The sequence below is a fragment of the Mesorhizobium sp. WSM3866 genome (assembly GCF_002294795.1).
GTDB lineage: Bacteria > Pseudomonadota > Alphaproteobacteria > Rhizobiales > Rhizobiaceae > Mesorhizobium.
In genome coordinates this window covers 56,682-102,468 of sequence record NZ_NSGC01000015.1, presented here as the reverse complement: position 1 = coordinate 102,468, position 45,787 = coordinate 56,682, and the positions used below count along the sequence as shown (strand labels likewise).

The window sequence follows — 45,787 nt, the reverse complement described above, 5'->3', positions numbered from 1 at the left end:
GGCCGTCCGGTTCGAGGCTCAGTCGCTCTTCTCGCACAAAGTCTCCTCCGCGCAGATACAAGGGGTGCTCCAGGGAAAGCCAACGTCTCGCTCCGCTGGAACACCCCTCATCCGTCTCGACGCTGCGCGCCGATCCACCTTCTCCCACATGGGGAGAAGGAAGGAGCCCCACTCCTGTCACGCAAGTATCATGTTCGCGTCCTAGACCCGATGTGACGCCATTCCGGCTCTGCTCGTCACATGGCGACATCATGAAGCACCTCAACCGAACCGTCGCGCTTGGCGCGGCAATCGCCCTGTTCACCGTGCTGAGCCCTGCGCTCGCCGAGGGTGTTGGCTATGTTAACAAGGGGCTGGTCGGCGTTGGCCGCATCCCCGCCAGCCAGAAGGACAAGTTCGGCGAGACCTTTGGTTCGGGCTCCGGCATGGCGATCGACGCCAAGAGCTGGGCGCGTGACGGCGCCGGCTACAAAGGCTCGCTCTGGCTGCTGCCGGACCGCGGCTACAACGTCGCCGGCACCACCGACTACCGGCCCCGCTTGAACACCATTGCAATCGAGCTGACCCCGACCGCTCCGGGTGCTGCGCCCGCCGCCGGCCAGGAACAGTCGGGCGTCAAGGCAACGCTCGTCGACACCATGCTCCTGACCGACGACAAGGGCGCCGACGCCACCGGCCTCGACCCGCTCAACGGCGTGCGCCCCGCTGCCGGCGACATGCCGATCCTGCCGCAGGCCGACAATGGCAAGCTTTCGCTCGACGACGAGGCGGTCGTGCGCCTGCCCGACGGCACCATGTTCATTTCCGACGAATATGGCCCCAACATCTATCGCTTTTCGGCCGACGGCCGCCTGATGTCGGCGACGCAGCCGCCGGCGGCCCTGGTGCCGATACGCCATGGCAAGCCGAACTTCGCTTCCGACAATCCTGGCCCGGGTGCCGCCGAGCCGGATCCCAAGGATCCCGAGACCGGCCGCCAGAACAATCAAGGCCTCGAAGGCATGTCGATGACGCCGGACGGCAAGTTCCTGATCGCCGTGCTGCAGTCGGCGCCGCGCCAGGATGGCGGCGATTCCGGCTCGACCCGCCGGAACACCCGCGCGCTGGTCTATGACGCCTCCGACCTCGCCCACCTCAAGCTGGCGCACGAATATGTCGTACCGCTGCCGGTGTTCAAGGACGCCAAGGGCAAGACCAAAGTGGCCGCGCAGAGCGAGATCGTGGCGCTGTCCGACAAGAGCTTTTTGATGCTGGCACGCGACAGCGGCAACGGCCAGGGGCTGAAGGACGCCGAGTCGGTCTACCGCAAGATCGAGATCGTCGACCTGTCCGCGGCCACCGATATCGCCAACGGCCCATTCGACGCCGCCGACAAGCCGGTTGCGCCGAAAGGCGTGCTCGATCCGTCGGTGACGCCGGCCAAGCTCACCTCGTTCATCGACATCAACGACAAGGGCGAACTCGGCCGTTTCGGCCTGCACAACGGCGCGCCGAACGACAGGAACAACCTCTCGGAAAAGTGGGAGGCGATGTCGCTGGTGAGCGTGCTGGACCCGAAGCTGCCTGACGACTATTTCCTGTTCGTCGCCAACGACAACGACTTTCTCACCCAGGACGGCTTCCAGGTTGGTGCCCCGTACAAGGCCGAGGATGGCGCCGATGTCGACACCACCTTCCTGGTCTATCAGGTTACCCTGCCCGGCCTGTCGGGGAACAGTCTCGCCGCAAACTAGTTGCGATTACCTGGTTTACGCTGGACAGGCGGTTCGAGCGTCTCGTGGAAAAGATAGCGGGTTCTTACTGCCGCATCGCTTTCAGTTTTTCTGCCGCCGAGGCGGCAAGGTCGGCATAGCGCTCTTCCAGCCGCTCTGCGGCCTTGATGACGGGAAAGTCATGGCCGAACTTCTCCAGCGCCAGGCGCAGCTTTTCCGCGAAGTCCGCCTGTTGCTCCAGTGCCGAAAACAGGGTCTTGACCTGCGCCTCGCTGATATCGGGGTTGGCGAGCATCTTCGGCACATCCCGGCCCATCTGTTCGCCGGTGGCGGTCTGCTCCTTCAGGATTCCGATCCAATCGGTCAATGCCGAACTCCTTTTCCGGCAGCATGCGCGGGGCAAGCTGCTGCGGTCAACCCATTGGCGGTACCGCCGTCGATCATTGCAGCGATCAAGGCTTGCCTCGCCCCTGACCGGCGTTAAGTTCGGCTCGACCCGGAACAAGGACATCAACCATGACCAGCGACGCCGAAATCCAGACCGCCCTGCCCGCTTTCGCCTCCGGCAATGTCGCCGTCATCACCGGCGGCGCCAGCGGCATAGGCCTGGCCGCCGCGAAGCGCTTCGCGGCCATGGGCATGAAGACCGTGCTTGCCGACATAGGCGGCGTGCGCCTCGACCAGGCCCGGCAGGCGGTCGCCGTCATTGCCGGGGACGATGCCGTTCTCCCTATCCCCACCGATGTCTCCAAGGCCGACGAAGTCGACCGGCTCGCGGAACTCACCTACGGTGCATTCGGTGCGGTTTCGGTGCTGATGAACAATGCCGGCGTCGGCAACAATCCCGGCAAGCCGTGGGAAAACCGTGAAGCCTGGAAACGGCTGCTGGACATCAATTTCTGGGGCGTCGTGCATGGTGTCGAGGCCTTTGCGCCGCGCATGCTGGCTGCGGGCGAGCCCGGCCTGATCATCAACACCGGATCCAAGCAAGGCATCACCACGCCGCCCGGCAATCTCGCCTACAACGTCTCCAAGGCGGGCGTGAAGACCTTCACCGAGGGCCTGGCCCACACGCTGCGCAACGAGCCTGGGGCCAAGCTTTCCGCGCATTTGCTCATCCCCGGCTTCACCTATACCGGCCTGACCGAGGGCGCGACGGAAAAGCCGGCCGGCGCCTGGACGGGCGAGCAGGTGATCGATTTCATGCTGGCATCGCTCAAGCAGGACGACTTCTACATCCTTTGCCCGGACAACGAGGTCGCTCGGCCCATGGATGAAAAGCGCATGGCCTGGGCGATCGGCGACATCATCGAAAACCGCCCCGCTTTGTCGCGCTGGCATCCGGATCACAAGGACGCTTTCGCCGCCTTTATGAACCGCTGACGGGCCGTTCAGGCGGCGCCTTCCTCTTAGAGCTTGCCTTCCGTGGCACGGTCTTGTTGGCGGCCGCCTCAGCGATCTTGCGGTCGCGCCCGGAACCGTTTTTTATCGTCATAGCCTGCTTGGCCGCTGTTTCGGCGATTTTGCGGTCGTGCCGTTTTGCCGCCGCTTCGCATTTGGCGCGGATCTCCTCGACCTCCGATTCCGTCAGGTGCTCGATGCCGATGAAATGGTTGTGGGCCTCGCTGACGCGAATCAACTCGTCGAGCTTGGTCTGGATTGCCGCGCCATCGCGGTTCTGCGTGTTCTGGATCAGGAACACCATCAGGAAGGTGATGATGGTTGTCCCGGTGTTGATCACCAGTTGCCAGGTATCCGAGAAGCCGAAGACCGGGCCAGTCGCGGCCCAGATCACTACGATCAGAACGCAGACCGCAAAAGTCAAAGGCATACCGGCCAGGTGAGCCACCCAATTGGCAACCTTGGTGAAAAGCTTTTCGATCATCCAGTCCTCACAAAACGCAAGAGCGCGGCACTTCGAGAGAAACAAGGGCCGGCCTCTCCGGTTCCCGCCGGCCCGATTTTCCGCCTGCAATCGCATACACGCCAGAGGCGCATGCCGACGAAAAAACACCTTATGCGTTGTTGCCATGGTGCCGGTGCAGGTCGAAAAGCCTGCTCGTTCCGCTTCACGGCGGCTTACCTCCGGCCCCTTCCGCCGCGCCACCCCCGCATGGCGGAAGGGGCGCGCTGCGCGGGTTCAGGTCGCGGCGTTTTCCCAACGATCGAGGAAGGCCTCGATCGGCAACGACTGCATGTCCGGGATCGCCCTGGCGAGTTTTTCCGGCGTCCAGTCCCACCACGCGACGTCTTCAATGCGCGCCGCCACGTCGGCGCTAAAGCGCTGGCGCAAGGGTTTGGCCGGAACGCCGGCGACGACAGCGTAAGGCGGCACGTCATGCGTCACCACTGCGTTGGCACCGATGACGGCGCCATTGCCGATCGTGATGCCTGGCATGATGACGGCGCCATGGCCGATCCAGACATCGTGCCCGATGCTGACCGGCTTTGCCTGCCGCCGCTCTCGAAATGCCGCGTCGACGCCAAGCCAGCGGAAATATTCGTTGGGCCGGTAGCTCACCTTGTGCTGGGTCAGCCGCTCGATCGGATGCTCGAGCGCGTTGATGCGGCTGTTGGCGGCGATGGAGCAGAACTTGCCGATCGTCGTGTAGATCGCTTCCGAATGACGCTCGAAATAGGAAAAATCGCCGATCGTCACGTCGCGCAGGATCACCCGCTCGCCGATCGATGCATAGCGGCCAAGCTTGCACCCCTTCAACTCCGCGGTCGGATGGATGCGCGGCTCGGGATCCTTCGCAACGAGATGTTCAGGACGGTCCATGGCGCGGCTTTACGCCCGAGCGATTGCCCCGGCAAGCGGGACCAATCATCATTGCGGCTTGCCCTTGGCCCACACGACGTTCTGGCCATAGAGCGGCACGGTCGTGACCGACATCTTCGCTGAGCCGTTCTGGACCTGGCGCGAATGCGAGAGATAGATCAGCGTCTCGTTCTTCTTGTCGTAGATGCGGTTCACCACCTGTTTCTTCCAGATCAGGCTGAGGCCCTGCTTGAACACCTCTTCGCCGCGCTCGCTCATGTCGATGTCGCCGATTGTGATCGGTCCGGTCTGCCGGCAGGAGATCGACGAGTCCGACGGATCTTCGAACCAGTTGCCCTTGTGCAGCCGATCGATGATGCTGCGGTCGAAATAGGCGACGTGGCAGGTGACGCCGTCGACCTTTGGATCCTTGATCGCGTCGATCATGATGTCGTTGCCGACCCAGTCGACGCCGACCTTGCCGACCTCGTCCGCCATCGCTGCGCCGGCGCCGAGGGCAATGCAGGCGGCAATCAAGCCGATCAGTTTTCGCAAGGAAGCCTCCTCGGGTTTTGCGTTTAGCCGATGTCAGGTGGGACAGGACAATGGCATTTGCAAGCCATTCGATGATCGTCGCGACGGAGGCGGCAGGTCTCGTGGTTGCGGCAACGCGACCTCTTTGCGCGCGCGCCGCCAAACCGCTAAGACTGTCGCCGAACAGGCTCGCGCCGGATCCGCCGGGCCGCGACGATCGCAACGGATAGTTTCTGATGATGCGCTCAATTCTGGTCGGCATCCTCGTCCTGATGGCGGCGGGCATCGGCTGGCTCACTTTCGACTGGTATCGCGGCCATTATGGCGGCCAGCCCTACGGCGCACCGTTCACACTGATCGACCAGAAGAACGCGCCGATCACCGAGGCCGCGTTCCGGGGCCACCCAAGCGTGGTCTTCTTCGGCTTCACGCATTGTCCGGAAGTCTGCCCGACAACGCTGTTCGAAATGGCCGGCTGGCTGAAGACGATGGGCGACAGCGGCAAGAACCTCAACGCCTACTTCGTCACGGTCGACCCGGAGCGGGACACGCCGCAGATCATCAATTCCTACGTCGGCAACTTCTCCGACCGCATCACCGGCATCACTGGCGACCCGGACAAGGTGCATGCAATGGCCAAGGCCTTCGGCATCTACTGGAAGAAGGTCGACACCGGCGACGGCGATTACACGATGGACCACACGGCCTCCGTGCTGCTCCTCAACGCCAAGGGCGAGTTCGCCGGCACCATCGCCTATGGCGAAAGCGCCGACACGGCTATTGCGAAGCTGAAGCGGCTCGCAGCAGGCGGCCAGGCGTGATCCCGAACCGAAGGTTTGCGTAGCAACAAGTGGAACCGGTTCTCGGAAATGATCACGCTCAAACATGAGTCGCCCTGATGGGGCAGACCAGGTTCCATTTCACGGCGGGCAAGGCCGAGGCTGACCGCATCTTCGCGGCGCTTGATGCAGCTTTCGAGGACGAAGGCCTGCCGCTTGCCCTGCTGGAGGTCGACGAGGCCAATGACATCCACGAAGTGTCGCTCTATGCCGATGGCGATGTCGATGCCGTCGCAGTCCGGATCAACGGCATACTCGCGGACCTGGCCCTGCCGAAGCAGGTCGAGCGCGAGGCGCTCCCCGACATCGACTGGGTTGCACGCTCGCTCGAAGGACTGAAGCCGGTCCGCGCCGGGCGTTTCTTTGTCCACGGCGCGCATGATCGCGACAAGCGCCGCAGCGGTGACCTCGCCATTGAGATCGAGGCGGGTCTTGCCTTCGGCACCGGCCATCACGGCACCACGGCCGGCTGCCTCGAACTGCTGGAACAGGTGGTGCTGCGCGAACGCCCCGGCAACGCGCTCGACCTCGGCACCGGCAGTGCCGTGCTGGCGATAGCGCTGGCCAAGCTCGCGCACATCCCGGTGCTGGCGACCGACATCGATCCGGTGGCCGTTCGCGTCGCTGCGACCAATGCGCGACTGAACCGAGTGAAGGCGCTTGTCGAGACGGTGACGGCGCCCGGCTTCCACCATCCGATCTTCTCTAGGCGCGCGCCCTTCGACCTCATCGTCGCCAATATCCTGGCGCGCCCGCTGATGCGGTTGGCGCCCGAGATGGCCAGGCACATCAAGCTCGGCGGCTCGCTGGTGCTCTCCGGCATTCTCGACCGTCAGCGCGATGCGGTGATCTCGGCCTATGTCGGCCAAAGCTTCCGCCACGTCCGCACCTTGCACCGCGAGGGCTGGGTGACCATCCACCTCAAGCGCTGAAAACCGGATCGTTCAAGACTGGCCCTGTCGAAATCGATTCCGGTTTCGAAGACCTTGCGCTACGGTCGCGCGAGCCATTCCAGGAGATGCGGCAAAATGTTCCAGACCTTTGATTCCGCCGGCGATCCGGCTATCGGCAAGCCGCGCGTGGCGACGCTGCGCCAATGGCTGGCCGAGAACAAGCTGGACGGCTTCATGGTGCCGCGCGCCGACGAGCATCAGGGCGAATATGTCGCCGACCGCTCGGCCCGGCTGAAATGGCTGACCGGCTTTTCCGGCTCAGCCGGCGTCGCCATCATCCTGCGCGACCGCGCCTTCATCTTCGTTGACGGCCGCTACACGCTGCAGGTACGCAATGAGGTCGATCTTTCGATCTTCACCGTCGAGAGCCTCGTCGACAATCCGCCGGCCTCCTGGATCAAGGACAATCTCGGCAAAGGGGCCAGGCTCGGCTTCGACCCTTGGCTGCACACGATCGGCGAGATCAAGGCATTGAAAGCCTCGGCCGAGCAGTCCGGCGCGAAACTGGTGCCGCTCGACAAGAATCCGATCGACATCATCTGGGAAGATCAACCCGAGCCGCCGCGCGCACCGGTGGAACTCCACCCGATCGCCTTCGCCGGCGAGCTCGCCAAGGACAAGCTGGCGCGGCTGGCGGGCGCGATCGAAAAGGAGGGCGCGACGCACGCCGTGCTCACCGACCCTTCTTCCATCGCCTGGGCCTTCAACATCCGCGGCGGTGATGTGGCGCATACGCCGCTGGCGCTCGGCTTCGCCATACTTGCCGCCGACGGCAAGCATCAACTCTTTATGGACCAGCGCAAATTTTCGCGCCAGGTCGCGGCCTATCTGACCCAGCTTGCCGATCCGCACGATCCAGGCGAATTCGAAGCGGCGGTCGCCAACCTCGCCAAGGGCGGCGCAAAAATCGCGCTCGATCCCGTGCTGGCGGCGGAAAAGCTCAAGATGCTGGTCGAGGGCAATGGCGGCATCGTTGTCTCTGCGCCAGACCCCGCTCGCATTCCGCGCGCCACCAAGAACCACGCCGAGGTCGCCGGCAGCCGCGCCGCGCATCGTCGCGACGGCGCCGCCATTGCCAAGCTGCTCTGCTGGCTCGACCGCCAGCAACCGGATACGCTCGACGAGATCGACGTCGTGACCAAACTCGAGGAGGTGCGGCGGCAGACCGGCGAGGAAACACAGATGCCGCTGCGCGACGTCTCCTTCGACACGATTTCCGGCGCCGGCCCGAACGGCGCCATCATGCACTACCGCGTCTCCCGCGCCACCAGCCGCAAGCTGCAAAGCGGCGAGCTGTTCCTGCTCGATTCCGGCGGACAATACCAGGACGGCACCACCGACATCACCCGCACCGTGCCGATCGGCCAGCCGACCGAAGAGATACGCGAGCGCTTCACGCTGGTGCTGAAGGGCATGATCGGCATCTCGACGCTGCGCTTTCCGGCCGGCACGCGCGGTTCGGAAATCGATGCCGTCGCCCGCGTGGCCCTGTGGAAGCATGGCTGCGACTTCGCCCACGGCACCGGCCATGGCGTCGGCTCTTACCTCGCCGTGCATGAGGGCCCGCAGCGCATCGCCCGCACCGGCACCGAAAAACTGCTTGCCGGCATGATGCTGTCCAATGAGCCGGGCTATTACAAGGAAGGCTCCTACGGCATTCGCATCGAGAACCTGATCCTGGTCACGCCTGCCGAGCAGATCGAGGGCGGCGACATCGCCATGCACGGCTTCGAGACGCTGACGCTGGCGCCGATCGACAAGCGCCTCATCCGCAGCGACCTGCTGACCCGCGACGAACTGCACTGGCTCGACCAGTATCACGCGCGGGTTCTGGCCGAGATCGGTCCGATGGTGGACGGCGAGACGCTGGCCTGGCTGGAGAAAGCCACGGCGCCGCTGCCGCACGACGCCAAGATCTGACTTTTAGCCGACGAACTGCCTGGCCAGAATCAGCACCGCGGCACCGGCCAAAAACATCGCCATCAGGCCGCCGCGCAGCGACACCAGCGCGGTGACGATCAGCGCTGCCCATTCGGCCGGTCCGGCGCCGAGCGCGGCATGTGCCACAAGTGTCGTCAGCACAGCGGCCGGCACGGCGTTGAGGCCGGCCTCGACACGCGGGTGGACGGTCTCGAAGCGCGAGATGACGAGATGGCCGCCGACGCGCGTGAGATAGGTGGCGACGGCGCCGGCGAGGATGATCCAGAAGGTCGTGCTCATGTGCGCTGCCCCACGCCGCTATGATGCGGCGGCAGAATGACCGCCAGAAGGACGCCGGCAATGGCGCCGATCGAGACATGCCAGGGCGAGCCGACCGTCTTGTAGGCGACGATCGAGGCGGCCGCGCTGGCGACGACCACCGGCAGCCACAGCGGCCGCTTGCGGAAGCCGAGAACCAGGCCGAGGAAATAGATCGGCAGCAGGAAATCGATGCCCAGAGCATGGGTATCCGGGATCATCTTGCCGAAGACCGCGCCGAGCGCGCTTTCGGCCACCCAGAACACATAGACCGGCAGGCCGAGCCCGAGATACCAGACGAACCCGACCGATTGGCCGGACGCCGCGCGCGCCTCGGCCACGGCATATTGCGGATCGGTCAGGATGAAATAGCCCAGCGCTTGCTGCAGCAGCGGCCAATGCGCCATGCGCCGGCCGATGCCGGCGGAATAGAGCACGTGACGGAAATTCACCGCGAAGATCGAGAGCACGATCAGCCAGGGCGCGACATGCTGGCCGAACAATTCGATGCCGACCATCTGGCTGGCGCCGCCGAAGATCAGCGCGCTCATGAGGAATGCTTCCAGGACCGAAAACCCGTTGTCCACGGCAATCGCGCCGAACAGGATCGCGAACGGCGCGGAGGCGACGACGACCGGCATCGACAGCCGCACGCCGTCCCAGAAATCGCTCCTCGCACGGCTTTCGGAGATTGCTTCCGCCGTCATCCAACTGCTCCCTTGAGCGGCTTGATTTAGGGAGCGTCGCCCCGCTTGTCACACCAATTCGCTTGAGCCGACGATCAGCGGAACTGATTGCCGGGCTTTGAGCGGCTCAGGCAGCCTTGCCCTGGATCGCCCTGCCCCAATCGAGCAGCGGCTTGGCGCGCAAGGTGAAGCCGACGAGATCGTCAACTAACGCCGCCAGGCAGATGGTTTCGGGATCAATATTATGCCGCACCACGAAATGGCGGTTGCGGACTGCTTGCGCGAGATCGGCTTCGCTGACGTCCTCGAAACCACGCGGCGCGCGCTTCAGGCAATCTTCCCTATCCAGCTCCAGCCCAGTCTTTTTCAGCGCTGAAACCATGGCGCGGAAGGCGGCCGGCTTCGTCACGATCGCCTTGCGCATCGCCTGCAGCAACTCCGGTCCGGGCTGCCACCAGGCGACGCCGGCAAAGCAGCGCTCGAGGCCGATATGCACATAGAACACGCCCTGCTCCATCTTGGTGCCGTCTGGCGACAGGATTGCCGACAGGTGCCGATTATAGGGGCGCTTGTCCTTGGAGAAGCGAACGTCGCGATTGATGCGGAACAGCGACTTCTTGCGGTCGCCGCGCAGGCCAAGTCCCGCCGCCGCGAAACGCTCGCTGAGCGCTTCGACGAGATCGCAGAACGGCTCGTGCAGCTCACTCTCGTAGAGACCGCGGTTTTCCTGAAACCATTCGCGGCTCTGGTGGAAGTCGAGCGCCTTGAGGAACGGAATGGCCTTCTCGCCAAAACCCTTGAACGCTCCGGCCATCAGCCGCCCCTGCCGATGCGCTGCAGCCAGGTGTCCTCGTCGATCACCTCGATGCCGAGATCGCTCGCAACCTTGAGCTTGGAGCCGGCGCCCGGAGCCGCCACCACCAGATCGGTCTTGGCCGAAACCGAGCCGGCGACCTTCGCCCCCAGGCGCTCCGCCATCGCCTTGGCCTCGGAGCGCGTCATCTTTTCCAGCGTGCCGGTGAACACCACCGTCTTCCCGGATACCTCGCTGCCGGCCGAGATCTCGACCACATAGGGCTTGGGATGGACTTGCGCCAGCAGCGCATCGAGCACGTCGTCATTGCGCTCATTGCCGAAGAAGTCGCGCAAGGCGTTGATGACGGTGTCGCCGATGCCGTTGATCGACGGGAACACGTCATGCGGATCCTCCGCCTTCGCCGTCTCCTTGCCGACGCGGATCAGTTCCTCGATGGTCGAGAACTGGCGGGCAAGCACCGCCGCCGTCGTCTCGCCGATATGGCGGATGCCGAGCGCGAAGATGAAGCGGTCGAGCTCCGGCTCGCGGCGCGCGTCGATGGCTGCGAACAGTTTGTCGAGGCCTTCGTAGTTGCGATCTTCGATGCTGCGCACATTCTTGCGCGTCTTGCCCGATGCGGCCTCGCGCAGTCTGGCCTGCTCCTCACGCCGCTCCGCCAACGCCTTGGTGACGGCCGGCCGGCGGTCCTTCAGCGTAAAGATGTCGGCGGCGGTCTTCACCAACCCGGCATTGAAGAACAGGTCGATGTTCTCGGCGCCGAGGCCCTCGATATCGAGCGCGCCGCGCGACACGAAGTGGCGCAGCCCCTCCACGGCCTGCGCTGCGCAGATCAGCTCGCCGGTGCAGCGGCGCCGCGAATCCTCCTTGCCGGTCTTCTCGTTGATCTCGCGCGTCGCCGGCGAGCCGCAGACCGGGCAGGTGTGCGGGAACTCATACGGCACCGCATCGGCCAGCCGCTTGTCGATGAGGACCCTGACGATCTGCGGGATGACGTCCCCTGCCCGCTGGATCACCACCGTGTCGCCGATGCGAACGTCAATGCCGTCGCGGATCGGCTGCCCGTTGCTGTCAAAACCCTTGATGTAATCTTCATTGTGCAGCGTGACGTTTTCCACCACCACGCCGCCGACCGTCACCGGCGCCAGCCGCGCCACCGGCGCCAACGTGCCGGTGCGGCCCACCTGGATGTCGATCTTCTCGACCGTCGTCATCGCCTGTTCGGCCGGGAATTTGTGGGCAACTGCCCAGCGCGGCTCGCCGGTCACAAAACCCCAGCGGCGCTGCAGCTCGAGCTGGTCGACCTTGTAGACGACGCCGTCGATGTCGTAACCCAGCGAAGAACGCTGTTCCTCGATCCGGTGGTAGTGCCCGATGAGGTCGTCGATCGACCTTGCCCGCACCATCAGCGGACTGATCTTGAAGCCCCATTCCTGGAACTTCTGCACGGAATCGTACTGGGTCGGAGCGGGATCCGCCGTCGTGTAGCCCCAGGCATAGGCGAAGAATTTCAGATTGCGGCTGGCGGTGACGGCTGGATCCTTCTGGCGCAGCGACCCGGCCGCCGTGTTGCGCGGATTGACATAGTCCTGGCCGCCGATAGCTGCCGAGCGCTGCTTCAACGCCTCGAACTCCGCGTAGGTCATGTAGACCTCGCCGCGGATTTCGATGACCTCCGGCCAGCCAGAGCCCTGCAACTTCTTCGGGATGTCGGCGATGGTCTTGAGATTGGCGGTGATGTCCTCGCCGACCGCGCCGTCGCCGCGTGTCGCGCCTTGCACGAAGATGCCGTTTTCGTAGCGCAGCGATGCCGACAGCCCGTCGATCTTCGGCTCCGCCGTGAAGGCGATATCGAGGTCCTTGTCGCGGTCGAAGAAGCGCCGGCCACGCTCGATGAAATCGGCCACGTCCTGGTCGGTATAGGCCTTGGCGAGGCTCAGCATCGGCACAGCATGCCGCACCTTGGTGAAGCCTTCCGCCGGCGGCGCGCCGACCCGACGCGACGGCGAATCCTCGCGAACGAGATCGGGAAAGCGCCCCTCGATGGCAAGGTTGCGCCGCGCCAATGCGTCGTATTCGGCGTCCGAAATCGTCGGCGCATCCTCCGTGTGGTAGCGCCGGTCGTGCTCGGCGATCTCCGCCGCCAGCCGCTTCAGCTCCTCCGCGGCCTCGCTTTCGCTCAGCGAATCGACTGGTTTTTCAGACATGAAGCGCGGTCCTCGAATTGTGGCGGGCCACTATAAATCAGGATTCGGTATGGAGGAGTCGGCTTGCGCAAAAATCATTGCCGAACAGCAGGATGCAGCCACCTGCTGACTCGGCATTCCAGCCGGGGATCAAGAAGCCTAGGCTGCCGCCGTGTTCTCGCGCAGCAACCGCTCAGCGGCGGCGCGCGCTTCATCGGTGATGGTGGCGCCGGCCAGCATGCGCGCGATCTCTTCCTGGCGCGCCGCGCGATCCATTTCGGCAACGCCGGTTGCGACACGGTCCTTGCCGCCGGACTTCGAGATTAGAAAATGCGTCGCGGCGCGCGCCGCCACTTGCGGCGCATGCGTGACTGAAAGCACCTGCACCCGCTTCGACAGCCTCGCCAGCCGCTGACCGATGGCGTCGGCCACGGCGCCGCCGACGCCGGTGTCGATCTCGTCGAAGACCAGGGTCGGCGCCGAGCCGCGGTCGGCAAGCGCCACCTTCAGGGCCAGAAGGAAGCGCGACAGCTCGCCGCCGGACGCAACCTTCATCATCGGCCCGGGCCGTGTGCCCGGATTGGTGCGCACCCAGAACTCGACCTGGTCGATGCCTTCTTCCATGCGGCCATCGGCATCGCTCACCATCTCGACGATGAACTCCGCCCGCTCGAGCTTGAGGGCCGGCAGTTCGGCCATCACCGCCTTGGTGAGGCCCGCCGCCGCCGCATGGCGCAGCGAAGAGAGCTGCGCCGCGGCTATGTCGTAAGCTTCGCGCGCGGCGGCTGCTTGTTTCTGCAGCCCGTGCAGGCGTTCCTCGCCCGCATCGAGATCGGCAAGGTCGGCCGCCATCGTGTCGCGCAGCTGCGCCAGATCGTCGACCGCGACATTGTGCTTGCGTGAGGCCGCGCGCAGCGAGAACAGCCGCTCTTCGGCCTTTTCCAGGCGCTGCGGATCGTATTCGGTGGCGCGTAGTGCTGTCTGGACGCCGGACTGCGCCGCGTCGAGTGAGATCATTGCCTCGTCCAGCGACTTGACCACATCGTCGAGCAGGCCCGGCACCTCACCCGATTTGCGCTGCAGCCGCCTGAGCAGGCTGGCGAGCTGCGGCAGGGGCGAAGACGGCCCCGACAGCACATCCTGCGCATCGTGAATCTCGGACGCGATCTTTTCGGCGCGCATCATCTGGGCGCGTAATTCGGCAAGCTCGGTCTCTTCGCCCGGCTGCGGATCGAGCTTCGCCAACTCGGCGACCGAGGCCCTGAGATAATCGGCCTCGCGCGCCGCCGCCTCGACCTTGGCGCGGTGCCGCGAAAGCTCCTGTTCGCAGTTCCGCCAATAGCGCCAGGCTTCGCCCGTCCCGCGCACGGCGCCGAGATGGCCGCCGAAACTATCCAGCAATTCGCGGTGGGCACCGGGATCGACGAGCGCCCGCTCGTCATGCTGGCCGTGTATCTCGACCAGCGCGCGGCCGACGTCGCGCATCAGGGTCACGCTGGACGGCTGATCATTGACGAAAACGCGGGTGCGGCCGTCGGCGGTCTGCACGCGGCGCAGGATGATGTCGCCATCATCCTCGATGTCGTTGTCGGCAAGCAGCGCGCGCGCCGGGTGGTTGCGCGGCACGTCGAACACGGCGATGACCTGGCCCTGCGCCGCGCCATGGCGGACGAGCGAAGCGTCGCCGCGCGCGCCAAGCGCCAGCGACAGCGCATCGAGCAGGATGGATTTGCCGGCGCCGGTCTCGCCGGTCAGCACCGAAAGCCCAGGCAAGAAGTCGATGTCCAGCTTCTCGATCAGGACGATATCGCGGATCGACAGTCTGGACAGCATCAGAAGTGTCAGGCGCCGGTGATCAGCTTCCCGGCCTTGGAGATCCACGACCCGGCATTCTCGCGCGGTTCAAGCCCGTTGCTCTGCAGGAGCTTGTAGGAATCCTTGTACCACTGGCTGTCCGGATAGTTGTGGCCGAGCACCGCTGCGGCTGTCTGCGCTTCCGAAGTCAGGCCCATCGCGTAGTAGGCTTCGGTCAGTCGCGCGAGCGCCTCCTCGACATGGCGCGTGTTGGAGTAGTTCTCGACCACGGTGCGGAAGCGCTTGACGGCGGCGATATATTCGCGGCGTTCCAGATAGTAGCGGCCGATCTGCATCTCTTTGCCGGCGAGCTGGTCGGTGGCAAAGCGGATCTTGTCCTTGGCGTCGTCGACATACTCGGAATTCGGCCAGCGGGTCACCAGGTCCTGCATGGTCTGCACCGTCTGGCGCGCTTCCTTCTGGTCCTGGGTGACGTCCTTGATCTGCCGGTAGTAGCTCAAGCCGATGATGTACTGCGCATAGGCGGCATCGTCGGTTGACGGATAGAGCGTCAGGTAACGTTTGGCGGAACCGATCGCCTCGTCATAGTTGCCGGCGCGATAATCGGCGAAGGCGCCCATCACCATCGATTTGCGGGCGAATTCCGAGTAGGGATGCTGGCGGTCGACGGCGTCGAACTTCTTGCTCGCCTCATCGAGGCGGCCGGCATTCAGATTGGCGAGGCCCTGGTTGTAGAGAACGTCTGCGGGTTCGGTGTGGTCGACATAGGTCGCCAGATTGACGTCCTTTTCGGAGGACATGCAGGCCGACAGCATGAGCGACGGGGCGACCAACGAAAACGCCAGGAAAACAGCCCGATACGGCGCCTTCGATTGACCAACTCGCGAAAAAAACATGTTTGGATTCCGCCCTTTCGGCGTCGTTTCGGTCCCGGCCGCAGCCATAAACCATTATCCCCTTGCCCGGCAACGCTATGTCCGGCCAATCGCACATTTTTGTGGCGGTTTGGGACCGTCCCCAAAGCCGCTCGATTTCACGGGTTTGTGATGCATTTGCGCAACACCGGCTTCGCTACAAAGCCAGAAAATCGTTAAAAATCAGATGACCCAGGGCGCGTAGACCGGTCCGCTGACGGCGATCATTTCGGCGACCCGGCCGCGCTCGCGGCGCCGCGTCTCGACGATCTCGAAGGCCGTACGGTCCGAAAGCAGGCGGCGCAGCGCCGCCGCGTTCATCCGATGGCCGCCACGATAGGAGCGGAAGCAGCCGATGAAGCGCGCGCCGGCAAGCGCCAGGTCGCCCATGGCGTCCAGCGTCTTGTGGCGGGCGAATTCGTTCGGATAGCGCAGTCCGCCGACATTGATGACGCGGTTGTCGTCGCCGATGACCAGCGAGTTCTCCAGCGACGACCCGAGCGCGTAGCCGGCGGCCCACAGCCGCTCGACATCCTTCATGAAGCCGAAGGTGCGGGCCCGCGCGATGTCGCGGCGGAAGATGTCGGGGTTGATATCGGAGGCGAAGAGCTGGCGGCCGATAGCTGGGCTCTCGAAGTCGATCTCGACCTCGAATCGCGTGCCGTCATAAGGACGGAACTCGGCCCAGGATGCACCGGCTTCGACGCGGATCGGCTTGACCACGCGGATATAGCGGCGCTTCACCGAAAGCGTCTCGATCCCCGCGTGGTCGAAAGCTTCGACAAAGGCCACCGCGCTGCCGTCGAGAATGGGAACTTCCGGACCGTCGATCTCGATGATGAGATTGTCGATGCCAAGTCCGAACACCGTCGCCATGAGATGTTCGACGGTTCCGATATGCTGGCCGACCGGATCGCCGAGCATGGTGCACAGGTCGGTGGCACCGACCTCGGAGACGAGCGCGCGGAACTCGCCGCCATTCGCGAGGTGGAACACGATGCCGGTATCGGCGTCGGCGGGCAGGAAATGAACGGTGACGGGCTTGCCGCTGTGGACGCCGGTGCCAGTCAGCGTCACGCGCGCCTTAACTGTCGTCTGATAGTCGTGCAAGACAAACCCCATAAGCCCAAACCGCCTGTGTCCGCTTGTCAGCCTTAGGCATTATCGGCCCGACGGATCATCTGGCCTGCGCGCAAAAGCGGCGAATGAGCAAGGCAGCGGCTCTGATGTATCGGCAGGCAGGGCCAACTCCCCGAATCCCGGCAAACCGACTTTAGTCCGACGCGAAGATAGTGGCCCGTCTGGGAGACTCCAAATCACGGTTTCTTACCCCGTGTAACCACTGCCCTGAGCGAAAAAACACTCGTAATGCGTTGTTTTTTCTATAACTTTTAAAGGCAACAGACAGACGATCTCTCGCCCGCCTGTTAACAGCTGTTATATATCGTTAGTGTATGTTCTGCCCGAAAGTGCACAGCGGTTTTGGGAGAACGACATTATCAAACATTGCTTAAAGCGCGCCGCATAGGCGGCGCGCTTTAACGATTAGTTCGCCTGGCGACGCAGGAACGCCGGGATCTCCAGCTGGTCGTCTTCCTGCACCGTGCGGCTTTGAGGCGTGAGGCGCCCCTGGTCGTCGAGCTGGCCGCGGCGCGGCGCATAGAGCTGCGGGTCCTGGCTGGCGAGGCGGCGCATTTCCGGTGCCGCCTGGCGCAGTTTCGGCTCGCGCGGCTGCGCCGGCTGCAGCCGGGCCGGCTCTTCCTCGCGGCGGGTCAGGCCGTTGGTCAGCCGCTTGATCAGCCCCATCGGTCCGCTGTTCTCATGATCCGCAGGGCGGCTCTTGGCCTCCACCTCGGCCCTCACGACCGGTGGAAAGTCCTCGACGCGCGGCATGCGCTGCGGCGCTGCAGCCACAGGCTGCGGCATCTCGCGCTGCGGCGCGGGCTGCATGACCGGCTGCTGGGCGATCGGCTGCGGCTGAGGCTGGGCCGGCGGAGCCTGGAAGATCTTGCTCTGCGGGCGGAAGTCGTCGACCGGCGCGGGGCGCGGCTGTGCCATCGCGGCGGCGTTCGCCTCTGCAAGCTGGATCGCCTCGGCAACCGGATCGACGGCGCGCGGCTCGTAGGCCTGCTGCTGAACCGGTGCGGGACGGCTTTCCTGAACAGGTGCCGCGGGACGGGCGACCGGCTTCTGCGGCGCGCGGATGGAGATTGGCGCCGCGGCGATTTCGGCCGCCGACTTGTCGATGCCGGTAGCGACCACCGAGACGCGGATCACGCCTTCCAGTTCCTCGTCGAAGGTGGCGCCGAGGATAATGTTGGCGTCCTGGTCGACCTCCTCGCGGATCCGGGTCGCGGCTTCGTCGACCTCGAACAGGGTGAGGTCGCGGCCGCCGGTGATCGAGATCAGCAGGCCCTTGGCGCCCTTCATCGAGGTCTCGTCGAGCAGCGGGTTGGCGATCGCCGCCTCGGCGGCGGCCATGGCGCGGCCCTCGCCCGAAGCCTCGCCGGTGCCCATCATCGCCTTGCCCATCTCGCGCATCACCGAGCGGACGTCGGCGAAGTCGAGATTGATGAGGCCTTCCTTGACCATCAGGTCGGTGATGCAGGCAACGCCGGAGTAGAGCACCTGGTCGGCCATGGCGAAGGCATCGGCGAAGGTGGTCTTGTCGTTGGCCAGCCGGAACAGGTTCTGGTTGGGGATGACGATGAGCGTATCGACGCATTTCTGCAGTTCCTCGATGCCCATGTCGGCCGTCTTCATGCGGCGCTGGCCCTCGAAATGGAACGGCTTGGTGACGACGCCGACGGTGAGGATGCCCTTTTCGCGCGCCGCGCGGGCAACGACGGGTGCAGCGCCCGTGCCGGTGCCGCCGCCCATGCCGGCGGTGACGAAGCACATATGCGTGTTGGACAGATGATCGATGATCTCGTCGATGCACTCTTCCGCCGCCGCGCGGCCGACTTCCGGCTGCGAGCCGGCGCCGAGGCCTTCCGTGACATGCGCGCCGAGCTGAATCAGCCGCTCAGCCTTCGACATCGTCAGCGCCTGCGCGTCGGTGTTGGCCACCACGAACTCGACGCCGCGCAAGCCGGCTGTGATCATGTTGTTGACCGCGTTGCCGCCGCCGCCGCCGACACCGAACACGGTGATGCGTGGCTTAAGCTCGGTGATGTCCGGCTTCTTGAGATTGATGGTCATAGTCTCCGTCCTTTGCCTTTCCCGCCGCCTCGCCGCTGCGGCCGCCTTTGGGGCTGTCCCCGTCAAATTAAAAACTGTCTCTCAACCACTGACTCATGCGATGCAGTTTTCCGCCCGTTCCGGTCATCCTGAAACCGGAAAGTCCTTTCGCCGAATGGCTCTCGAAGCTCGCCATTTGAGGATAGATCAGAAGCCCGACCGGGGTCGAAAACGCCGGCCCCTTGGCCGCTTCCGGCAGGCCTGCCACGCCGAGCGGCCGGCCGATGCGCACGTTGCGCCCAAGAATGCGGCGCGCCGCCTCCGGCAGGCCCGCCAGTTGGCTGGCGCCGCCGGTGAGGACGACCCGTTTGCCGACGGCGTTGCCGTAGCCCGATTTGTTCAGCCGGTCGCGCAAAAGCTCGAGCGTCTCGTCGATGCGCGCCCGGATGATCCGCGTCATCACCGAGCGCGGGATCTGTAGCGGCAGCTCGCCCTCCTCGCCGATCGGCTGGATGGAAACCAGGTCGCGGTCGTCCGCACTGCCCGGCAGCGCAGAGCCATGCATCACCTTCAGCCGCTCGGCGGCGTCGAGCGAAGTCGACAGCCCCTTGGCCATGTCGAGCGTCACATGATTGCCGCCGATGGCGATGGCGTCGCCAAGCACGAACTTGCCTTCCGAGAACACCGAGATCGTGGTCGTGCCGCCGCCCATATCGATGCAGGCCGCGCCCATTTCGAGCTCGTCGTCGACCAAAGCCGCGAGACCGCTGGCATAGGGCGTCGCCACCATGCGCTCGACCGACAGATGCGAGCGGTTGATGCAAAGCTCGAGATTGCGCATCGGCGCAGCATCGCCGGTCAGCACATGCATATCGACGCCCAGCGTCTCCCCGACCATACCGCGGGGATCCCGCACGCCGCGCTCGGCATCGAGCGAGAAGCCGACGGGAAGCGAATGAACCACCTCTCGCTCGGCCCGCAGCGCCTGCTTGGCGCCGGCAGCGAGCACGCGCTTGATGTCGGCTTCCTCGACCTGATGGCCGCCGAGATTGATGGTTGCCGAAAAGGCCTCGCTCTTCAGCCGGCCGGCCGTCATGTTGACGATAAGGGAATCGACGGTGAGCCCCGCCATGCGCTCGGCGGCGTCGACAGCGAGACGGATGGCATGCTCGGCGCGGTCGAGATCGACCACGACGCCCGACTTAACTCCCTGCGACTTCTGATGGCCGATGCCGATCACCTGGATGCGATGCGAGCGTCCGCGCAACAGCTTGCCGTCCTCGCGCGGCTTCAGCTTCGCCACCACGCAGCAGACCTTGCTCGAGCCGACATCGAGCACAGTCAGCGTGCCCGACCGGCGCGAAGAGGCATCACCGCCGCCGCCAAGCCAGCTCATATCTTCGTCTCCGGCTTGCGTTTCGTCAGGGTCTTCGGCTTGTCGCTGAGCGCGGCTTCGCGCTGCGTCGCCGCTTCCGGCGAGAGCTCGACGACCAGGCGATCGGACAACCGCATGTCGACGGCAGCGATGTCGCGCGTCAACAGTCCGTTATCATGGTCAAGCTTGACGAGCTCGGCGATCGCCTGATCCTCGCCGTCTTCCGGCAGCTTCACGGTGATGCCGTTCTCCAGCTTGAGATCCCAGCGCCGCTCGCCGACACGGATATAGCCTTTGACCCGCGCCGCCAGCTCGGGATAGCGCTTGATCCTCTCGAGGAAATCCGGCGCCTTGGCCGGCGCGCCCGTGCCGATGATCAGCGGCAGCAAAGCCTGCTTGCCGCCCGAGAACGGCGCGATCACCTCGCCCGACCGCTCGATGACCGAAAGCGAATTGCCCTGCTGCCAGAGCGCGAAGGGCTCACGTTCCTCGACACGGACCTCGAGCGTGTGAGGATAGATCTTGCGCACCGCTGCAACCTCGACCCAAGGCAATGTCGCGATGCGCTCGCGCGCAGCCTCGGCATCAAAGCCGATCAGCGACGTCCAGCCATCGAGGCCGAGGCGGTCCAGTATATCGATCTCGGAAGTCTGGCGATTGCCGACGACCTTGATCTGGTCGACGGCAAAACCGGTTCGGGCCGTCACGCCCTGCACGATGCTGTCGGCGTAGCCGCCGAGATAGGCCCCGTAGGCTCCGGCGGAAGCCAACAAGGCAGCCGAGAGGATCGCAGCCGAGAAGCGCGGCGCCTCGTACTCGCCATCGCAGAGACGGGCAAGCAAACGCACCGGCCGCCGCAGCTGGCGCGGCAACACGAAATGGTCGAACGACAGCGGCACGCCGAACAGCGCAGGCCCAGTCCCGCGACCTTTGCCCTGGCCCCACCTCAACGCAGACACGAAGCGTCCTCCACCATCCAACTCAACAATTCGCCGAACGAATGCCCCGCTTGCGCGGCGATTTCAGGCACCAGAGACGTCGGCGTCATGCCCGGCTGGGTGTTGATCTCGAGCCAGACAACCTCGCCGTTTTCGGAGTGACGGTCGTCGTAACGGAAGTCCGACCGGGAAACGCCCCGGCAACCGATAGCAAGATGAGCCTTGAGGGCCAGTGTCTGTATTTTTTGGTAAATATTCGGTGAAATTTTTGCAGGGGTTTCGTGTTTTGATCCACCCGGGACGTACTTTGAATCGTAGTCGTAGAAGGAATGACCGGTCGGGATGATTTCACAGACCCCGAGCGCCACGTCACCCATCACCGCGCAGGTCAACTCGCGCCCGTGGATGTAGCGCTCGACCATGACGATCTCGCCATACTTCCATTCGGACGAGCCGATGACTTGCGGCGGATGCGACTGCCCCTCGTGCACGATGACGACGCCGAAGCTCGAGCCTTCATTGACCGGCTTCACCACGTAAGGCGGCTTCATCGGATGCTTGTTCTGGACGGAGAAGCGGTTGACCACCTTCGATTCCGCGACGGGAATGCCGGACGCCTTGGCGACCTTCTTGGCCTGCTCCTTGTTCATGGCCAGCGCCGAAGCGAGCACGCCCGAATGGGTGTAGGGAATTCCGAGATATTCGAGAATTCCCTGGATGGTGCCATCCTCGCCGAACGGGCCATGCAGCGCGTTGAAGGCGACATCGGGCTTGAGCTCGGCAAGCAGAGACCCGACATCGCGCGAAACATCGACGCGGGTGACCTGATAGCCTTCATTCTCGAGCGTATCCGCACATGCCTTCCCCGACGACAGAGACACGGGCCGCTCCGAGGAAAATCCCCCCAGGAGAACAGCCACATGCTTCTTCTTCATCCCGCCTTCCCCTTTCACGCCGGGCCTGCAACCAATATTTCCGCACGCAACATTTCCGCACATTGAGTCCGAGTCTTCCGGCAGGTTGCCCCCCAGACGGAAAACGCGGGTAACGCGTCAAACGACTCAAATCAGGAAACGCTTTAGAGCAGAGAATCAGAGAGTTGATTCCCTGGCAAGTACCTATGATTCCGAGAGATTCACTTTCCGCGAAAACGGGCGAGAAAAGTGTGTTGTTGAGTCTTTGCGGTAACGCTTGACGGCGTCGCCGACGACGCAAGTTCAAGCACTACTTGAACATCACAGCGAGCTAAAGAAGCTGGCCCAGGAACTCCTGCACCGCGTGACCCGGCCGGAAGTTGCCCAGCCGCTTGATCTCCCAATGCAGGCGGATGCCCGAATTTTCCAGCACCCGCGCGCGCACCGTCTCGCCGAGATATTCGAGATCGTAGCCGGTCGCCGTGCCGGTGTTGATCATGAAGTTGCAGTGCATCGGAGACATCTGCGCGCCGCCGATCATCAGCCCGCGACAGCCGGCCTTGTCGATCTCTTTCCACGCCGACGAGCCTTCCGGGTTCTTGAAGGTCGAACCGCCGGTCTTCTCGCGGATCGGTTGTACCGTCTCGCGATGGTTCTGCACGGCGTCCATCGCCGCCTTAATCGCAGCCTTGTCTTGCGGGATGCCCTCGAAGATGGCCGAGGTAAAGATCAATCCGCCAGGCGCCGACGAATGGCGGTAGGCATAGCCCATATCCGCATTGCTCAGCGTATGGACATTACCTGCGCGATCGAGCGCCCGCACCTCGACCACGCGCTCGCGCGTCTCGACGCCATTGGCGCCAGCATTCATCCTCAGCGCCCCGCCGACAGCGCCCGGAATGCCGTGATAGAAATGGAACCCGCCGATGCCGGCTTCATAAGCCACGGCGGCCAGGCGCTTGTCCGGCGTTGCCGCGCCAGCCTTGATGGTGGTCGATCCCGTGACTTCGGCCTCGCCAAAGCCCTTGGCGGAGAGCCTCACCACAAAACCGGGGATGCCGCCGTCGCGCACCAGAAGGTTTGAGCCGACGCCGACGACCGTGATCGGGATTTCCTCCGGCACCGCGCGCAGGAAGGCCGCGAGATCCTCCTCGTCGGCCGGCTGGAACAGCGCTTCCGCCAGCCCGCCGGCACGGAACCAGGTGATCTTGTCCATCTCGGCATTGGGCGTGACGCGGCCGCGCAGGCCGGCAAGCTTGTCGCCGAGCTTGTCGATCAGGTCTTGGCCGCGCATCATGAGGGGGCCCCACCGAGTTCCTTGGGCAGCGCATAGGCCCATTGCGTGATGTTGCCGGCGCCAAGGAAGATGACGAAGTCGCCCGGCTTGGCAAGTTCGCGGACGGCCGGCGCGACCGCCGTCGGGCCTTCGATATAGCGCGCGTCGCGATGGCCGCCGGCACGGATGCGCGACACCAGCGCGTCCGAGGTCACGCCCTCGATCGGTTCCTCGCCGGCCGCGTAAACGGGCGCCACCATGACCGTGTCGGCATCGTTGAAGCAGACGGAAAACTCATTGAACAGATCGTGCAGCCGGGTGAAGCGGTGCGGTTGCGCAATCGCGATGACGCGGCCCTTTGTGGCCCCGCGCGCGGCCTTGAGCACCGCCGCGATCTCCACCGGGTGGTGGCCGTAATCATCGAAGACCTCGACGCCGTTCCAGGAACCGGTGTGCGTGAAACGCCGCTTGACGCCGGCGAAGGATGACAGGCCTTTCTTGATGGCTTCGGCGGACAGACCGAGCTCGTGCGCGACCGCGATCGCCGCCGTCGCGTTGGAGACATTATGGCGGCCGGGCATGGGCAGTCGCAGACCTGTGATCGTCGTCGTGCCCCGTCCCTTGCGGTCGCGGATCACCACGTCGAACTCGGATGTAGCTCCGTCCATGCGATGATTGGCGAAGCGCACGTCGGCCTGGGCGTTCTCGCCATAGGTGATGACGCGCCGGTCCTCGATGCTGCCGACCAGCGCCTGCACCTCCGGATGGTCGGTGCACATCACGCCGAAACCGTAGAACGGTACGTTCTCGACGAACTGGCGGAAGGCCTCGCGTACCTTGTCGAAGCTGCCATAGTGGTCGAGATGCTCGGGATCGATGTTGGTGACGACGGCGATGTCGGCCGGCAGCTTCAGGAACGTGCCGTCGCTCTCGTCGGCCTCGACCACCATCCACTCGCCGTCACCCATGCGGGCATTGGTACCATACGCGTTGATGATACCGCCATTGATGACGGTCGGATCGAGCCCGCCGGCTTCGAGCAGCGTCGCGACCATGGAGGTGGTCGTCGTCTTGCCATGCGTGCCGCCGATGGCGACCGCCTGGCGGAAGCGCATCAGCTCGGCCAGCATCTCGGCGCGGCGCACGACCGGCAGCAGTTTCTCGCGCGCCGCCCTGAGCTCGGGGTTGGATTTCTTGATGGCGGTCGACACCACGACCACCTCGGCCTCGCCGATGTTCTCGGCCTTGTGGCCGACGAAGCATTCGATGCCCTTGTCGCGCAGCCGCTGCACATTGGCGCCGTCCGCCTGGTCCGAGCCCTGCACCTTGTAGCCGAGATTGTGCAGCACCTCGGCAATGCCGCTCATGCCGATGCCGCCGATGCCGATGAAATGCACGAGGCCGATCGTCTGCGGCATCTTCATGCGCGCGTCCTCCTGTAGTCGGAAACCGTTTTGCCGGACGCAATAGCCTCTGTCAGATCGGCGAGCAACCGCGCCGCGTCGGGTTTTCCGGCCGAGTGGGCAGCCGCAGCCATTGCGGTCAGCCGGCCGGGATCCTCCATCAGCCCGCCGACCAGCGCGGCGATCCGCTCGGCCGAGAGCGTCGATTGCTGATGGACCTCGGCCCCACCGGCGGCGGCAAGTGCCGCGGCATTCGCCGCCTGGTCGTGATCGAGCGCATGCGGGTAAGGCACCAGCAGCGCCGGGCGTCCGATGACCGCGATCTCCGATACGGTCGAGGCACCGGACCGCGACATCACCAGATGTGCGGCCGCCATGCGCGCCGCCATATCGGTGAAGAAGGGCGAGACCTGCGCGTCGACGCCGAGATCGGCATAGGCGGTCTTCACTCGCGCCACGTCTTCCGCGCGCGCCTGCTGGGTGATCGCCAGCCGCTTGCGCTGCGCTTCGGGCAAAAGCGCTATCGCCGCCGGCACAGCATCGGAAAAGAACTGCGCACCCTGGCTGCCGCCGAAGACCAGGAAGCGGAACGGCTCGCTGGCATCCGACGCGACATAAGGCGATTTCGCCGCTTCAAGTATCTGCGGCCTCACAGGATTGCCCGTGGTCACCGTCTTGGCGCCGGCCGCGCTTTCCCCCTCCGGCAGGAAACCGCCGGCAATCGCATCGACCCGGCTCGACAGCGCCTTGTTGGCACGGCCCATGACGGCGTTCTGCTCATGGATCAGCGTCGGCACCTTGCGCCGTGTCGCCGCATAGAGCGGCGGCAATGTCGGATAGCCGCCGAAGCCGACGACGACGTCGGGCTTGATCCTGGCGATGACACGCCCCGCTTGCCGCACGCCTTGCCAGATCGCCCAGAAGGCGGCGAGCACGGCGAAGGGATTCTTCGAGCCCAAAGTCGCCGAGCGGATGGAGTGGATCGCGGCGGCGGGAAAGTGGCCGGAGTAGCGCTCCGCGCGGCGGTCGGTGGCAAGATGCACCTCCCAGCCCCGCTCGATCAGCTCATGCGCAAGCGCCTCGGCTGGGAACAGATGTCCGCCCGTTCCGCCGGCCGCCAGCAGGATGACACCCCTCGACATCCCGCCTCATTCCGCCGGCATGGCGCGCTGCGAGAAGGCGTAGCCAATCTGCTTGCGCTTTTCGGGATGCCTGCGCGTCAGCGCCAGCACCATGCCCATCGAGACGGCAATCGCGATCTGCGAGGAGCCGCCGTAGGAAATGAAGGGCAGCGTCATGCCCTTGGCCGGCATCAACTGTAGGTTCACGCACATGTTGATGGCCGACTGCAAGCCGAAAATGGTGACGAGCCCGCCGACGGCGTAACGGGTGAAGTCGTCATGCTCCTTGAGCGCGATGCTCAATCCGCGCAGCACGATGAAAGCGAAAATCGACATGATGAAGAAGCACATGATCAGCCCGAACTCCTCGCCCGCGACCGAAAACACGAAGTCGGCGTGGCTGTCGGGGATGACCCGCTTCACCGTGCCCTCGCCTGGGCCGACGCCGAACCAGCCGCCATTGATCAGCGCCTCGCGGCCCATGTCGACCTGGAAAGTGTCGCCTTCGCCGGTGAGGAACTTGTCAATGCGGGCGGCCACATGCGGAAACACTGTATAGGCCGCGAACACGCCGCCGACGCCGGCAGCCCCCAGCGCGACGATCCAGAACCACGGCAGGCCGGCCATGAAGAACATCACGCCCCAGGTGCCCAGCACCAGCATGGTCTGGCCGAGATCCGGCTGCGCGATCAGCAGCGAGATCACCAAGGCCAGCAGCAGCATGGCGAACAGATTGCCGGGAATGTCTGGCTGGCGCTTGTGCTCGGCAAACAGCCAGGCGCAAATGATGACAAAGGCCGGCTTCAGGAACTCGGACGGCTGGATCGAGAGCCCGGCCAGCGATACCCAGCGCCGCGCGCCCTTCACCTCGACGCCGATATAGAGAACCGCCACCATCAGCACCAGCATGATGCAGATCATCGCCAGCGACATGCGCCTTATTTGTCGCGCTTCCAGGAAGGAAACCGCGAGCATCACGACGAGCGCCGGGATGGTGAAGATGATCTGTCTTGTGGCGAAGTGGAAGCTGTCGAGACCGATGCGCTCGGCGACCGCCGGGCTTGCGGCGAAGGACAAGACGATGCCGAGCCCCATCAGCGACAGAAATGCCGCCAGGAACCAGCGATCGATCGTCCACCACCAGGTTGCGACCGGACTTTTGTCGAGACGGCTTTGCATCAACGTGGCCCTCCGATGGGTTTCACCCCATCAATAGCAGTCGCAGCTTGCCTGAAGGCTTCGCCGCGAACCTCGAAATTCTTGAACTGGTCGAAACTGGCGCAGGCCGGCGAAAGCAGGACGACGGCCTCGCCGCCGGTGTCGCCCGCGGCGTCATGGGCGGCGTGCTCGACCGCGGCCGCCAACGTTCCGGAAATTTCGTAAGGCACCGCCTCGCCGAGCGTGGCGGCGAAAGCGGGAGCGGCCTCGCCGATCAGATAGGCCTTGGCGATGCGTGGGAAGAAACCGCGCAGCGGCTCTATCCCGCCTTCCTTGGGCAGGCCGCCTGCGATCCAATAGATGCGGTTGAAGCTCGACAGCGCGGGAGCCGCCGCATCGGCATTGGTCGCCTTGGAATCGTTGACGAACAGCACATGATCCTTGCGGCCCACCTGCTCCATGCGGTGCGCCAGCCCCGGGAAGCTTTCCAGCCCCGCCTGGATCTCGCCGAGTTCCAGCCCGACCCTGAGGCAGGCGGCCACGGCGGCGAGCGCGTTCTGCGCATTATGCTGGCCGCGCAGCGAGCCGATGCCTTCCAGGAATGCGATGCGGCTGTAGCGACCGTGCACGGCTTCCATCAGATTCGTGCCGTCAGCGAAATAGCCGTCGGTCAGCGGCAGGCGCTTGGAAATGCGGATCACTTGCCGGCCTGCCCGCTCCAGCCGGTCGGCGATCTGGGCGCACCAGGAATCGTCGACGCCGATGATCGCGGTGTCGCTGCCGGCGACCAGCCTTTCCTTGATCGAGGCGTAATGGGCCATGGTGCCGTGGCGGTCGAGATGGTCGGGCGTCAGATTGAGCAGGATGCCGGCGGTCGGATTGATCGAGGGCGCGAGATCGATCTGGTAGGAAGAGCACTCCACCACATAGTGCCGTTCGGCCTCGGGCGGATCGAGCGTCATGATCGCGCGGCCGATATTGCCGCCCATCTGGGTGTCGCGTCCGGCCGACTTCAGGATGTGCGCCGTCATCGCTGTGGTCGTCGATTTGCCGTTGGTGCCGGTGATCGCGACGAAGGGTGCGGCCGGCGCGCGCTGGATGCGCTCGCGGCAGAACAGCTCGATATCGCCGATCACCTCGACGCCGGCGCCGCGCGCCAGTTCCACCGTCCAGTGCGGCTTCGGATGCGTGAGCGGCACACCGGGCGACAGGACGAAGGCCGCAAAGCGCGACCAGTCGGCGCCGCGCAGGTCGCCGGTCGCGATCCCGGCGGCTGCTGCCTTGGCGACGCTGTCCGGATTGTCGTCCCAGGCGAGGATCTCGGCGCCGCCGGCGATCAGCGCATGCGCGGTGGCAATCCCCGACCCGCCGAGCCCGAAGAGCGAAACGCGTTTGCCTGCAAATGAAGCGGCGGCGATCAAGCGGGCATCCTATCTGAGCTTGAGGGTGGAGAGGCCGACCAGCGCCAGGATGACGGCGATGATCCAGAAGCGGATCACCACCTGGCTTTCGGTCCAGCCGAGCTTTTCGAAATGGTGATGGATCGGTGCCATCAGGAAGACGCGCTTGCCGGTCATCTTGAAATAGCCGACCTGGATGATGACCGACAGGATCTCCACCACGAACAGGCCGCCGACAATGACCAGCACGATCTCGTGCTTGGTGGCGACAGCGATGGTGCCGATCAGGCCGCCCATGGCAAGCGAGCCGGTGTCGCCCATGAAGATTGCGGCCGGCGGTGCGTTGAACCACAGGAAGCCGAGGCCGGCGCCGATGACGGCGCCCAGCACGACCGCCAGTTCGCCGGTGCCGGGAACGAAATGGATCTGCAGATACTCGGCGAACACCGCGTTGCCGGAAAGATAGGCGATGACGCCGAACGACGCCGCAGCGATCATGATCGGCACGATCGCCAGCCCGTCCAGACCGTCGGTCAGGTTCACCGCATTGCCGGCGCCGACGATCACGAAGCAGGAGAACGGCACGAAGAACCAGCCGAGATGGATCAGGAATTCCTTGGCGAACGGGAAGGTCAGCGACGACGAGAACGGCGCCTGGCCGTTATGCATGATCACCCAGGCCGCGATGCCGGCGACAACGAATTCGATCGCCAGCCGCGCCTTGCCGGAGAAGCCCAGATGCGACTGTTTCGTCACCTTGAGATAGTCGTCGTAGAAACCGATCGAGCCGAAGCCGACGGTGACCAAAAGCACCACCCAGACATAGATGCTGGAGAGGTTTGCCCACAGAAGCGAGGAGCCGATGATGCCGGACAGGATCATCAGCCCGCCCATCGTCGGCGTTCCGGCCTTCTTGAAATGCGTCTGCGGTCCGTCGGCGCGGATCGGCTGCCCCTTGCCCTGGCGAAGCCGCAGCGAATTGATGATGGTCGGTCCGAATATGAAGACGATCAGCGCCGAAGTGATCAGCGCACCGCCGGTGCGAAAGGTGATGTAGCGGAAGACATTGAAGGCCGAGATCTTGTCCGCGAAATCAACGAGTAAAGTGAGCATCGGTCCCCCGGATCCCGACCTCAGGTCGGTTCAATGGTTGCGGCTTCCGCCGGAAATTTGCCGAGCAATGCCTCGACCAGCTTTGAAAAGCCGATGCCTTTCGACGACTTGACCATCACCACGTCGCCCGGCCTGATCGCCGACATGACGACGGGCTTCAGCTCTTCGGCTCCTGGCCGGTACTCGGTTTCGACATCCGAAGGCAAAACCTCGGCCAGTGCCCGCATCTCCGGGCCGCCGAGAAAGACCTTACGCGTTTCTGTGCCGACAATAAGTTCGGCAAGGGCCGCGTGGAGCTTCGCCGAATGGCTGCCGAGTTCCAGCATGTCGCCAAGCACGGCGATGCGCCTGCCCTCGCCCGATACCGGCGTGGCGTTGAGCAGCGCCATGGCTGCCGCCATCGACGCCGGATTGGCATTGTAGCTCTCGTCGATCAGCGTGATCGGACCGTTCGGATGGCGCAAAATGTGGCGCCGGCCGCGCCCGCGCTCGGCCGAAAGATCGGCGAGCGCCGCCGCGACCTTGTCGAGATCGGCGTCGACCAGTTGCGCGGCGCCAAGCACCGCCAGCACATTCTGCACGATGTGGCGGCCGGGCGCCCCCACACGGGCCGTCACGTCCCTCTTGCCGATCTTGACCGCGATATCGGAGTGATCGGCATAAAGGTCGCAGCCAATAAGACGAAAGGCCGAGCGGGCGTTCTCGCCGAAGCCGAAGACATGCTCGACACCTGCATCCTTGGCCACTTTCCCGAGCAGCTTCCAACGCGGATCGTCGCGATTGAGCAGCGCGGCGCCGCCGGCCTCTATGCCCTCGAAAATCTCGGCCTTGGCCATGGCGATCTCGTCGAGATTCTTGAAGAAGCCGAGATGGGCGGCCGCGATCAGCGTGACGATCGCGACATGCGGCCTCACCATCTTGACCAGCGGCCTTATCTCGCCCGGATGATTCATGCCGATCTCGAAGATCGCGTAGTCGCAGTCTGCGGGCATGCGCGCCAAGGTAAGTGGCACGCCCCAGTGATTGTTAAACGACTGCGCCGAGGCGTGCACCTTGCCGACCGCCGACAGCACATGGCGCAGCGCTTCCTTTGTGGTCGTCTTGCCCGCAGAGCCGGTCACCGCGATGATCTTGGCCCGTGAGCGAGCGCGCGCCGCAATGCCGAGCTTTTCCAGCGCCGCAAGCACATCCTGCACGACGATCATCGGCGCCGTCAGCCGGCCAAGGGACGGCAGCTTGCCCTCGGCCACCACCAGCACCGCAGCGCCCGCCTTCACTGCAGCGGTTGCGAAATCGTGGCCGTCCATCGTCTCGCCCTTGATGGCGAAGAAGGCGTTGCCCGGCTCGAGGCTGCGGCTGTCGATCGAAATGCCGGTGATGCCTTCCGGCAGCGAGCCGATCGGCCTGCCGCCCATGGCCTCGACAAGCGCTTGCGACGTCCACAGCAAGCTCATGCGGCGCGCTCCTGGAGCGCCTCGCGCACTTCCTCATGATCGGAAAAGTGGAAGGTTTCGGTGCCGATCGTCTGGCCTTCCTCATGCCCCTTGCCGGCGACGATCAGCGTATCGCCTGCATGGAGCATGGCGACGGCCTCGTGGATCGCTTTGCGGCGGTCGCCGATCTCGATGGCGCCGGGCGCCGCGGCAAGGATTGCCGCGCGGATGGTTTCGGGGATTTCCGTGCGCGGATTATCGTCGGTGACGATGACGACATCGGCGAGCCGGGTCGCGATCTCGCCCATGATCGGCCGCTTGCCGCGATCGCGGTCGCCGCCACAGCCGAAGACGACAACGACCCGGCCCGTGGTGAACGGACGAACCGAGGTCAGGACATTTTCCAACGCGTCGGGCTTGTGCGCGTAGTCGACATAGACCGGAGCGCCGGCGGCCGTCGTGCCCACAAGGTCGAGGCGGCCCGGCGCACCTTTGAGTTTCTCCAATGCGGCCAATGCCTTATCAACGGATGTTCCAGTCGAGATGGCGAGGCCGGCCGAAACCAGCGCGTTGGCGATCTGGAAATCACCTGCCAACGGCAGGTCGATCTCGTGAAGCACACCATCGGCCTCCACCTCGGCTCGCTGGCGCCGCCGCTCATGCTCGACGCGCTTCAGCGTCAGGAATTCGCCGTGGCGGCCGACGGTCAGAACATTGAGGCCCGCTGCCCGCGCGGCATGAACCGTCGGCTGCGACCAGGGATCGTCGGCGAAGATCACGGCCGGCGCCCCCTTCGGCAGCAGCGTGTCGAACAGACGCAGCTTGGCACGATGATAATCCTCAACCGTCGGATGGTAATCCATGTGGTCGCGGCCGAGATTGGTAAAGCCGCCGGCGGCCAGTTTGACGCCGTCGAGCCGACGCTGGTCGAGACCATGGCTGGAAGCCTCCATCGAGGCGTGCGTTACCCCTGCCTCCGTCAGTTCCTTGAGCAACTCGTGCAGCGCGACCGGATCGGGCGTAGTCAATGAGCCATATTCGTTGCGGCCCGGCGCCACCACGCCGGTCGTGCCGATCGAAGCGGCGGCAAAACCTGCCTGCTCCCAGATCTGGCGGGTGAACGCGGCAACCGATGTCTTGCCGCTGGTCCCGGTTACGGCGACCATCGTCCGAGGCTGCTTGCCGAAGAAGCGCGCTGCGCTCAGCGCCAATGCCAGACGGGGATCATCGACGGCAAGAACCGGGATCGACAGACCGGAGATTGTATTGCCTTTGGCCGCCACGATTGCGGCAGCGCCGCGGCCGGCGGCATCGGCGGCATAGGTCGAGCCATCAGCCTTGCTGCCGGCGAGCGCGAAAAAAACGACGCCCGGTCTTACCTGGCGGGAATCGGAGGAGAGACCGGTAACCTCCAGATCGGGGGAAGCTGTTCCCTCGACAGGCAGGATACCGGCTAGATTTTTCAGATACATTGAGTCCCGTTCACCGCAACAAAATAGCGCGCAGTTGCCGGCGCGCCCCAAGAATCACTGATATGAAACCAGCGTTGCACCATTTTCATGGCTGAAATCTGGCTTCACGCCAAGCATCGAAGCCGCACGCCTGATGATGTTGCCTGCCATGATGCCGGCATTCGAGGCGGCGGTGGCGCCCATGCCGGGCTTTTCCGGCTTCGGCTCATCGGCGATGGTCAGCACGATATATTGCGGATCGTCCATCGGAAAGGCGGCGACGAAGGCGTTGAAATTCTTCTCTTTCGAGTAACGACCGTTGACGACCTTTTCCGCCGTGCCCGTCTTGCCGCCGACGCGGTAACCCGGAACCCTGGCGCTCTTGCCCGAGCCTTTCTCGGCGTTGAGTGCGTAGAGATAGCGCATCCCTTCCACCGTTGTGTCCTTGACCACCCTTTTGGCCACCTCCATCGCCTGCTCGGCCGTGCGCGGCAGAAAAGTCGGCTCGATCAAATAGCCACTCATCAATGCGGCGCAGCCGACGGCAGTCTGCAGGGGCGTTGTCGAGACGCCATGGCCGAAGGCGATGGTGATCGAATTGACCTGCTTCCATACTTTCGGTTCGGTCGGGCGCGCCACTTCCGGCAATTCCGTCTGCATCTTTTCGAGCACGCCTAGCCGATGCAGGAACTCGCGATGCCCTTCGATGCCGACAGCCTCGGCTTCTTTGGCCGAGCCGATGTTGGACGAATAGATGAACACTTCGGGCACCGAAAGCACACGGCCTTTGCTGTGGAAGTCATGGATGGTCTGGCGGCCGATCCTGATCGGGCGCGACGCATCGAAGCGACTCTCCAGCGTCACCTTGCCGGAATCGAGCGCCATGCCGGTGGTGAAGCTCTTGAAGGTCGAGCCCATCTCGTAGAGCCCGGCCGACATACGGTTCAGCCGGTCCTTTTCCTGAGCATTGTAGGGATTGTTGGGGTCAAAATCCGGCACCGAGGCCATGGCCAGGACTTCGCCGGTCTTGATATTGAGGACCACCGCGCCGGCCGCGATCGCGTGAAACCGCTCCATGCCGGTCGCCACCTCGTCGCGCACCACATGCTGGACGCGCAGGTCTATCGACAGCTTCACCGGCTTCAGATCCCTAGCCACCGCCAGTCCTGACGCCTGCAGATCGGTCAGGCCCTGGTCATCGATGTACTTCTCCATACCGGAGATGCCCTGATTGTCGATGTTGGTGAGCCCGACAATGTAGGATGACGTTTCGCCGCTCGGATAGAAGCGGCGCTTTTCGGTGCGGAAACCGAGACCCGGGATGCCGAGCGCCATGATGTCGGCCTGCTGCTTCGGCGTCAGCTGCCGCTGCAGCCAGACGAAGCCGGCGCCGCTCTTCAGCTTGTGATAAGTCTGCTCGTAGTCAATCTCGGGAAGTACGGTCGAGAGCTTCTCGATCGCCTCGTCGGCGTCGACGATACGGCGCGGCTCGGCGAACAGCGACGCCGTCTTGATGTCGGTCGCCAGCACCTCGCCGTTGCGGTCGACGATGTCCGGCCGCGATGCAGTGACGCGGCTCTGCGGACCACCCGAATTGTCCGGATTCTGCAGGCCGAGATAGACCAGTCGGCCGGCAATCGTCGAATAGATGGTGAAGAACACCGCCATCGTCATGACGATGCGGGTCTTGGCCTTGCCGCCGGTTGCCTTGCGGGCGGCGTCGACGACGATCGAGCCGTCCTCAGCTGCCTTGCTTCGGCGCTTCAGCAGGTTGCCGATCCCTGGAAGCCTGCTGATCATTGCACGGTGCTCCCGGTCACCACCGGATCCTTGCCGTCCGACGGCCCTTTGCCCGAATTGTCGGCCATGCCGCCGAGCGGCTGCGACGACAGGTCCTCGATATTGAGCGGCTTCATCGGCACGTCGTCGAGCCCGCCGATTTGGTGGGCGTTGAGCGGCTCGAGCCCGAGCTGCGACTTGTAGATTTCGGCAAGCTTCTGCAGCCGCGCCGGCTGGGTGAGCAGGCTCCAGTCCGCCTTGAGAAGATCGATTGTGTCTTCCTCGTAGCGGATCTGCGCCTGCAGCTTCTGCACCGCCGCCAGCTGGTCCTCGGCCTCGCGCTTGGTCTTGTAGGTCAATGCCGCCGCCGAGACCATTACGGCGATCAGGACTATATCGCTGGTGCGAAACACGTGCTTACCTCTCCCCCGGCCGCTCGACGGCGGGAAGCTTTGGAAGGCCGAAAATCGAAAAGTCGCCGGCGCGCGCAGGCGCGCCGGTGCGGATTGCCGCGCGCAGCCTCGCCGAGCGCGCCCGCGGATTGCCGGCGATCTCGGCCTCTCCCGGCGTCACCCCGCCGCCGGATTTGCGGAAGGTCGCCAGCCGCGCCGGCGCGTCCGGCATATGACGCGATCCGCTGGCCGCATCGGCGCGATCGGCGATGAAGCGCTTGACGATGCGATCCTCCAGCGAATGAAAGGTCACGACGGCGAGCCTGCCGCCCGGCTTCAGCACCCGCTCGGCGGCGAACAGCGCGCTCGCCAACTCGCCGAGCTCGTCATTGACGAAGATGCGCAGCGCCTGAAAGACGCGGGTGGCGGGATGGATCTTGTCCTTCGGCGCGCGGCCGACATGGGTGGCGATGGCGTCGGCAAGATCGAGCGTGCGCTCGAAGGGCCGCTTCTCGCGCCGGGCCTCGATCATGCGGGCGATGCGGCCGGCATGCCGCTCTTCGCCGAGAAAGCCGAAGATGCGGGCAAGGTCGCCCGCCTTGAAGGTGTTCACGACGTCGGCGGCGCTCAGGCCAGCCTGCGCCATGCGCATGTCGAGCGGTCCGTCGGCGCGAAAGGAAAAGCCGCGCCCGGCCTGGTCGAGCTGCATCGACGAGACGCCGATGTCGAGCACGACGCCGTCGGCGCTTTCGACATGCTTGTCCAGGGTCGAGAACGGCTCCTGAACGAGCTTCAGCCTGCCGCCGGCCTGCTGTTCCAGAGCCTTGCCCGCGGCGATCGCATCCGGATCACGGTCGATGGCCACGACCGAGGCGCCGCGCTCGAGGATGGCGGTGGTGTATCCGCCGGAGCCGAACGTGCCGTCGACGATCGTCTCGCCCGCCTTGGGTTCAAGCGCCTCCAGCACTTCGGCAAGGAGGACCGGAATGTGACGGACCAGTCCGCCAACGGCGTGAGGATCATCGCCGTGGCCAGTCATCATTCCGGTCGCTCCCCGGGCTTCGTCCCCTGCCGAAGCTGCAAAAGCCTGGCTCGAGCCTGCGCCCCATAGGCGGCAAGCCGGCCCGGCTCCCAGATCTGGAAGAAATTGCCGCGGCCGACAAAGGCCACCTCGTTCGAGATGCCCGTGTGCTCGCGGATGAAATCGGTCATCGTGATGCGGCCGTCCTGGTCGAGTTTCAGGAACGTCCCGTCGCCATGGCAGAAGAAGGACATATCGTCCGCCGTCTGCAGGAAGGGATCTTCCAGCGCGATCCGCTGCTCGTAGCGGTCGAGCAGATCGAGCCCGCCGACGTCCATCGCCGGAAGGTCGAGGCAGCGTAGCGCATAGAGTTCCGCATAGCCACGTTTCTGCACGACCGAACGGAAATGCGCCGGAACGGATACCCGCCCCTTCGCATCGATCCTGTTTACTGCGTTTGACAGAAATCGGTCCACTACGCCTTACAGCCGCTGTCGCCGCCGCACCCCTGCCCATGTTTTTCTCCGCGCCGCCGCGCATCGCCTCGCGACAAATCGCTTCATTCACCAAGGCGAAAACCGGCAAACGCGCAGCCGCCGCGACTGCCCGATTGGCGTACGCTTCACCCTGACGCGGAACGAAAGCTTGATGGGAATGGGATATCATGGGGTAATGTGGGCGTCAACGGGAAGAGGCATCACAAACACGCATGCCACAACCTGAAAGCGCAGGCTCGCGGCACGTCTCGTCTTTATCGTCCATTAAGCCTAACGAAGCGTTTAGAAGGCTCTGGCCCAAAAGGACGCGGCTTGCCGCGAGGGGCCGCCACGCCTAGCGTTCGGACGTCAGTTCAGCGAAGGAATGCGCCCAATGTCCGAAACCGCGAAGCCACGCGCCGCGACACTTGCCCATCTGCGCAGCGGCGATTTAGCCAAGGGCGATCCCATCCCTTTGCCGCTGACAATGGCCTCGATCTTTCATTCGCCGGGCGACGCGACGGGCTTCGATCAATACGGCCGCTTCAGCAATCCGACATGGCACGCGGTCGAGCATGCGCTTGGTCATCTCGAAGATGCGCAGTGCGTCGCCTTTCCGTCGGGCATGGCGGCGATTTCGGCAACGTTCTTTGCGCTGGTCAAATCTGGCGACCGCATCCTCTTGCCCTCGGACGGCTACCACACGACGCGGGCTCTGGCGGAGCGTTTTCTGAAACCGCTCGGCATCGCCTATGACGTGAGGCCGACATCGAGCATGCTCGACGGCGGCTTCGCCGGCTACCGGCTGGTCTTCGTCGAAACCCCCTCGAACCCAAGGCTGGATATCTGCGACATCGCCGCCGTCGCCAAGACCGCCCACGAACAAGGTGCGCTCCTCATCGTCGACAACACGACGATGACGCCCTTCGGCCAGCGCCCGCTCGACCTTGGCGCCGACATCGTGGTCTCGGCCGACACCAAGGCGATCAACGGTCACTCGGATGTGCTGTTCGGCCATGTCGCCAGCCGCGATCCGGATATTATCGCCAAGGTCAGGGACTGGCGAGAAACCGCCGGCGGCATTCCCGGGCCGTTCGAGGCCTGGCTCGTGCATCGCGGCCTTGAAACACTTGAGGTGCGGTACGATCGCATGTGCTCCTCGGCGGAAACGATCGCCCGCCGGCTCAAGGGGCATCGCGCCGTGAGCGGCTTGCGCTTTCCAGGCCTTGAGAGCGACCCCTCGCACAATCTGGCGCGTGCCCAGATGGAGCGCTTCGGCTTTCTCATCTCGTTCGAACTGGCTTCGGAAGAGAAGGCCGAGGATTTCATCAACAACTGCGCGCTGATTGAATCGGCGACCTCGTTTGGTGGCGTCCATACATCGGCCGAGCGGCGATCGAAGCGCGGCGATGCCGTGCCGCCCGGCTTCGTGCGGCTGGCCGTCGGCTGCGAGCCGGTGGAAGAGCTCTGGCAGGCGATCGAGGCGTCTTTGGACGGCTTGGCGGCTGAGCGGCTCGGAGCGCTGTAGAGGAAAATGCCAGCTGGCCTGTAAGCCGGGTTCTGTATGGCCCCCACGCCTTGCGGCGCGGGAACGTGGCGGCCATTCATCTTGGGCGCATGTCGCCATGCGCCTCACGCAACCTACCCGGGCGGTGGGCCGGAAACAGCCCTCGAAGGTTTCCCTTCGCACCGCCCCTATTCGGTCTTGCTCCCGGTGGGGTTTGCCGTGCCGCTTCTGTTGCCAGTCGCGCGGTGGGCTCTTACCCCACCCTTTCACCCTTGCCGCGGCAAATGCCGCGGCGGTTTGCTTTCTGTGGCACTTTCCCTGGGGTCTCCCCCGCCGGCCGTTAGCCGGCACCGTGTCTCCATGGAGCCCGGACTTTCCTCACCCGCAGCCTTTCGGCTCTTGCGGGCGCGGCCGCCCGGCCAGCTGACAAGGGCGTATAAAGGGATTCGCGCCTGAAAACGCAACAAAAAAGGCAACTGTCCCGCTTAGACAGGCGAACCGAGCGCTGCCATCTGCACCTTCACCTTGCTGCAATAGGCGGCCGAAATCGGATTCATCCGCGTCGCCCCATGGCCGGCATTGTATTTGAGGATGGTACCGCAGGTGGTGCCGCCACCTAGCCCCTGCGCCATGGCGAGGTACTTCATGCCGTATTTGATGTTGGTGTCGGGATCGAACAGTCCCTTGACCGAACCGGTATAGCCCATCATCCGGGCCGTCGCCGGCTTGATCTGCATCAGGCCGATCTCGCCGGCGCCGCCGACCATGTTGGGCCGGAAGTTGCTCTCGATCGTGATGACGGCCTTGGCCAGCGACACCGGCACGCCGTAGCTTGCCGCATAGCGGGCGATGATCGCCGAATATTGGCCGTCGCCAGTTGCCGAAGAAGACAAGGCGGGCTTTTCAGGACGGATGGAAGCTGTCGCGGTCAGGTCGATGGTTTGCCTGCTGCGCTTTGCGTAGCGTTTGACTCTTGATTTCGCGGACCGCGCTGCGGCGGCTTTCTGCACCTTCGCCGGGGCAGCTCTCTTGGTCGTCGAAGTCTTGGCGCTTGGCGCAGCCTTGGGCTTTGAGGCGGTCGCAGCAAACCCATTGTCCGCCGCCCGGAGGCTCAGGGGGGCGCTGTTCGCTGGGCTGAAGGCAAAAGTCATCACTCCGGCAGCAACGGCTGCCGCTACAACGGTCAATCTTTGCATGTATTCCTGTTCTGTTAGAACCGCGCGAAGAATTTCACGCGGCGAGGCCAATCCAACACCGGAGCATCTTGAAGGGATAGATGCCCGACAACTTGCGGGAGATGCGTTTGGAGACCGAATTGGCGCCAATAAAGGCGAGGCAATTCACTTTGTATGACAAATTGTAATTTAGTCAGCTTGACCGGCTATTTGGAAGAGGCTGCCTTTACCGCAGCCAGCAGCCTTTGGAGCGTGCTGATCGTCGAACCGTCCGCCACGCCGTCGACGAGCCGCCGTCGAAAATGCCGCTGAAACGCCGCCACCACGATTTCCGTCTGGCGGTCGAAGACACCCGATATCTCGGCGCTGTAGCCGTACAGCGCCAGCATCGATTGCAGGGCTTCCACGTCAGCACCTGCGTCGCCCGCCCTCAGCGCCGCGCCCGTCCTGATCGGAGCCGCGGGAACCAGATGGCCGACACCGGCGGCAAAGAGCGCCTTCCAGGGAAACTTCTCGCCCGGGTCGACCTTGCGTCCCGGCGCCACATCGGAATGCGCAAGCACCCTCTGCGGTGGAATGGAATGCCGGCCCGCGATCCCCGCGCATAAATCGATCACGGCCTTGACCTGCCGCTTCGGGAAGGTTTTGTAGCCCAGCGAATGCCCGGGGTTGACTATCTCGATGCCGACAGAGCAGGAGTTGATGTCGGTGCACCCGAACCATGAACTCTTGCCGGCATGCCAGGCGCGGTCGCTTTCGCGCACCATTTGCACGATGCGGCCGTCCTCATGCACAAGATAGTGCGAGGATACCTCGCTTGCCGGATCGCACAGCCAGGCCTCGGCCCCGGGCCCCGTCGGCATGCCGGTATAGTGCAGCACGATCATGTCGGGCCTGAGTGTCTCGCGTCGCGGACCGAAATTCGGCGATAGCCTGACCTCGGCACCCGGCTGGTCGGGCAAGAAACCGCTCATACGTGCCTGAGGCCCCGTTCGATCATCTCATAGGCGGCATTGATCGCAGCGACCCTTGTCGTGGCGATCTTGATGAATTCCTGCGGCAGGCCGCGCGCGATCAGCCGGTCGGGATGGTTGTCGGAGATCAGCTTGCGATAACGCTTCCTGACCTCCTCGAATGGCTTCCCGCGTTCGACGCCGAGAACCACATAGGGATCGGCGGCGCCCAGATTGACGTGGCGCGCCAGGATCGCCTGGTAATGCGCCTCATCGATCTGAAAAATCTCGGCGATGCGATGCAGGAATTGCCCTTCCCTCTCGTGAACCAGGCCATCCGCCTTGGCGATGTGGAACAGCCCGTCGAGTATGTCTTCCAGCATCTTGCAATTCGCATGACCGGAACCGCAAAGCTGCGACATGCGCTGGGCGTAGATTTCAAATCCGGCAACATCGCGCTTGGCGAGGTCATAGAGGCGCGCCACATTGCGCGTTTCGCTCGGCGGCACCTCAAAGATTTCCTGGAAGGCGCGCACCTCGTCCTGGGTGACGATGCCGTCGGCCTTCGCCATCTTGGCCGAAAGCGCGATCATCGCCACCGAGAAGGCCACGCGCCGGCGTAGATCCGGGTCGCCCGAGTACATGGTCCGCACGGCCTCGACGACATCGCCGACGCCCGAGGACGCCGACGACGAAACACGAGCGATGAAGTCGCCGAGGCGGTCCCAAATCGACATGCGGCTTCTTAGTGCGAACCGGGCACCGCTATCAAGCCGGGACGATGCCGCAGGTCGATCGACTTTGGGGACAGTCCCGCCAAAAGGAAGGCCGGCACAGGGACCGGCCTTCCTGATTTCAGTGGATGAACTTCTACTGCGCGGGCGCAGCAGGAGGTGTTGCCGGAGCCGGTTCAGCAGGCTTCGAAGGGTCAGGGGTAGCCGGCTTCATTGGCTGTTCGTTGGCCGGCGGGTTGGTGCTCTGCGTGGTGGTGTTGTCGGTGCTGCTGTCGCTGCAAGCCGCGACCCCCAGCAGGGCGAGCGCCGAAACAGACGCCAGAATAAGCTTCTTCATGGTATCTCTCCTTCAGCAAACGCTCACGTTTCGGTGAACGTCGCAGAGGAAATGCAGAAATCTGACCTGGGTTTCGTAACGTTGCGTTTCCATGTGTAACACCAAGCGCATGGTTGCCGGGGCCAAAACGGCGAACTAACAGAACGGGTTGTCGCAGGTAACGGATAAGCAGCATGCAGGACGCCGCAGCCAACAACAAATGGGATTTCTGGATCGACCGGGGCGGGACCTTCACCGACATCATCGGCCGCGATCCGCAAGGCCGACTGCATCCCCGCAAGCTTTTGTCGGAGAACCCTGAGGCCTATGCCGATGCCGCTATCCAGGGCATCCGCGAACTGCTTGGACTGAAAACCGGCGCCGCCATCCCCGCGGAGCGCATCGGCGACATAAAAATGGGCACCACTGTCGCTACCAACGCGCTGCTGGAGCGCAAGGGCGACCGCGTGCTGCTGCTCATCACCAGGGGTTTTCGCGACGCGCTGCGCATCGCCTATCAGGCGCGGCCGGATATTTTCGCCAAGGAGATCATCCTGCCCGAACAGCTCTATGAGCGGGTGGTAGAGATCGACGAGCGCGTGCGCGTGGACGGGTCCGTCGAGCGCCTGCTCGACATCGCCGCCTGCCGCCCGGCCATCGAGCAGGCCAAGGCCGACGGCATCGACGCGGTAGCCATCGTCTTGATGCACGCCTGGAAATATCCCGACCATGAAAAGGCAGTCGCGAAAGTCTGTCGCAAGATCGGCTTCAGCCAGATATCGGTCAGCCACGAGGTCTCGCCGCTCATCAAGCTGGTCGGTCGTGGCGACACCACGGTGGTTGACGCCTATCTGTCGCCGATCCTGTCACGCTACGTGCAAAGGGTGGCGGGAGAATTGGGCGCCGGCCCGCGGCTGATGTTCATGATGTCATCGGGCGGGTTGACCGCCGCCGACATGTTCCAGGGCAAGGATGCGCTGCTTTCCGGCCCGGCCGGCGGCGTCGTCGGCATGGTCGAGACGGCGAAGCTCGCCGGCTTCGACAAGGTCGTCGGCTTCGACATGGGCGGCACCTCGACCGACGTCGCCCATTATGACGGCGAATACGAGCGCGCCTTCGACACTGAAGTCGCCGGCGTTCGCATCCGCGCGCCGATGATGCGTATTCATACGGTCGCGGCCGGCGGTGGCTCGATCCTGCATTACGAGGCCGGTCGCTTCCGCGTCGGCCCGGACTCCGCCGGCGCCAATCCCGGCCCGGCCGCTTATCGACGCGGCGGCCCGCTCGCCGTCACCGACGCCAATGTCATGCTCGGTAAGCTGCAGCCCGACGTCTTCCCGGCGATCTTCGGCCCCGGTCAAGACCAGCCGCTCGACGTCGCCGCCGTGCGCGAAAAATTCGCGGCTTTAGCCGCCGAGATCGGCGATGGACGCTCGCCCGAAGCGGTGGCCGAGGGTTTCGTCACCATCGCCGTCGAGAACATGGCCAACGCCATCAAGAAGATTTCGGTGCAGCGCGGTTACGATGTCACTGAATATCTCTTGAACTGTTTCGGTGGCGCCGGCGGCCAGCATGCCTGCCTCGTCGCCGATGCGCTCGGCATGGAAGCGGTGCTTATCCACCCCTTCTCCGGCTTGCTTTCGGCTTACGGCATCGGGCTGTCGACGGTTTTCGCCTCGCGCCAGCAGGCGTTGCTGAAGCCGCTCGCCGAAGAGTCCCGCTCCTCGATCGAGGACCTGATTGCGACCTTGCACCAGGGCGTCATCGCCGAGCTTGCAGTGCAAGGCATTGCGCAAGACGCCATCGCCTCAAAGCCGGTCCTGCAGATCCGTTATGACGGCACCGACACAACTTTGCCGGTCAACTTCGAGCACGGCTCGATTTTTCGCGCCAGGAGCGATTTCGAGGCCGCCCATCAAGCGCAATTCGGCTTCGTCTACGAAGACAAGCCGATGATCGTCGAGGCAGTCGGCGTCGAAGGCAGCGATGTCGGGACCGCCAGCCGCGACGAAAGTGAATCAGGGCTCGAAGACCAGGTGGGAAGCCCCTGGCAGTCCCGGCAATTCTTCGCCGACGGCGCCTGGCGCGATGCCGGCATCTTCCGTCGCGAGGATTTGAAGCCTGGTCACAAGGTGGCCGGCCCCGCGCTCGTCATCGAGCCGAACCAGACCATCGTCGTCGAGCCGGGCTGGCAGGCCGAGATCACGGCCAGGAACCATGTGCTGCTGCGGCGTATAGAGAAAAAGGCCCGACAGGCGGCGCTCGGCACCAAAGCCGATCCGGTGATGCTCGAGGTCTTCAACAACCTTTTCATGTCGATCGCCGAGCAGATGGGCGTCACGCTGCAGAACACCGCCTATTCCGTCAACATCAAGGAGCGACTGGACTTTTCCTGCGCCGTGTTCGACCGCCATGGCGCGCTGGTCGCCAACGCGCCGCACATGCCGGTGCATCTGGGGTCCATGGACCGCTCCGTCGAAACCGTCATCCGCCTGAATTCGGGCGATATCCATCCCGGCGACGTTTTTGCGCTCAACGCGCCCTACAATGGCGGCACGCATCTGCCCGACATCACCGTGGTGACGCCGGTGTTCGACGACGCACGCAAGGAAATCCTCTTCTGGGCGGCCTCGCGCGGCCACCATGCCGATGTCGGCGGCACGGCGCCCGGCTCGATGACGCCTTTGGCCACCACCGTCGACGAGGAAGGCGTGCTGTTCGACAATTTCCGCATCGTCGATCGCGGCCGCTTCCGCGAGGAGGAGCTCGAGGCGCTCCTCACCGACCATCCCTATCCTGCCCGCAATCCCGCCCAGAACATCGCCGACCTCAAGGCGCAGATCGCCGCCAACGAAAAGGGCGTGGCGGAGTTGCGCAAGATGGTCGCGCATTTTGGCCTCGCTGTCGTCGAGGCTTATATGGGCCATGTTCAGGACAATGCCGCCGAGAGCGTGCGCCGCGTGCTGGAAAGGCTGCCCGACAGTTCCGACTACGAGTATGCCACCGACACCGGCCAGGTGATCAAAGTGAAGATCACCGTCGATCGGCAAAGGCGCGACGCGATGGTCGATTTCACCGGCACCTCGAAGGTCATGAAGAACAATTTCAATGCGCCGGAGCCGGTGGCGCGAGCCGCTGTGCTCTATGTCTTCCGCGTCATGGTCGAGGACATGATCCCGATGAACGCCGGATGTCTCAGGCCGATCAACATCGTCATCCCCGACGGTTGCATGCTCAAACCCTCCTACCCTGCCGCCGTCGTCGCCGGCAATGTCGAGACCTCGCAGCATGTCACCAACGCGCTGTTCGGCGCCATGGGCGCGATGGCCAACGCGCAAGGCACAATGAACAATCTCACCTTCGGCAACCGGCAATACCAATATTATGAGACGATCTGCTCCGGCTCGCCGGCCGGCCAAATGAATTCGGGCCGCGGCTTTGCCGGCACCTCCGGCGTCCACACGCATATGACCAATTCGCGACTTACCGATCCCGAAGTGCTGGAACTGCGCTTCCCGGTCGTGCTGGAAGACTTCCACATCCGCGACGGTTCCGGCGGCAAGGGCAAATGGAACGCCGGCAACGGCACTAAACGCACGATCCGCTTCCTCGAAAAAATGGAATGCGCCATCCTCTCCTCACACCGCAACCGCCCGCCGCAGGGTCTGAACGGCGGCGGCGACGGCGAGGCCGGCTCGACCAAGGTCAGACGCAACGACGGCTCGATCGAGGTGCTGAAGGCCTGCGACCAGACCACGCTCGACGCCGGCGAGGCCGTCATCGTCGTCACGCCGACGCCCGGCGGATTCGGCAAGGCCTAAGACTCAGCGTCAGCAGCCTGTCACCCGCCTGTCACAACGCTGCGCTACCCGCTTGCGCAATGCAAACGGGGAATCAGCTTGCCATGTCGGATGTATCGGGAGAACTCCTTTTTCGACGCGGCAAGGAGGTTGGAAAAGCCGTCTACCAGAACCGCGCCCTGTCGAAGGACGGCATTTCCGAGCGGCTTTTCGCCTTCCTGTTTTCCGGCCTCGTCTATCCCCAGATCTGGGAAGACCCGGAGATCGACATAGACGCCATGCAGCTTGGCGCCGGCCACCGCGTCGTCACAATCGCATCGGGCGGCTGCAACATTCTGGCTTACCTCACCCGTTCGCCGGCCCGGATCGACGCCGTCGACCTCAACGCCGCGCACATCGCGTTGAACCGCATGAAGCTGGAGGCGGTGCGCCATCTGCCCTCGCAAGGCGATCTGTTCCGTTTCTTCGGCGCAGCCGACACCAGCCACAACTCGAAAGCTTACGACCGCTTCATCGCGCCGCATCTCGACCCGGTCAGCCGTCACTACTGGGAGCGCAGGAACTGGCGCGGCCGCCGCCGCATCGCTGTTTTCGACCGCAACTTCTACCAGACCGGCCTGCTTGGCCTCTTCATCGCCATGGGCCATCGTGTGGCAAAACTGTTTGGTGTCGATCCGGCCGGCATCATGAAGGCCGAGAACATCGGCGAGCAGCGCCGTTTCTTTAACGAGGAGCTGGCGCCGGTCTTCGACAAAAAGCTGCTACGCTGGGCGACATCGCGCAAGGCCTCGCTTTTCGGTCTGGGTATCCCGCCGGCACAGTACGACTCGCTGATCACGTCCGGCGACGGTTCGATGGCGAGCGTCTTGAAGGCGCGGCTGGAGAAGCTCGCCAGCGCTTTCCCGCTGAAGAACAACTATTTCGCCTGGCAGGCCTTTGCCCGCCGCTATCCGCAGCCCGGCGAGGCAGCCCTGCCCGCCTATTTGGAACAGCGCAACTACAGGACGATCCGCGCCAACACCGAACGCGTCGCCATCCATCATGCCAACTTGATCAAATTCCTCGCCGGCAAGGATGCGGGCTCGGTCGATCGCTTCGTCCTGCTCGATGCCCAGGACTGGATGACCGACGACCTGCTCAACGATCTGTGGACCGAGATCACCCGCACGGCCTCGGTTGGCGCGCGCGTGATCTTCCGCACCGCGGCCGAGCCCAGCCTGCTGCCGGGCCGCGTCTCCAGTTCCCTGCTCGACCAGTGGCGCTACGAAGCCGAGGCCTCGCGCGAATTCTCGGCCAGGGATCGCTCGGCGATCTATGGCGGCTTCCATCTCTATGTGAAGCGCGCCGCATGAGCACGACGGAGCTGCCGGTCCGCCATGCCGATCTGATGGATGGCGTCTATCGCTGGCAGCGCCATATC

At 64.2% G+C, this 45,787-nt stretch carries 41 protein-coding genes and 1 other RNA gene (1 of these 42 running past the window's edge); 10 read left to right on the top strand and 32 right to left on the bottom strand.

Going from position 1 to position 45,787, the window contains the following annotated elements; all coding sequences use genetic code 11:
• Positions 1-251: 251 nt before the first annotated feature.
• On the top strand, positions 252-1,733 hold the full coding sequence (locus CK222_RS26690; protein ID WP_095802433.1) for an esterase-like activity of phytase family protein: 1,482 nt from the start codon (positions 252-254) through the stop codon (positions 1,731-1,733).
• 64 nt (positions 1,734-1,797) lie between these two features.
• On the opposite strand, the gene CK222_RS26685 is transcribed toward CK222_RS26690, so the two are convergent.
• On the bottom strand, positions 1,798-2,079 hold the full coding sequence (locus CK222_RS26685) for a hypothetical protein (protein ID WP_066990806.1): 282 nt from the start codon (positions 2,077-2,079) through the stop codon (positions 1,798-1,800).
• 149 nt (positions 2,080-2,228) lie between these two features.
• Between CK222_RS26685 and CK222_RS26680 the strand changes: the two genes are divergently transcribed.
• Positions 2,229-3,095, top strand: a complete 867-nt coding sequence (locus tag CK222_RS26680; RefSeq protein WP_095802432.1) for an SDR family NAD(P)-dependent oxidoreductase — start codon at positions 2,229-2,231, stop codon at positions 3,093-3,095.
• On the opposite strand, the gene CK222_RS26675 is transcribed toward CK222_RS26680, so the two are convergent.
• From CK222_RS26675 to CK222_RS26665, 3 genes are all read right to left on the bottom strand, one after another.
• Complete coding sequence (locus CK222_RS26675) at positions 3,082-3,597, bottom strand: low affinity iron permease family protein (protein ID WP_066990799.1); 516 nt, start codon at positions 3,595-3,597, stop codon at positions 3,082-3,084. The genes CK222_RS26680 and CK222_RS26675 overlap by 14 nt on opposite strands.
• A 255-nt stretch (positions 3,598-3,852) precedes the next feature.
• Positions 3,853-4,494: a DapH/DapD/GlmU-related protein gene (locus CK222_RS26670; protein WP_095802431.1), complete on the bottom strand. Its 642-nt coding sequence runs from the start codon at positions 4,492-4,494 to the stop codon at positions 3,853-3,855.
• 48 nt (positions 4,495-4,542) lie between these two features.
• Positions 4,543-4,971, bottom strand: coding sequence for a CreA family protein (locus CK222_RS26665; protein WP_095802437.1), 429 nt, complete (start codon positions 4,969-4,971; stop codon positions 4,543-4,545).
• 272 nt (positions 4,972-5,243) lie between these two features.
• On the opposite strand from CK222_RS26665, the gene CK222_RS26660 reads away from it, so the two are divergent.
• The 3 genes from CK222_RS26660 (at position 5,244) to CK222_RS26650 (ending at position 8,719) form a co-directional block, all read left to right on the top strand.
• Positions 5,244-5,828, top strand: coding sequence for an SCO family protein (locus tag CK222_RS26660; protein ID WP_095802430.1), 585 nt, complete (start codon positions 5,244-5,246; stop codon positions 5,826-5,828).
• A gap of 77 nt (positions 5,829-5,905) precedes the next feature.
• The gene (locus CK222_RS26655) at positions 5,906-6,778 is read left to right on the top strand and encodes a 50S ribosomal protein L11 methyltransferase (RefSeq protein ID WP_095802429.1); all 873 of its coding nucleotides are present in this window, start codon (positions 5,906-5,908) and stop codon (positions 6,776-6,778) included.
• A gap of 96 nt (positions 6,779-6,874) precedes the next feature.
• Entirely contained in the window at positions 6,875-8,719 is a 1,845-nt protein-coding gene (locus tag CK222_RS26650; protein WP_095802428.1) for an aminopeptidase P family protein, read from the top strand.
• 3 nt (positions 8,720-8,722) lie between these two features.
• Here CK222_RS26650 and CK222_RS26645 read toward each other — a convergent pair whose 3' ends face one another.
• From CK222_RS26645 to mraZ, 23 genes are all read right to left on the bottom strand, one after another.
• Positions 8,723-9,019 carry an AzlD family protein gene (locus tag CK222_RS26645; RefSeq protein WP_095802427.1) on the bottom strand — a complete coding sequence of 99 codons (297 nt, stop codon included), beginning with the start codon at positions 9,017-9,019 and terminating at the stop codon, positions 8,723-8,725.
• On the bottom strand, positions 9,016-9,744 hold the full coding sequence (locus CK222_RS26640) for an AzlC family ABC transporter permease (protein WP_095802426.1): 729 nt from the start codon (positions 9,742-9,744) through the stop codon (positions 9,016-9,018). The genes CK222_RS26645 and CK222_RS26640 overlap by 4 nt, the downstream gene beginning before the upstream one ends.
• Before the next feature lie 106 nt (positions 9,745-9,850).
• Positions 9,851-10,537, bottom strand: coding sequence for a TIGR02453 family protein (locus CK222_RS26635; protein ID WP_095802425.1), 687 nt, complete (start codon positions 10,535-10,537; stop codon positions 9,851-9,853).
• Positions 10,537-12,744 carry an NAD-dependent DNA ligase LigA gene (gene ligA / locus CK222_RS26630; protein WP_095802424.1) on the bottom strand — a complete coding sequence of 736 codons (2,208 nt, stop codon included), beginning with the start codon at positions 12,742-12,744 and terminating at the stop codon, positions 10,537-10,539. The genes CK222_RS26635 and ligA overlap by 1 nt, the downstream gene beginning before the upstream one ends.
• 138 nt (positions 12,745-12,882) lie before the next feature.
• The gene (recN, locus tag CK222_RS26625) at positions 12,883-14,556 is read right to left on the bottom strand and encodes a DNA repair protein RecN (RefSeq protein WP_095802423.1); all 1,674 of its coding nucleotides are present in this window, start codon (positions 14,554-14,556) and stop codon (positions 12,883-12,885) included.
• Positions 14,557-14,564: 8 nt separating this feature from the next.
• The gene (locus tag CK222_RS26620) at positions 14,565-15,434 is read right to left on the bottom strand and encodes an outer membrane protein assembly factor BamD (RefSeq protein ID WP_066990991.1); all 870 of its coding nucleotides are present in this window, start codon (positions 15,432-15,434) and stop codon (positions 14,565-14,567) included.
• A 201-nt stretch (positions 15,435-15,635) separates the two neighbouring features.
• Positions 15,636-16,574, bottom strand: coding sequence for a UDP-3-O-acyl-N-acetylglucosamine deacetylase (gene lpxC, locus CK222_RS26615; protein ID WP_095802422.1), 939 nt, complete (start codon positions 16,572-16,574; stop codon positions 15,636-15,638).
• A gap of 423 nt (positions 16,575-16,997) precedes the next feature.
• Complete coding sequence (gene ftsZ / locus CK222_RS26610; RefSeq protein WP_067329056.1) at positions 16,998-18,653, bottom strand: cell division protein FtsZ; 1,656 nt, start codon at positions 18,651-18,653, stop codon at positions 16,998-17,000.
• A gap of 67 nt (positions 18,654-18,720) precedes the next feature.
• On the bottom strand, positions 18,721-20,028 hold the full coding sequence (ftsA, locus tag CK222_RS26605) for a cell division protein FtsA (protein WP_095802421.1): 1,308 nt from the start codon (positions 20,026-20,028) through the stop codon (positions 18,721-18,723).
• Positions 20,025-20,966, bottom strand: a complete 942-nt coding sequence (locus tag CK222_RS26600; protein ID WP_067329052.1) for a cell division protein FtsQ/DivIB — start codon at positions 20,964-20,966, stop codon at positions 20,025-20,027. The genes ftsA and CK222_RS26600 overlap by 4 nt, the downstream gene beginning before the upstream one ends.
• Positions 20,954-21,880 (bottom strand): D-alanine--D-alanine ligase, encoded by a 927-nt coding sequence (locus CK222_RS26595; protein ID WP_095802420.1) that lies wholly within the window; start codon positions 21,878-21,880, stop codon positions 20,954-20,956. Before CK222_RS26595 ends, CK222_RS26600 begins: the two co-directional genes overlap by 13 nt.
• A gap of 310 nt (positions 21,881-22,190) precedes the next feature.
• Positions 22,191-23,156 (bottom strand): UDP-N-acetylmuramate dehydrogenase, encoded by a 966-nt coding sequence (gene murB, locus CK222_RS26590; RefSeq protein ID WP_095802419.1) that lies wholly within the window; start codon positions 23,154-23,156, stop codon positions 22,191-22,193.
• Positions 23,153-24,559 carry a UDP-N-acetylmuramate--L-alanine ligase gene (gene murC, locus CK222_RS26585; protein ID WP_095802418.1) on the bottom strand — a complete coding sequence of 469 codons (1,407 nt, stop codon included), beginning with the start codon at positions 24,557-24,559 and terminating at the stop codon, positions 23,153-23,155. Before murC ends, murB begins: the two co-directional genes overlap by 4 nt.
• Complete coding sequence (gene murG / locus CK222_RS26580) at positions 24,556-25,680, bottom strand: undecaprenyldiphospho-muramoylpentapeptide beta-N-acetylglucosaminyltransferase (RefSeq protein WP_095802417.1); 1,125 nt, start codon at positions 25,678-25,680, stop codon at positions 24,556-24,558. Before murG ends, murC begins: the two co-directional genes overlap by 4 nt.
• Before the next feature lie 6 nt (positions 25,681-25,686).
• Complete coding sequence (gene ftsW, locus CK222_RS26575) at positions 25,687-26,838, bottom strand: putative lipid II flippase FtsW (RefSeq protein WP_067329044.1); 1,152 nt, start codon at positions 26,836-26,838, stop codon at positions 25,687-25,689.
• Positions 26,838-28,238, bottom strand: coding sequence for a UDP-N-acetylmuramoyl-L-alanine--D-glutamate ligase (gene murD / locus CK222_RS26570; RefSeq protein WP_066990739.1), 1,401 nt, complete (start codon positions 28,236-28,238; stop codon positions 26,838-26,840). Before murD ends, ftsW begins: the two co-directional genes overlap by 1 nt.
• Positions 28,239-28,247: 9 nt before the next feature.
• Entirely contained in the window at positions 28,248-29,330 is a 1,083-nt protein-coding gene (mraY, locus tag CK222_RS26565) for a phospho-N-acetylmuramoyl-pentapeptide-transferase (RefSeq protein WP_095802416.1), read from the bottom strand.
• A gap of 20 nt (positions 29,331-29,350) precedes the next feature.
• Positions 29,351-30,784 carry a UDP-N-acetylmuramoylalanyl-D-glutamyl-2,6-diaminopimelate--D-alanyl-D-alanine ligase gene (locus CK222_RS26560; protein ID WP_095802415.1) on the bottom strand — a complete coding sequence of 478 codons (1,434 nt, stop codon included), beginning with the start codon at positions 30,782-30,784 and terminating at the stop codon, positions 29,351-29,353.
• A complete protein-coding gene (locus CK222_RS26555) occupies positions 30,781-32,235 on the bottom strand; it encodes a UDP-N-acetylmuramoyl-L-alanyl-D-glutamate--2,6-diaminopimelate ligase (RefSeq protein ID WP_095802414.1) in 1,455 nt (484 codons plus the stop codon). The genes CK222_RS26560 and CK222_RS26555 overlap by 4 nt, the downstream gene beginning before the upstream one ends.
• Before the next feature lie 54 nt (positions 32,236-32,289).
• Complete coding sequence (locus tag CK222_RS26550) at positions 32,290-34,014, bottom strand: penicillin-binding protein 2 (protein ID WP_066990727.1); 1,725 nt, start codon at positions 34,012-34,014, stop codon at positions 32,290-32,292.
• Complete coding sequence (locus CK222_RS26545) at positions 34,011-34,406, bottom strand: hypothetical protein (protein WP_066990723.1); 396 nt, start codon at positions 34,404-34,406, stop codon at positions 34,011-34,013. Before CK222_RS26545 ends, CK222_RS26550 begins: the two co-directional genes overlap by 4 nt.
• A gap of 4 nt (positions 34,407-34,410) precedes the next feature.
• Complete coding sequence (rsmH, locus tag CK222_RS26540; protein ID WP_095802413.1) at positions 34,411-35,427, bottom strand: 16S rRNA (cytosine(1402)-N(4))-methyltransferase RsmH; 1,017 nt, start codon at positions 35,425-35,427, stop codon at positions 34,411-34,413.
• Complete coding sequence (gene mraZ, locus CK222_RS26535; RefSeq protein ID WP_095783823.1) at positions 35,424-35,882, bottom strand: division/cell wall cluster transcriptional repressor MraZ; 459 nt, start codon at positions 35,880-35,882, stop codon at positions 35,424-35,426. The genes rsmH and mraZ overlap by 4 nt, the downstream gene beginning before the upstream one ends.
• 394 nt (positions 35,883-36,276) lie before the next feature.
• On the opposite strand from mraZ, the gene CK222_RS26530 reads away from it, so the two are divergent.
• Positions 36,277-37,410, top strand: a complete 1,134-nt coding sequence (locus tag CK222_RS26530; RefSeq protein ID WP_095802412.1) for a cystathionine gamma-lyase — start codon at positions 36,277-36,279, stop codon at positions 37,408-37,410.
• A gap of 5 nt (positions 37,411-37,415) precedes the next feature.
• Here CK222_RS26530 and rnpB read toward each other — a convergent pair.
• Positions 37,416-37,816: RNase P RNA component class A (rnpB, locus tag CK222_RS26525), an RNA gene on the bottom strand.
• Between the two features lie 58 nt (positions 37,817-37,874).
• The gene (locus CK222_RS26520) at positions 37,875-38,504 is read right to left on the bottom strand and encodes a transglycosylase SLT domain-containing protein (protein WP_245322407.1); all 630 of its coding nucleotides are present in this window, start codon (positions 38,502-38,504) and stop codon (positions 37,875-37,877) included.
• Here CK222_RS26520 and CK222_RS33100 point away from each other — a divergent pair.
• Positions 38,419-38,742, top strand: coding sequence for a hypothetical protein (locus tag CK222_RS33100; RefSeq protein WP_245433283.1), 324 nt, complete (start codon positions 38,419-38,421; stop codon positions 38,740-38,742). The two genes, CK222_RS26520 and CK222_RS33100, sit on opposite strands and share 86 nt — an antisense overlap.
• Positions 38,743-38,770: 28 nt before the next feature.
• Here CK222_RS33100 and CK222_RS26515 read toward each other — a convergent pair whose 3' ends face one another.
• The 3 genes from CK222_RS26515 to CK222_RS26505 all read right to left on the bottom strand — a co-directional run bounded on the left by CK222_RS26515 (position 38,771) and on the right by CK222_RS26505 (position 40,588).
• Positions 38,771-39,538, bottom strand: coding sequence for an N-acetylmuramoyl-L-alanine amidase (locus tag CK222_RS26515; RefSeq protein WP_095779053.1), 768 nt, complete (start codon positions 39,536-39,538; stop codon positions 38,771-38,773).
• Positions 39,535-40,254 carry a DnaJ family molecular chaperone gene (locus tag CK222_RS26510; protein ID WP_067329023.1) on the bottom strand — a complete coding sequence of 240 codons (720 nt, stop codon included), beginning with the start codon at positions 40,252-40,254 and terminating at the stop codon, positions 39,535-39,537. Before CK222_RS26510 ends, CK222_RS26515 begins: the two co-directional genes overlap by 4 nt.
• A 133-nt stretch (positions 40,255-40,387) precedes the next feature.
• Entirely contained in the window at positions 40,388-40,588 is a 201-nt protein-coding gene (locus CK222_RS26505) for a hypothetical protein (protein ID WP_082954075.1), read from the bottom strand.
• Positions 40,589-40,761: 173 nt separating this feature from the next.
• Here CK222_RS26505 and CK222_RS26500 point away from each other — a divergent pair, with 173 nt between their 5' ends.
• From CK222_RS26500 to CK222_RS26490, 3 genes are all read left to right on the top strand, one after another.
• Positions 40,762-44,388 (top strand): hydantoinase B/oxoprolinase family protein, encoded by a 3,627-nt coding sequence (locus CK222_RS26500; protein ID WP_095802410.1) that lies wholly within the window; start codon positions 40,762-40,764, stop codon positions 44,386-44,388.
• An 83-nt stretch (positions 44,389-44,471) separates the two neighbouring features.
• On the top strand, positions 44,472-45,719 hold the full coding sequence (locus CK222_RS26495) for a DUF3419 family protein (protein ID WP_176477744.1): 1,248 nt from the start codon (positions 44,472-44,474) through the stop codon (positions 45,717-45,719).
• Positions 45,716-45,787: the 5' end (the start) of a class I SAM-dependent methyltransferase gene (locus tag CK222_RS26490; protein ID WP_095802408.1), read on the top strand. The gene runs 594 nt beyond the window's last position; the window shows 72 of its 666 coding nt (coding positions 1-72); the start codon lies at positions 45,716-45,718; its stop codon lies off the right edge, out of view. Before CK222_RS26495 ends, CK222_RS26490 begins: the two co-directional genes overlap by 4 nt.

Excerpts from the sequence above, each read along its gene's own strand:
- CK222_RS26690 (WP_095802433.1), top strand. The coding sequence starts at position 252 with ATGAAGCACCTCAACCGAACCGTCGCGCTTGGCGCGGCAATCGCCCTG.
- CK222_RS26680 (WP_095802432.1), top strand. The coding sequence starts at position 2,229 with ATGACCAGCGACGCCGAAATCCAGACCGCCCTGCCCGCTTTCGCCTCC.
- CK222_RS26675 (WP_066990799.1), bottom strand. The coding sequence starts at position 3,597 with ATGATCGAAAAGCTTTTCACCAAGGTTGCCAATTGGGTGGCTCACCTG.
- CK222_RS26670 (WP_095802431.1), bottom strand. The coding sequence starts at position 4,494 with ATGGACCGTCCTGAACATCTCGTTGCGAAGGATCCCGAGCCGCGCATC.
- CK222_RS26665 (WP_095802437.1), bottom strand. The coding sequence starts at position 4,971 with ATGGCGGACGAGGTCGGCAAGGTCGGCGTCGACTGGGTCGGCAACGAC.
- CK222_RS26660 (WP_095802430.1), top strand. The coding sequence starts at position 5,244 with ATGATGCGCTCAATTCTGGTCGGCATCCTCGTCCTGATGGCGGCGGGC.
- CK222_RS26655 (WP_095802429.1), top strand. The coding sequence starts at position 5,906 with ATGGGGCAGACCAGGTTCCATTTCACGGCGGGCAAGGCCGAGGCTGAC.
- CK222_RS26650 (WP_095802428.1), top strand. The coding sequence starts at position 6,875 with ATGTTCCAGACCTTTGATTCCGCCGGCGATCCGGCTATCGGCAAGCCG.
- CK222_RS26645 (WP_095802427.1), bottom strand. The coding sequence starts at position 9,019 with ATGAGCACGACCTTCTGGATCATCCTCGCCGGCGCCGTCGCCACCTAT.
- CK222_RS26640 (WP_095802426.1), bottom strand. The coding sequence starts at position 9,744 with ATGACGGCGGAAGCAATCTCCGAAAGCCGTGCGAGGAGCGATTTCTGG.
- CK222_RS26635 (WP_095802425.1), bottom strand. The coding sequence starts at position 10,537 with ATGGCCGGAGCGTTCAAGGGTTTTGGCGAGAAGGCCATTCCGTTCCTC.
- ligA (WP_095802424.1), bottom strand. The coding sequence starts at position 12,744 with ATGTCTGAAAAACCAGTCGATTCGCTGAGCGAAAGCGAGGCCGCGGAG.
- recN (WP_095802423.1), bottom strand. The coding sequence starts at position 14,556 with ATGCTGTCCAGACTGTCGATCCGCGATATCGTCCTGATCGAGAAGCTG.
- CK222_RS26620 (WP_066990991.1), bottom strand. The coding sequence starts at position 15,434 with ATGTTTTTTTCGCGAGTTGGTCAATCGAAGGCGCCGTATCGGGCTGTT.
- lpxC (WP_095802422.1), bottom strand. The coding sequence starts at position 16,574 with ATGGGGTTTGTCTTGCACGACTATCAGACGACAGTTAAGGCGCGCGTG.
- ftsZ (WP_067329056.1), bottom strand. The coding sequence starts at position 18,653 with ATGACCATCAATCTCAAGAAGCCGGACATCACCGAGCTTAAGCCACGC.
- ftsA (WP_095802421.1), bottom strand. The coding sequence starts at position 20,028 with ATGAGCTGGCTTGGCGGCGGCGGTGATGCCTCTTCGCGCCGGTCGGGC.
- CK222_RS26595 (WP_095802420.1), bottom strand. The coding sequence starts at position 21,880 with ATGAAGAAGAAGCATGTGGCTGTTCTCCTGGGGGGATTTTCCTCGGAG.
- murB (WP_095802419.1), bottom strand. The coding sequence starts at position 23,156 with ATGATGCGCGGCCAAGACCTGATCGACAAGCTCGGCGACAAGCTTGCC.
- murC (WP_095802418.1), bottom strand. The coding sequence starts at position 24,559 with ATGAAGATGCCGCAGACGATCGGCCTCGTGCATTTCATCGGCATCGGC.
- murG (WP_095802417.1), bottom strand. The coding sequence starts at position 25,680 with ATGTCGAGGGGTGTCATCCTGCTGGCGGCCGGCGGAACGGGCGGACAT.
- ftsW (WP_067329044.1), bottom strand. The coding sequence starts at position 26,838 with ATGCAAAGCCGTCTCGACAAAAGTCCGGTCGCAACCTGGTGGTGGACG.
- mraY (WP_095802416.1), bottom strand. The coding sequence starts at position 29,330 with ATGCTCACTTTACTCGTTGATTTCGCGGACAAGATCTCGGCCTTCAAT.
- CK222_RS26560 (WP_095802415.1), bottom strand. The coding sequence starts at position 30,784 with ATGAGCTTGCTGTGGACGTCGCAAGCGCTTGTCGAGGCCATGGGCGGC.
- CK222_RS26555 (WP_095802414.1), bottom strand. The coding sequence starts at position 32,235 with ATGTATCTGAAAAATCTAGCCGGTATCCTGCCTGTCGAGGGAACAGCT.
- CK222_RS26550 (WP_066990727.1), bottom strand. The coding sequence starts at position 34,014 with ATGATCAGCAGGCTTCCAGGGATCGGCAACCTGCTGAAGCGCCGAAGC.
- rsmH (WP_095802413.1), bottom strand. The coding sequence starts at position 35,427 with ATGATGACTGGCCACGGCGATGATCCTCACGCCGTTGGCGGACTGGTC.
- CK222_RS26530 (WP_095802412.1), top strand. The coding sequence starts at position 36,277 with ATGTCCGAAACCGCGAAGCCACGCGCCGCGACACTTGCCCATCTGCGC.
- CK222_RS26515 (WP_095779053.1), bottom strand. The coding sequence starts at position 39,538 with ATGAGCGGTTTCTTGCCCGACCAGCCGGGTGCCGAGGTCAGGCTATCG.
- CK222_RS26510 (WP_067329023.1), bottom strand. The coding sequence starts at position 40,254 with ATGTCGATTTGGGACCGCCTCGGCGACTTCATCGCTCGTGTTTCGTCG.
- CK222_RS26505 (WP_082954075.1), bottom strand. The coding sequence starts at position 40,588 with ATGAAGAAGCTTATTCTGGCGTCTGTTTCGGCGCTCGCCCTGCTGGGG.
- CK222_RS26500 (WP_095802410.1), top strand. The coding sequence starts at position 40,762 with ATGCAGGACGCCGCAGCCAACAACAAATGGGATTTCTGGATCGACCGG.
- CK222_RS26495 (WP_176477744.1), top strand. The coding sequence starts at position 44,472 with ATGTCGGATGTATCGGGAGAACTCCTTTTTCGACGCGGCAAGGAGGTT.